Annotated in this window: 64 protein-coding genes and 1 tRNA gene (2 of these 65 only partly in view); 31 read left to right on the top strand and 34 right to left on the bottom strand. The window is 68.1% G+C overall.

Features of this window, described 5'->3' with window-relative positions; translation table 11 throughout:
- From glmU to I0K15_RS15400, 4 genes are all read left to right on the top strand, one after another.
- Window positions 1–1,242, top strand: the 3' portion of a protein-coding gene (gene glmU / locus I0K15_RS15415; protein ID WP_196102388.1) for a bifunctional UDP-N-acetylglucosamine diphosphorylase/glucosamine-1-phosphate N-acetyltransferase GlmU. 102 nt of this gene lie to the left of the window's left edge; 1,242 of the gene's 1,344 nt are visible here — the last part of the coding sequence; its start codon lies beyond the left edge, outside the window; the stop codon is at window positions 1,240–1,242.
- Entirely contained in the window at window positions 1,242–3,065 is a 1,824-nt protein-coding gene (gene glmS / locus I0K15_RS15410; protein ID WP_196102387.1) for a glutamine--fructose-6-phosphate transaminase (isomerizing), read from the top strand. The genes glmU and glmS overlap by 1 nt, the downstream gene beginning before the upstream one ends.
- A gap of 66 nt (window positions 3,066–3,131) precedes the next feature.
- Window positions 3,132–3,614, top strand: a complete 483-nt coding sequence (locus I0K15_RS15405) for a hypothetical protein (protein ID WP_196102386.1) — start codon at window positions 3,132–3,134, stop codon at window positions 3,612–3,614.
- A complete protein-coding gene (locus tag I0K15_RS15400; protein WP_196102385.1) occupies window positions 3,611–4,291 on the top strand; it encodes a DNA alkylation repair protein in 681 nt (226 codons plus the stop codon). The genes I0K15_RS15405 and I0K15_RS15400 overlap by 4 nt, the downstream gene beginning before the upstream one ends.
- Before the next feature lie 34 nt (window positions 4,292–4,325).
- Here I0K15_RS15400 and I0K15_RS15395 read toward each other — a convergent pair whose 3' ends face one another.
- The 8 genes from I0K15_RS15395 to I0K15_RS15360 form a co-directional block, all read right to left on the bottom strand.
- Window positions 4,326–6,125: a cation:proton antiporter gene (locus tag I0K15_RS15395; RefSeq protein WP_196102384.1), complete on the bottom strand. Its 1,800-nt coding sequence runs from the start codon at window positions 6,123–6,125 to the stop codon at window positions 4,326–4,328.
- Between the two features lie 22 nt (window positions 6,126–6,147).
- Window positions 6,148–6,735, bottom strand: a complete 588-nt coding sequence (locus tag I0K15_RS15390; protein ID WP_196102383.1) for a YdcF family protein — start codon at window positions 6,733–6,735, stop codon at window positions 6,148–6,150.
- On the bottom strand, window positions 6,732–8,375 hold the full coding sequence (locus I0K15_RS15385; RefSeq protein WP_338420746.1) for an AMP-binding protein: 1,644 nt from the start codon (window positions 8,373–8,375) through the stop codon (window positions 6,732–6,734). The genes I0K15_RS15390 and I0K15_RS15385 overlap by 4 nt, the downstream gene beginning before the upstream one ends.
- Before the next feature lie 24 nt (window positions 8,376–8,399).
- Window positions 8,400–8,945, bottom strand: coding sequence for a DUF6882 domain-containing protein (locus I0K15_RS15380; RefSeq protein ID WP_196102382.1), 546 nt, complete (start codon window positions 8,943–8,945; stop codon window positions 8,400–8,402).
- A gap of 139 nt (window positions 8,946–9,084) precedes the next feature.
- The gene (locus tag I0K15_RS15375) at window positions 9,085–9,630 is read right to left on the bottom strand and encodes a GNAT family N-acetyltransferase (RefSeq protein ID WP_196102381.1); all 546 of its coding nucleotides are present in this window, start codon (window positions 9,628–9,630) and stop codon (window positions 9,085–9,087) included.
- Window positions 9,627–10,427: a class D beta-lactamase gene (locus tag I0K15_RS15370; RefSeq protein WP_196102380.1), complete on the bottom strand. Its 801-nt coding sequence runs from the start codon at window positions 10,425–10,427 to the stop codon at window positions 9,627–9,629. The genes I0K15_RS15375 and I0K15_RS15370 overlap by 4 nt, the downstream gene beginning before the upstream one ends.
- Window positions 10,424–11,041, bottom strand: coding sequence for a glutathione S-transferase family protein (locus I0K15_RS15365; protein ID WP_196102379.1), 618 nt, complete (start codon window positions 11,039–11,041; stop codon window positions 10,424–10,426). The genes I0K15_RS15370 and I0K15_RS15365 overlap by 4 nt, the downstream gene beginning before the upstream one ends.
- A gap of 12 nt (window positions 11,042–11,053) precedes the next feature.
- Window positions 11,054–11,422 carry a hypothetical protein gene (locus tag I0K15_RS15360; RefSeq protein ID WP_196102378.1) on the bottom strand — a complete coding sequence of 123 codons (369 nt, stop codon included), beginning with the start codon at window positions 11,420–11,422 and terminating at the stop codon, window positions 11,054–11,056.
- Between the two features lie 81 nt (window positions 11,423–11,503).
- On the opposite strand from I0K15_RS15360, the gene moaA reads away from it, so the two are divergent.
- Window positions 11,504–12,511 (top strand): GTP 3',8-cyclase MoaA, encoded by a 1,008-nt coding sequence (gene moaA / locus I0K15_RS15355; protein WP_196102377.1) that lies wholly within the window; start codon window positions 11,504–11,506, stop codon window positions 12,509–12,511.
- Entirely contained in the window at window positions 12,508–13,458 is a 951-nt protein-coding gene (locus I0K15_RS15350; RefSeq protein ID WP_196102376.1) for a phosphotransferase, read from the top strand. Before moaA ends, I0K15_RS15350 begins: the two co-directional genes overlap by 4 nt.
- Here the strand turns inward: I0K15_RS15350 and I0K15_RS15345 are convergent.
- The 3 genes from I0K15_RS15345 to I0K15_RS15335 are packed head-to-tail and all read right to left on the bottom strand — an operon-like array spanning window position 13,419 to window position 15,499.
- Complete coding sequence (locus I0K15_RS15345) at window positions 13,419–14,336, bottom strand: alpha/beta hydrolase (protein WP_196102375.1); 918 nt, start codon at window positions 14,334–14,336, stop codon at window positions 13,419–13,421. The genes I0K15_RS15350 and I0K15_RS15345 overlap by 40 nt on opposite strands.
- 44 nt (window positions 14,337–14,380) lie before the next feature.
- On the bottom strand, window positions 14,381–14,758 hold the full coding sequence (locus tag I0K15_RS15340) for a nuclear transport factor 2 family protein (RefSeq protein ID WP_196102374.1): 378 nt from the start codon (window positions 14,756–14,758) through the stop codon (window positions 14,381–14,383).
- Window positions 14,759–14,761: 3 nt separating this feature from the next.
- The gene (locus I0K15_RS15335) at window positions 14,762–15,499 is read right to left on the bottom strand and encodes a GNAT family N-acetyltransferase (protein WP_196102373.1); all 738 of its coding nucleotides are present in this window, start codon (window positions 15,497–15,499) and stop codon (window positions 14,762–14,764) included.
- A gap of 80 nt (window positions 15,500–15,579) precedes the next feature.
- Here I0K15_RS15335 and msrB point away from each other — a divergent pair, with 80 nt between their 5' ends.
- Complete coding sequence (gene msrB, locus I0K15_RS15330) at window positions 15,580–15,993, top strand: peptide-methionine (R)-S-oxide reductase MsrB (protein WP_196102372.1); 414 nt, start codon at window positions 15,580–15,582, stop codon at window positions 15,991–15,993.
- Window positions 15,994–15,996: 3 nt separating this feature from the next.
- On the opposite strand, the gene I0K15_RS15325 is transcribed toward msrB, so the two are convergent.
- Window positions 15,997–16,446, bottom strand: a complete 450-nt coding sequence (locus tag I0K15_RS15325) for an outer membrane protein assembly factor BamE (protein WP_196102371.1) — start codon at window positions 16,444–16,446, stop codon at window positions 15,997–15,999.
- Window positions 16,447–16,562: 116 nt separating this feature from the next.
- Here I0K15_RS15325 and I0K15_RS15320 point away from each other — a divergent pair, with 116 nt between their 5' ends.
- The 8 genes from I0K15_RS15320 (at window position 16,563) to I0K15_RS15285 (ending at window position 21,819) form a co-directional block, all read left to right on the top strand.
- Window positions 16,563–17,114 carry a YceD family protein gene (locus I0K15_RS15320; RefSeq protein ID WP_196102370.1) on the top strand — a complete coding sequence of 184 codons (552 nt, stop codon included), beginning with the start codon at window positions 16,563–16,565 and terminating at the stop codon, window positions 17,112–17,114.
- Window positions 17,115–17,264: 150 nt separating this feature from the next.
- Complete coding sequence (gene rpmF, locus I0K15_RS15315; RefSeq protein WP_196102369.1) at window positions 17,265–17,471, top strand: 50S ribosomal protein L32; 207 nt, start codon at window positions 17,265–17,267, stop codon at window positions 17,469–17,471.
- Window positions 17,472–17,540: 69 nt separating this feature from the next.
- Window positions 17,541–18,608, top strand: coding sequence for a phosphate acyltransferase PlsX (plsX, locus tag I0K15_RS15310; protein WP_196102368.1), 1,068 nt, complete (start codon window positions 17,541–17,543; stop codon window positions 18,606–18,608).
- A 2-nt stretch (window positions 18,609–18,610) separates the two neighbouring features.
- Entirely contained in the window at window positions 18,611–19,585 is a 975-nt protein-coding gene (locus I0K15_RS15305; RefSeq protein WP_196102367.1) for a beta-ketoacyl-ACP synthase III, read from the top strand.
- Window positions 19,586–19,684: 99 nt separating this feature from the next.
- Window positions 19,685–19,987, top strand: coding sequence for an integration host factor subunit alpha (ihfA, locus tag I0K15_RS15300; RefSeq protein WP_196102366.1), 303 nt, complete (start codon window positions 19,685–19,687; stop codon window positions 19,985–19,987).
- A gap of 18 nt (window positions 19,988–20,005) precedes the next feature.
- Entirely contained in the window at window positions 20,006–20,548 is a 543-nt protein-coding gene (locus I0K15_RS15295; RefSeq protein ID WP_196102365.1) for a MerR family transcriptional regulator, read from the top strand.
- A 53-nt stretch (window positions 20,549–20,601) separates the two neighbouring features.
- Window positions 20,602–20,678: transfer RNA gene (locus I0K15_RS15290), tRNA-Pro, on the top strand.
- Between the two features lie 58 nt (window positions 20,679–20,736).
- The gene (locus I0K15_RS15285; RefSeq protein WP_196102364.1) at window positions 20,737–21,819 is read left to right on the top strand and encodes a 2'-deoxycytidine 5'-triphosphate deaminase; all 1,083 of its coding nucleotides are present in this window, start codon (window positions 20,737–20,739) and stop codon (window positions 21,817–21,819) included.
- Between the two features lie 181 nt (window positions 21,820–22,000).
- Here I0K15_RS15285 and I0K15_RS15280 read toward each other — a convergent pair whose 3' ends face one another.
- The 7 genes from I0K15_RS15280 to I0K15_RS15250 form a co-directional block, all read right to left on the bottom strand.
- Window positions 22,001–22,261, bottom strand: coding sequence for a hypothetical protein (locus I0K15_RS15280; protein ID WP_196102363.1), 261 nt, complete (start codon window positions 22,259–22,261; stop codon window positions 22,001–22,003).
- A 24-nt stretch (window positions 22,262–22,285) separates the two neighbouring features.
- Entirely contained in the window at window positions 22,286–22,945 is a 660-nt protein-coding gene (gene scpB / locus I0K15_RS15275; RefSeq protein ID WP_196102362.1) for an SMC-Scp complex subunit ScpB, read from the bottom strand.
- A complete protein-coding gene (locus I0K15_RS15270; RefSeq protein WP_196102361.1) occupies window positions 22,942–23,715 on the bottom strand; it encodes a segregation and condensation protein A in 774 nt (257 codons plus the stop codon). Before I0K15_RS15270 ends, scpB begins: the two co-directional genes overlap by 4 nt.
- Window positions 23,708–24,709 carry a glycoside hydrolase family 3 N-terminal domain-containing protein gene (locus I0K15_RS15265; RefSeq protein WP_338420745.1) on the bottom strand — a complete coding sequence of 334 codons (1,002 nt, stop codon included), beginning with the start codon at window positions 24,707–24,709 and terminating at the stop codon, window positions 23,708–23,710. The genes I0K15_RS15270 and I0K15_RS15265 overlap by 8 nt, the downstream gene beginning before the upstream one ends.
- 2 nt (window positions 24,710–24,711) lie before the next feature.
- Window positions 24,712–25,506, bottom strand: a complete 795-nt coding sequence (locus tag I0K15_RS15260; protein WP_196102359.1) for an SPOR domain-containing protein — start codon at window positions 25,504–25,506, stop codon at window positions 24,712–24,714.
- A gap of 96 nt (window positions 25,507–25,602) precedes the next feature.
- Window positions 25,603–27,336, bottom strand: a complete 1,734-nt coding sequence (argS, locus tag I0K15_RS15255; protein WP_196102358.1) for an arginine--tRNA ligase — start codon at window positions 27,334–27,336, stop codon at window positions 25,603–25,605.
- 336 nt (window positions 27,337–27,672) lie between these two features.
- Window positions 27,673–28,824, bottom strand: coding sequence for a deoxyguanosinetriphosphate triphosphohydrolase (locus I0K15_RS15250; protein WP_196102357.1), 1,152 nt, complete (start codon window positions 28,822–28,824; stop codon window positions 27,673–27,675).
- Window positions 28,825–28,899: 75 nt separating this feature from the next.
- On the opposite strand from I0K15_RS15250, the gene I0K15_RS15245 reads away from it, so the two are divergent.
- The 3 genes from I0K15_RS15245 to xth all read left to right on the top strand — a co-directional run bounded on the left by I0K15_RS15245 (window position 28,900) and on the right by xth (window position 30,480).
- Window positions 28,900–29,235, top strand: coding sequence for a HesB/IscA family protein (locus I0K15_RS15245; protein ID WP_196102356.1), 336 nt, complete (start codon window positions 28,900–28,902; stop codon window positions 29,233–29,235).
- Window positions 29,236–29,242: 7 nt separating this feature from the next.
- On the top strand, window positions 29,243–29,611 hold the full coding sequence (locus tag I0K15_RS15240; protein WP_196102355.1) for a SpoIIAA family protein: 369 nt from the start codon (window positions 29,243–29,245) through the stop codon (window positions 29,609–29,611).
- Between the two features lie 98 nt (window positions 29,612–29,709).
- A complete protein-coding gene (gene xth / locus I0K15_RS15235; RefSeq protein ID WP_196102354.1) occupies window positions 29,710–30,480 on the top strand; it encodes an exodeoxyribonuclease III in 771 nt (256 codons plus the stop codon).
- A 97-nt stretch (window positions 30,481–30,577) separates the two neighbouring features.
- On the opposite strand, the gene I0K15_RS15230 is transcribed toward xth, so the two are convergent.
- Both I0K15_RS15230 and dksA read right to left on the bottom strand, forming a co-directional pair.
- On the bottom strand, window positions 30,578–31,729 hold the full coding sequence (locus I0K15_RS15230; protein WP_196102353.1) for an FAD-dependent oxidoreductase: 1,152 nt from the start codon (window positions 31,727–31,729) through the stop codon (window positions 30,578–30,580).
- A 73-nt stretch (window positions 31,730–31,802) separates the two neighbouring features.
- On the bottom strand, window positions 31,803–32,228 hold the full coding sequence (dksA, locus tag I0K15_RS15225; protein ID WP_196102352.1) for an RNA polymerase-binding protein DksA: 426 nt from the start codon (window positions 32,226–32,228) through the stop codon (window positions 31,803–31,805).
- A 307-nt stretch (window positions 32,229–32,535) separates the two neighbouring features.
- On the opposite strand from dksA, the gene I0K15_RS15220 reads away from it, so the two are divergent.
- The 5 genes from I0K15_RS15220 to I0K15_RS15200 all read left to right on the top strand — a co-directional run bounded on the left by I0K15_RS15220 (window position 32,536) and on the right by I0K15_RS15200 (window position 34,955).
- Complete coding sequence (locus I0K15_RS15220; protein ID WP_196102351.1) at window positions 32,536–33,375, top strand: AAA family ATPase; 840 nt, start codon at window positions 32,536–32,538, stop codon at window positions 33,373–33,375.
- A gap of 119 nt (window positions 33,376–33,494) precedes the next feature.
- Window positions 33,495–33,965 carry a hypothetical protein gene (locus tag I0K15_RS15215; RefSeq protein WP_196102350.1) on the top strand — a complete coding sequence of 157 codons (471 nt, stop codon included), beginning with the start codon at window positions 33,495–33,497 and terminating at the stop codon, window positions 33,963–33,965.
- Window positions 33,956–34,402, top strand: a complete 447-nt coding sequence (locus I0K15_RS15210) for a hypothetical protein (RefSeq protein ID WP_196102349.1) — start codon at window positions 33,956–33,958, stop codon at window positions 34,400–34,402. The genes I0K15_RS15215 and I0K15_RS15210 overlap by 10 nt, the downstream gene beginning before the upstream one ends.
- Before the next feature lie 40 nt (window positions 34,403–34,442).
- Complete coding sequence (locus tag I0K15_RS15205) at window positions 34,443–34,667, top strand: hypothetical protein (RefSeq protein ID WP_196102348.1); 225 nt, start codon at window positions 34,443–34,445, stop codon at window positions 34,665–34,667.
- 90 nt (window positions 34,668–34,757) lie between these two features.
- Window positions 34,758–34,955: a CsbD family protein gene (locus tag I0K15_RS15200; RefSeq protein ID WP_196102347.1), complete on the top strand. Its 198-nt coding sequence runs from the start codon at window positions 34,758–34,760 to the stop codon at window positions 34,953–34,955.
- 16 nt (window positions 34,956–34,971) lie between these two features.
- Here the strand turns inward: I0K15_RS15200 and I0K15_RS15195 are convergent, their stop codons facing one another.
- Window positions 34,972–35,592: an NUDIX hydrolase gene (locus I0K15_RS15195; RefSeq protein WP_196102346.1), complete on the bottom strand. Its 621-nt coding sequence runs from the start codon at window positions 35,590–35,592 to the stop codon at window positions 34,972–34,974.
- Window positions 35,593–35,697: 105 nt separating this feature from the next.
- Between I0K15_RS15195 and I0K15_RS15190 the strand changes: the two genes are divergently transcribed.
- Genes I0K15_RS15190 through I0K15_RS15175 form a run of 4 tightly spaced genes read left to right on the top strand, consistent with a single transcriptional unit; the run spans window position 35,698 to window position 38,415 of the window.
- Window positions 35,698–36,606: an AEC family transporter gene (locus tag I0K15_RS15190; protein ID WP_196102345.1), complete on the top strand. Its 909-nt coding sequence runs from the start codon at window positions 35,698–35,700 to the stop codon at window positions 36,604–36,606.
- Entirely contained in the window at window positions 36,591–37,037 is a 447-nt protein-coding gene (locus I0K15_RS15185) for a GNAT family N-acetyltransferase (RefSeq protein ID WP_196102344.1), read from the top strand. The genes I0K15_RS15190 and I0K15_RS15185 overlap by 16 nt, the downstream gene beginning before the upstream one ends.
- Window positions 37,038–37,047: 10 nt before the next feature.
- Window positions 37,048–37,224: an apolipoprotein acyltransferase gene (locus I0K15_RS15180; RefSeq protein WP_196102343.1), complete on the top strand. Its 177-nt coding sequence runs from the start codon at window positions 37,048–37,050 to the stop codon at window positions 37,222–37,224.
- Between the two features lie 6 nt (window positions 37,225–37,230).
- Window positions 37,231–38,415, top strand: a complete 1,185-nt coding sequence (locus tag I0K15_RS15175) for a vWA domain-containing protein (protein ID WP_196102342.1) — start codon at window positions 37,231–37,233, stop codon at window positions 38,413–38,415.
- A 73-nt stretch (window positions 38,416–38,488) separates the two neighbouring features.
- Here I0K15_RS15175 and I0K15_RS15170 read toward each other — a convergent pair whose 3' ends face one another.
- Window positions 38,489–39,046 carry a TetR/AcrR family transcriptional regulator gene (locus I0K15_RS15170; protein ID WP_196102341.1) on the bottom strand — a complete coding sequence of 186 codons (558 nt, stop codon included), beginning with the start codon at window positions 39,044–39,046 and terminating at the stop codon, window positions 38,489–38,491.
- Window positions 39,047–39,195: 149 nt separating this feature from the next.
- Here I0K15_RS15170 and I0K15_RS15165 point away from each other — a divergent pair, with 149 nt between their 5' ends.
- Together I0K15_RS15165 and I0K15_RS15160 are read left to right on the top strand one after the other, a co-directional pair.
- A complete protein-coding gene (locus I0K15_RS15165) occupies window positions 39,196–39,732 on the top strand; it encodes a carboxymuconolactone decarboxylase family protein (protein WP_196102340.1) in 537 nt (178 codons plus the stop codon).
- A gap of 192 nt (window positions 39,733–39,924) precedes the next feature.
- Window positions 39,925–40,620, top strand: a complete 696-nt coding sequence (locus I0K15_RS15160; RefSeq protein WP_196102339.1) for a M48 family metalloprotease — start codon at window positions 39,925–39,927, stop codon at window positions 40,618–40,620.
- Here the strand turns inward: I0K15_RS15160 and I0K15_RS15155 are convergent.
- The 9 genes from I0K15_RS15155 to I0K15_RS15115 form a co-directional block, all read right to left on the bottom strand.
- Complete coding sequence (locus I0K15_RS15155; RefSeq protein ID WP_196102338.1) at window positions 40,613–41,140, bottom strand: RSP_2648 family PIN domain-containing protein; 528 nt, start codon at window positions 41,138–41,140, stop codon at window positions 40,613–40,615. The two genes, I0K15_RS15160 and I0K15_RS15155, sit on opposite strands and share 8 nt — an antisense overlap.
- Window positions 41,140–42,324, bottom strand: coding sequence for an RSP_2647 family RNA methyltransferase (locus I0K15_RS15150; protein ID WP_196102337.1), 1,185 nt, complete (start codon window positions 42,322–42,324; stop codon window positions 41,140–41,142). The genes I0K15_RS15155 and I0K15_RS15150 overlap by 1 nt, the downstream gene beginning before the upstream one ends.
- Before the next feature lie 130 nt (window positions 42,325–42,454).
- Window positions 42,455–42,604: an RSP_7527 family protein gene (locus I0K15_RS15145; RefSeq protein ID WP_196102336.1), complete on the bottom strand. Its 150-nt coding sequence runs from the start codon at window positions 42,602–42,604 to the stop codon at window positions 42,455–42,457.
- Window positions 42,605–42,725: 121 nt separating this feature from the next.
- A complete protein-coding gene (locus I0K15_RS15140; protein WP_196102335.1) occupies window positions 42,726–43,412 on the bottom strand; it encodes an ABC transporter permease in 687 nt (228 codons plus the stop codon).
- The gene (locus I0K15_RS15135) at window positions 43,402–44,091 is read right to left on the bottom strand and encodes an ABC transporter permease (RefSeq protein ID WP_196102334.1); all 690 of its coding nucleotides are present in this window, start codon (window positions 44,089–44,091) and stop codon (window positions 43,402–43,404) included. The genes I0K15_RS15140 and I0K15_RS15135 overlap by 11 nt, the downstream gene beginning before the upstream one ends.
- A 53-nt stretch (window positions 44,092–44,144) precedes the next feature.
- Window positions 44,145–44,909 carry a transporter substrate-binding domain-containing protein gene (locus tag I0K15_RS15130; protein ID WP_196102333.1) on the bottom strand — a complete coding sequence of 255 codons (765 nt, stop codon included), beginning with the start codon at window positions 44,907–44,909 and terminating at the stop codon, window positions 44,145–44,147.
- Window positions 44,910–44,998: 89 nt separating this feature from the next.
- Window positions 44,999–45,544 carry a sarcosine oxidase subunit gamma gene (locus tag I0K15_RS15125; RefSeq protein WP_196102332.1) on the bottom strand — a complete coding sequence of 182 codons (546 nt, stop codon included), beginning with the start codon at window positions 45,542–45,544 and terminating at the stop codon, window positions 44,999–45,001.
- Complete coding sequence (locus tag I0K15_RS15120; protein ID WP_196102331.1) at window positions 45,537–48,530, bottom strand: sarcosine oxidase subunit alpha family protein; 2,994 nt, start codon at window positions 48,528–48,530, stop codon at window positions 45,537–45,539. Before I0K15_RS15120 ends, I0K15_RS15125 begins: the two co-directional genes overlap by 8 nt.
- Complete coding sequence (locus tag I0K15_RS15115; protein WP_196102330.1) at window positions 48,527–48,850, bottom strand: sarcosine oxidase subunit delta; 324 nt, start codon at window positions 48,848–48,850, stop codon at window positions 48,527–48,529. Before I0K15_RS15115 ends, I0K15_RS15120 begins: the two co-directional genes overlap by 4 nt.
- A gap of 87 nt (window positions 48,851–48,937) precedes the next feature.
- Here I0K15_RS15115 and I0K15_RS15110 point away from each other — a divergent pair, with 87 nt between their 5' ends.
- Entirely contained in the window at window positions 48,938–49,192 is a 255-nt protein-coding gene (locus tag I0K15_RS15110; protein ID WP_196102329.1) for a hypothetical protein, read from the top strand.
- Between the two features lie 43 nt (window positions 49,193–49,235).
- On the opposite strand, the gene I0K15_RS15105 is transcribed toward I0K15_RS15110, so the two are convergent.
- Together I0K15_RS15105 and I0K15_RS15100 are read right to left on the bottom strand one after the other, a co-directional pair.
- The gene (locus I0K15_RS15105; RefSeq protein ID WP_196102328.1) at window positions 49,236–49,553 is read right to left on the bottom strand and encodes a hypothetical protein; all 318 of its coding nucleotides are present in this window, start codon (window positions 49,551–49,553) and stop codon (window positions 49,236–49,238) included.
- Window positions 49,554–49,626: 73 nt separating this feature from the next.
- A complete protein-coding gene (locus I0K15_RS15100) occupies window positions 49,627–50,874 on the bottom strand; it encodes a sarcosine oxidase subunit beta family protein (protein WP_196102327.1) in 1,248 nt (415 codons plus the stop codon).
- Between the two features lie 172 nt (window positions 50,875–51,046).
- On the opposite strand from I0K15_RS15100, the gene ccmI reads away from it, so the two are divergent.
- On the top strand, window positions 51,047–52,035 hold the 5' portion of the coding sequence (ccmI, locus tag I0K15_RS21095; protein ID WP_230374145.1) for a c-type cytochrome biogenesis protein CcmI. The gene runs 175 nt beyond the window's last position; only the first 989 of its 1,164 coding nucleotides appear in the window; it begins with the start codon at window positions 51,047–51,049; the stop codon falls past the right edge of the window.

Genomic DNA, 52,035 nt, shown 5'->3' with positions numbered 1-52,035 from the left:
CACGCCCTGCGCTCCGCCGACACGCTCGCGCCCTCGCGCACCGTGGTCGTGACCGGGCATGGCGGTGATGAGGTGGCGAAGGTCCTGGCGGACTACGCGCCCGAGGCCGAGACCGTGGAGCAGGTCGACCAGCTCGGCACGGCCCACGCGGTCGACCAGGCGCGCGGCGCGCTGGCGGACTTCGAGGGCGACGCCTTCGTGCTCTACGGCGACACCCCCTTCGTCCGCGGCGAGACGCTGGAGGCGATGCAGGCCGAGCGCGCCAAGGGCGCGGCCGTCGTCATCCTCGGCTTCGAGGCGGCCGATCCCGGTGGCTACGGTCGCCTGAAGACCGGCCCCGACGGGCTGGAGGCGATCGTGGAGGCAAAGGACGCCTTACCTGAGGAACTCGCCATAACCCTCTGCAATTCCGGCGTGGTCTGCGCCGACCGTACCACGCTCTTCGAGCTTGTCGCGGCCGTGGGTAACGACAATGCGAAGGGCGAATACTATCTCACCGACATCGTCGCCATCGCCCGGTCGCGCGGCCTGAAATGCGCCGTCGTCACCTGCGCGGAGGAGGAGACGCTGGGCGTGAACTCACGCACGGACCTCGCGGCCGGCGAGGCGGCGTTCCAGGTCCGGATGCGGGAGGAGGCGCTGGCGACCGGTGTCACGCTGACCGCGCCCGAGACCGTCTTCTTCGCCTTCGACACGGTGGTCGGCCGCGACGTGAGCATCGGCCCCAACGTGGTCTTCGGCCCCGGCGTGACGATCGAGACCGGCGCCACGATCCGCGCCTTCTGCCATCTCGAAGGGTGCCACGTCTCCGAGGGTGCCACGGTGGGCCCCTTTGCCCGCCTGCGCCCAGGGGCGGAGGTCGGCGGCAACGCCCATGTCGGCAACTTCGTCGAGGTGAAGAACGCGGTGCTGGGCGAGGGCGCCAAGGTCAACCACCTCACCTATATCGGCGACGCCGATATCGGCGAGCGCACGAATATCGGCGCGGGCACCATCACCTGCAACTATGACGGCGTGTTCAAGCACCGCACGACCATCGGGGCGGAGGCGTTCATCGGCTCCAACTCCGCGCTCGTGGCACCCGTGACCATCGCCGATGGCGGCTACGTCGCCTCGGGCTCGGTCGTGACCACCGATGTCGGCCCCGGAGACCTCGCCATCGGGCGCGCGCGGCAGGTCAACAAGCCCGGCCTCGGCGCACGCCTCGTCGCCCGCCTCAAATCGCTCAAGGAGAAACGCTGATGTGCGGCATCATCGGGGTCCTGTCCGACCACTCCGCCGCCCCGCTTCTGGTGGAGGCGCTGCGGCGGCTGGAATATCGCGGCTATGACAGCGCGGGCATCGCGACGGTGCACGAGGGTGTGCTCGACCGCCGCCGCGCCGTCGGCAAGCTCGGCGCCCTCGCGGATCTCCTGGTGGACGACCCGATCAAGGGGAAGGCCGGGATCGGCCACACCCGCTGGGCGACCCATGGTGCCGTGACCACGCCGAATGCCCACCCGCACGTCGCGGGACCCGTCGCGGTCGTGCATAACGGCATCATCGAGAACTTCCAGGAGCTACGAAAGGAGATCAACGACCGCGGCGTCGAGCTCCAGACCGAAACAGATACGGAGACGGTCGCCCAACTCTGCGCGCTTTACATGGCCGACGGGATGGGGCCGGAGGAGGCGGCGGCCGCAACGCTCAAGAAGCTGACCGGCGCCTTCGCCCTCTGCTTCCTGTTCGACGGGGAGGAGGATCTCCTGATCGCCGCCCGCCAGGGTCCGCCGCTCGCGATCGGCTACGGGGATGGCGAGATGTTCGTGGGCTCCGATGCGGTCGCCCTCGGCCCGCTCACCCGCCGCATCGCCTATCTCGAAAGCGGCGACCATGCCGTCGTCACCCGCGCCGAGGCCCGCATCTTCGACGCCGAGGGCAAGAGGGTGGAGCGCGAGATCCGCACCGTCTCCCTCGACAACGCGATCGCGGAGAAGGGCGAGCACCGCCACTTTATGGCGAAGGAGATCCACGACCAGCCCGAGGTGCTGACCTACGCCCTGCAATCCTACACGACGCCGGAGCGCGACCGCATCGGCGGCTTCGTCGAGGAGCTCGATTTCGAGGGTGTCAACCGGATCATCCTGGTGGCCTGCGGCACCGCCTTCTACGCCTGCCACGTTGCGCGCTACTGGTTCGAGCAGATGGCCCGCATCCCGGTGGAGATCGACGTGGCTTCCGAGTTCCGCTACCGCGAACCGCCCATCGATGGCGGCGACATGGCGATCTTCGTCAGCCAGTCGGGCGAGACGGCGGACACCTTCGCCGCCCTCGAATACTGCAAGGGCCGCGCGGGCAAGATCGTGGCCGTGGTCAACGCCACCGAAAGCTCCATCGCCCGCGCCTCGGACGTCGTGCTGCCGATCCGCGCAGGAGTGGAGATCGGGGTCGCCTCGACCAAGGCCTTCACCTGCCAGCTCATGGTCCTGCTCGCGCTCGCCATCCGCGCCGGCCGCGCCCGCGGCGCCCTGATGCCGGAGCGGGAGGCGCGGCTCGTCAGCGCCCTCTTCGAACTGCCGCGCCTCATGGCGGAGGCGATCGCGACCGAGGATCAGATCGCCGAGACCGCGAAGTGGCTCGCGAATGCGCGCGACATCCTCTTCCTCGGCCGGGGCCTGATGTATCCGCTGGCCCTCGAAGGCGCGCTGAAGCTCAAGGAGATCAGCTACATCCACGCCGAGGGCTATGCGAGCGGCGAGCTCAAGCACGGCCCCATCGCCCTGATCGACGAGACGGTGCCCGTCATCGTCTTCGCCCCCCGCGACGCGCTCTTCGAAAAGCTGGTGAGCAACATGCAGGAGGTGATGGCCCGCGGTGGCCGCGTGCTCCTCGTCACCGATGCGGAAGGGGCCATCATCGCGCAGGAAGGCACGGCGGAGGTCCTCGTCATGCCAACCCTCGATCCGGTGATCGCCCCCATCGTCTATGCGGCACCGGCGCAACTGATCGCATATCATACGGCCGTCATGAAGGGCACGGATGTCGATCAGCCCCGCAATCTCGCAAAGTCGGTCACGGTCGAGTAGGATTCGGGGCGGGCAGCCCGGTCCGCCACGACCGGGGGAAAAGCAAAGCCATCTGGGGACACAACCATGATCCGTACCGCCGTTTTCGCGTCCGTCCTTTTCGCACTCGCGGCCTGCGAGCCGCAGGGGCCCGAGCCGCTAGCCGACGCCGTGCTCGTGAAGCCGACCTGCTACACCGTCGATCTCTACGACGATCCTTACGGCCGCAACGAGATCCAGCCGGCCAAGGAAGGCCTGCCGCAGACCTGGAACCGCTATCTCGGCGTCTGGGGCAACAGCGCCTGGAACGGCCAGCAATGCCACGAGATCTATGTGACGGAGGTCTTCCAGGACGGCTCCGCCGTGGTGATCGACACGACCGCGCCCTTCGGCCCGCTGCGCGCCGAGAGCCACCGCCGCCCAGGCTTCATCAACGAGGCGGGCAACCTCGTCGTCTTCGCCAATGGTCGCCGCGTCGTCTATTTCTGGGAGGACGGGCGCCTGCGCGGACAGCGTGAGCGTACCGACGGCCAGTTCGATCAGGTGCTGCTGAGCCGCAAGAGCGCATGACGCCCGAGGCCGCACTCGCCGCGCTGGAGGCGCGCGGCGATCCGGCCCGCGCAGCGGAGATGGCGGCCTATCACAAGGTGGAGCGGCGCTATCTGGGCCTCTCCAACGGCACGGTCGAGGAGCTGGCGCGCGACTGGCGCGCGGACCTCGACCGGGATGCGCGGGTGGCGCTGGCCGCCGCCCTCTGGGATAGCGACATCTTCGAGGCGCGGATCGCAGCGACGAAGCTGCTGACCCAAGCCCGCATCAAGCCCGACGACGCGCCGGTCTGGGCCGAGATCACCCGCTGGGTGCCGCAATTCGACTCCTGGGCCATCGCAGACGCCGCCGCCAAACCCGCGGAGCGCCGCCTGCGCGCCGATCCCGGCCGCCTCGACGAGTTGGAACGCTGGACCGAGGCCGAAAACATGTGGCAGCGCCGCGCCGCCCTCGTCTTCACCCTCGACTGGGCCAAGGGCCGGCATCCGTCCGAGGCGGATCTCGCAGCGCGCGAACGCATCCTCGGCTGGGCCGCCGCCTACACCGCCGACCGCGAATGGTTCATCCAGAAGGCCGTCGGCTGGTGGCTGCGCACCCTCTCGAAGCACGATCCGGAGCGCGTCCACGCCTTTCTTGCCGCGCACGGCGACGCCATGAAGGCCTTCGCCCGGCGCGAGGCGACGAAGCACCTCGCCTGATCATCACTCTCGCCAAATACGCCCGCCGGAGGCGTCAGGCCACCGCGCCCTGCCCGCGATCCTCCCGCTTCTTTGAGAGGGCCATGATGCGAATGCCCGGCCGGACCTCGGGCGGGTTGTCGCCCTCGACCAGCCGCAGGCCGCCCTCACCGACATAGCCGAAGATCTTCGCGTCCGGGTTGGCGGCCATGTAGTCCTCCAGCCCGAACTCCTCGCTCAGCCGCGTGGTGCGGAACGACCAACCCTCGGCGACCAGCCGCGCGAAATCCTCGTAGGAGGTGCCGGGCCCGAACTGCCGCCCACCGAGCTGCGCGGGCAGCTCCTGCCGCCCCTCCGCCCCCTCGCAGCGGCCGATCTGGAAGACGTTGTTGCGCCCGAATTCCGGCCCGAAATCGGTGCCGACCAGCGCGTTGTAGCCGTCGTTGTCGGTCGCCGCGAGTACCGCGCCGTACTTTGCGAGGTCGAGGGAATGTTCCGCCGCCTCCGACAGGATCTCCCCGTGATAGGTCGGGATCCCGGCCTCCCGCACCGCGCGCAGGCGGAACCAGTTGCGGTCGACGACGAGCACCGGGATCTCAGCCTTCTCCAGTGCCTTGGCGAGGTTCAGCGACCAGCGCGAGCCCCCCACGATCAGCAGCCCCGGCTTCGAGGCCGCCGTCAGCCCCAGGAACCGCGCGAGCGGCGCCATGGAAAAGCCGTGCAGCACTACCGTGCCCGCAACGAGCGCAAAGGCGAGCGCGGTAAGCTGCGCCCCGTCCGCAACGCCGAGATCCACAAGCTGCGTGCCGAAGAGGCCGGAGACCGCCACCAGCACCACACCCCGTGGCCCGATCCACGCGATCATTGCCTTCTCCTGCCACGGCAGCCCGGTTCCGATCAGCGAGACCAGCACCGTGACAGGCCGCGCGATTAGCACCACGACGAGGACGAAGAGCACCGTGCGAAGGCTCAGCGTCTGCAGGTCCGCCATCGTCAGCGAAGCGGCGAGCAGCACGAACACGCCGGAGACGAGGATGATCGTCGCATGCTCCTTGAACCGCCGGATCTCGTCGAGCGAGGGCAGATGCGTGTTGGCGAGGTAGATGCCCATCAGCGTCACCGCGAGCAGCCCGCTTTCGTGCAGGACGTAGTCGGAAGCGGCATAGATCAGCAGCACGGCGCCGAAGAGGACCGAGACCTTCATGTATTCCGGCACCTTGCCCCGCCGGAACGCCCACGCGATCACCCAGCCGCCGGCAAAGCCGAGCACCGTGGCGAGCGTGATCCCCTGCACCAGATGCCAGATCGCACCGGCGAGTGTCAGGGAGCCGTAGAGGGCGAGGAACACCTCGAAGGCGAGCACCGCCGCGAGCGCCCCGATGGGATCGTTGACGATCGCCTCCCATTTCAGGATCCGCGCGGGCCGCGATTGCAGCCGCGCCTGCCGCAAGAGCGGCGTGATCACGGTCGGCCCGGTCACGATCATGATGCCGCCGAAGACGATCGAGCTCTCCCAGCTCAGCCCCGCGCCATATCGGATCGCGAGCGTCGACATCAGCCAGCCGAGCGGCGCGCCGATCACCACCAGCCGGGTGACGGACGGCCCCGCATCCTTCAGGCTCTTGAAGTTCAGCGTCAGCCCGCCCTCGAACAGGATCACGGCGACCGCCACCGCGATGATCGGCTTGAAGAGCTCGCCGAAGGTCGCCTGCGGCACCAATAGGCCCGTCGCCGGTCCCACCACCAGCCCCGCCGCGAGCATCAGCACGATGGCCGGGAGCTGGAACCGCCACGCGAGCCACTGCGATCCGATGCCGACGAGGCCAATAAGGGCGAAGGTGGTGACCGGGTCCATGCGCGCTCCTGCTGGAGGCCGCTCAGGACCTCGAATAGTCGATGATGCCGAGGCGCCACGCGGCGACCCGACCGAGATTGAGCCAGAAGGATAGGCCTTCGCGCAGATATGACCACGCGCGCCGCAACGGCGCCGCGCTCTCGGCCCGCCTCAGCGCCACCACGTCGAGCCCGGCGGTTCGGAACAGCAACTGAGCCCGCGGCAAATGGAAGCCGCTGCTGACCAGCACCAGCCGCCGCCCGGCGAGGTCTTCTCGCGAAAACAGGGCGTTCTGGATCGTGTTGCGGCTTTCGCTCTCCACGCTGATCCGGGCCGGGGCGACGCCCAACTCCTCGGCGAGGCGCGCCATCGCCGCGGCCTCCGAAATCGGATCGGGCAGCCCGCCGGTGAAGTGGAGCCGCTGGTTCGGGCCGAGCATCTCGACCGCCGCGCGGACCCGGCGGGTGGAGGCGCCTTTCAAGGCACCGTCCTCCACCCCGCCCCCGAGCACCACGATGATCTCGGCCTGTGGCACTGGGTCCCCGGCTCGTGGGATCAGAGCGGCGCGCAGAGCGATGACCGCACTGGTGACCAGCGGCAGGAGGAGTGCTGCGATCAGCAGCACTCTCATCCCCGCGTGTGCGCCCGGTCACGCAGCTCGCGCCGCATGATCTTGCCGGTTGCCGTCATCGGCAGATCCTCTACGAAGATCACGGCGCGCGGAGCGACATGCGGGCTGATCCGCTCGCGCACCCGGGCGATCAGCGCGTCCGCCTTGCCCTCTGCCGCCGCCCCCTCGCGCAACACCACGTAGGCCTGCACCGCTTCCGTGCGCACCGGGTCGGGCACGCCGATCACACCGGCCATGGTCACGTCTGGATCGCCGGCGAGGCACTCCTCGATCTCGCTCGGCCCGATGCGGTAGCCCGACGATGTGATCACATCGTCCGTCCGGGAGGAGAAGTAGACGAAGCCGTCCTCATCCATCCGCGCCACGTCTCCAGTCAGCATCCAGGGGCCGCGGAACTTCTCCATCGTCTTGTCGGGGTTCTTCCAGTACTCGAGGAACATCGCCGGGTCCGGACGACGCACCGCGATCTCGCCCTCCTCGCCCGGCGGCAGCGGGCCGTCCGGGCCCAGGATCGCCACCTCGTGCCCCGGCACGGCCCGCCCGGTGGAGCCCGGCCGCGGCGCGTCCATCGAGGCCATATTGCCGAGCACCAGGTTGCACTCGGTCTGTCCGTAGAACTCGTTGATGTCGGTGCCCAGCCGCTCCCGCCCCCAGGCGAGGAGGTCGGCGCCCAGCGCCTCGCCGCCCGATCCGACGGTGCGCAAGCTTGCCTGCCCCGTGCTCTGCCGCATCAGCTTCAGCGCCGTGGGCGGCAGGAAGACGTTGCGCACGCCCAGCCGCTCCATCAGCCAGAAGGCGTGGTCGGGGTCGAACTTCGCCATCCGGTGCGCGATCAGCGGCACGCCGAGGGTCAGCGCCGGCAACATGACGTTGGTCAGCCCTCCCATCCAGGCCCAGTCGGCCGGCGTCCAGAGGCAGTCGCCCGGCTGCGGCAACCACTCGTGATGGGTCTCCACCCCTGGCAGGTGGCCAAGTAGCACCTTATGCCCGTGCAGCGCCCCCTTGGGCGGCCCGGTCGTGCCGGAGGTGTAGGAGATGAAGGCGGGATCGGTCAGCGACGTCTCCGCCACTGGGCAGGCATCGGCGGCTTTGCCGAGCTCCTGCCAGAAGCCGAAGGTGCCCGCCTCCCGCTCATCGATGGAGTAGATGAAATCGAGCTCCGGCAACTCGTCGCGGATCGCGAGCAGCTTCGGCAGGTTGATCCGGTCGGTCACGACGACCTTCGCGCCGGAATGCCCGATCCGGTACTTCAGCCCGTCCTCGCCGAAAAGTGTGAAGAGCGGCACCGCCACCGCCCCCAGCTTGTAGGCGGCGAGATGCGTCAGCACCGTCTCCGGCGTTTGCGGTAGCAGCACGGCAATCCGGTCGCCGCGCACGACGCCCCGCGCGGCGAAGGCGTTGGCGAGCCGCGACGACGCCCGTGAAAGCTGGATGTAGGTGTAGTCCCGCAGCTCTCCATCGGGCCGCAGATAGGTCATCGCCCGCCGCTCAGGCGTCACCCGGGCCCAGCGCTCGCAGGCCTGTTCGGCGATGTTGTAGCGGGCGGGCGTCGGCCAATGGAAGGCGTCGCGCATCGCGGCCCAGCTCCCCAGATCGGGGACCAGGGTGGTGTCGGGCAGGCTGGGGGGTATCGTGCTCACGTCTCTCTTCGATGTTGCGGCCGGTCAGGATTTCTTGAGCGTGACATCGGCGAAGCCGACATAGACCCAAGCGCCACCCGGGCTCTCCTCGAACCGGTAGAGGCCCTGCAGGTCGCCGATCAGCGACGCGGTCCCGGCGATCCGCCAGCAGGCGTCGAAATCACAGGCGATCTGCGAGGTTTGAAGCCCGGCAATGCCGTTGGCGTCGGCGTAGTTCTTCACCGCCTGCGCGGTGCCCGGCGGGGCGGAGGGGTGGTCCCAACCCCAGAGGAAGGTCTCGTCCTGCGGGTTCCAGGTCCCGACGAGCTGGACCGGGGCTGATGCCTCCGTCCCGTCGTCGAAGAACCAGGAGATCCGGCCGGCGGCGGGGTCTACGTCGAACCGCCGCGCCTCATCCATGCGCCACGCGCCGCTATGGGCGCTCTGTTGTGCGGCGACGTGGTTGCCGGCCATTGTCAGGAGCGTCTCGTAGTCGGTCGGCAGCTCCGGTGCTCCGGTCCGCCCGCCCTCGGCGGGTACTGCGGTTGCCGCTGTGGCGAGGCCCAGGGTCGAGAGGATCGTCTTGAACATGGCGCCTCGTCCCCGTGTTGTCTGGCGCGAAGGCATCCGAAGGCCGTGCCGCGGCGCGTCGAGCGATGCCGCATCAACGGGCATGATGAGAGCGAACCCGGTCATGCAGTCCTTCCTCTCACCATTGGGCAAAAACTCATCATAAGTCCCCCGACCGCGCAAGTCCGCGGCGCGGGCGGGTCAGCACCTCGACCGGATCGCCGTTGAAGGTAGAGCGGTAGGCGATGTCGTATCCCATCTCGCCCGCCAGCTTCAGCGAGCGTTCGTTGTCGGCGGCGATCATCGCGCAGGTGGCGTCGAAGGCCGGATGCGCATCGGCCCAGGCGAGCATCGCGCCCACCGCCTCCCGCGCGTAGCCCTGCCCGCGGCCCGTCTCGTTGAAGACCCAGCCTGCCTCCGGCATGTCGGGCAGCGGCGGGTCGAGCTCGCGCATGGCGTTGAGGAAGCCGACCTCGCCGAGATACGCGCCGTCCTCCTTGCGCCGCACGGCCCAGAAGCCCCAGCCCTCCAGCGCCCACTCGCCGACCCGGCGCAGCAGGCGAGCGCGGGCGTCCGAGCGCTTGATCGGCGCGCCCGCGATGTTGGCCACCACCATCGGATCGCGCCACAGCGCCCAGAGGTCGTTAAAATCAGCCGCGCCATGCGGCGTCATCGTGAGCCGTGCCGTCTCGATGCTCCGGTTCATTCCGCGATCGCCTCCAGCAGCGTGACGGCGAGGTCCCGGCGGAGGTCGCGCAGGGCCGCGAAGCTCTCCGCCTCCATGTAGAGGGCGAAGGCGAGCGGCGCCGCACCCTCCCGCACCTGCCAACCGACATACCAGCCGCCGAAGGGTCCGGCGAGGTTGCCCGGGACGAGCGGCCCCGCGCCGGTCTTGGCGTGGAGGCCGGCGTGATCGGGCTCGGCGCTGATCTCCGCCAATATCTCCAGATGCTCCGGTGCGACCCCGGCGGTGCCCGACAAAAGGCTCTCCAGAAACGCGACCTGCCCGGCGACCGAGATCTCCAACGGGCCGCCCAGCCAGAAGTCGTCGCGCCCCTCCCCCGGGTCGGCATTGCCGTAGTCCCAGCGCGCCAGCCAGTCGCGGTAGCGGTCGGAGCCGACCTCGGTCGCCACGTCCCTGAAGTACCAGACCGCGGACGCGCGGAAGGCGGTGGCCAGCGTATGGTCCTGCAGCCAGGCGTCCGGCCACCAGCGCCCCGCGGGGTGCCTGCTGCTATCCCAGGTCCGCAGCGCGTTGGGTCCGTCCGCGACGCCGATCTCCAGCGCGATCAGCAGGTTGGGGATCTTGAAGGTCGACCAGGGCCGGTGGGCCGTATCGAGATCACTGCCCTCCAGCACGTACCGCTCCGCCCCGCCGACACTGCGCGCGAGGAAGGCGACCTCTTGCACGCCCGGCGCGTCCACGAACGGCGCACGCGGGATCACCTCATCGGCCTGCGCCCCCGTCGCCAGCAGCACGAGCGCGCAGAGCCAACCCCTCATGGCTTCGGCCGCGTCTCGGCGAAGGCGGGCAGACCACGCATATCGGCCACCAGCCGGTCGAGCATCGGCGTGTCGCCCACGTCGAGATCGGGGAAGACGACCTCCACCATCTCACCCGCGATCGCCACTGCGATGTCACCGCCCATGGGCTGGTCGGTCCGCGAGAGCCAACCGGCCTCGGGCACGCGGCCCTCCAGCACCTGGATCCCGGCCCGGATCTGCCCCTCCAGCCGCTCGATCCAGGCGGGGTAATGGAATTCCTCGGGCCGCCGCACCTTGTCGTAGACCAGCGCTACGATCTTCTCGGCGGTGGAGGTGGCATAGGCGATGTCCTGCAGCGTCCGCCGCCGCTCGGCCCCGCCCGCGGGCAGCAGGCGCGCCTCCTCCGGCGCCGTTTCCTCAAGGTGGTCGATGATCGCCGCCGTCTCCACCAGCACCTCGCCATCGTCGAGCACAAGGGCGGGTACGCGGCCCAGCGGGTTCACCGCCTTGATCTCCTCCCACTGCGGTCCGGCGACTAGCAACTGCCGCCGCTCGACCTCGCGCCCCTGCAGGTCACACCAGATCGCCACGCGGCGCGCGAAGGGTGACATGTCTCGTCCGTAGAGGATCATCCCGCTCTCCCTTCAGAGGCTGCGTTCGTCGTAATAGACGTCGAGCACCACGACCCGCGCCTGATCGACGCCAAGCGCGCGCACCGCGTCGAGCGAGATCCGGTCCATCCGCGCATCGTCGCCCGGACGCAGCTCGACCTGCGCGCCCTGCCCCGTCTCCTGATCCACGACCCAGCCGTTCACCACGCGCTGGATCCCGGCCATGGAGAGCCAGGCGCCCGTCTCCTCGACACTGACCTCAGCCACGGTCGGGCCGATCAAACGGCCACTGACAGGCGAGGGCTGGCCGGGATCGGCGATATTGGGGGTCGGCGGCGGCGCGGGCTGCTCCGCCGGAGTGCAGGCCACCAACGCAGCGAGGCAGAGGAGAAACCGGGTCATGCTATGCTCCGTTTTGCACGGCGTGAAACGGGCCGGGGTGCGTTCTTGCAACCGGTCCGGCGCAACCCTACTCTCCCGGACATGAGCGATCAAACTGCACCGCTGATCGACCCCTTCGCGCGGGCCATCACCTACCTCCGGGTCAGCGTGACCGACCGCTGCGATTTCCGCTGCACCTACTGCATGTCGGAGCACATGACCTTCCTGCCGAAGGCGGAGCTGCTGAGCCTCGAGGAGCTCGATCGGCTCTGCACCGCTTTCGTCGATCTGGGCGTGAAGAAGCTGCGGATCACCGGGGGCGAGCCGCTGGTGCGCCGCGGGATCATGACCTTCTTCGAGGGGATGGGGCGGCACCTCGTCACCGGCGCGCTCGATGAGCTGACGCTGACCACCAACGGCTCCCAGCTCCGCCGTTTCGCCCAGCCGCTGGCCGATGCGGGCGTGCGGCGGGTCAACGTCTCCCTCGACACGCTCGACGAGAAGAAGTTCGCGGACGTCACCCGCTGGGGCCGCTTCGCGCAGGTTATGGACGGCATCGACGCCGCGATTGAGGCCGGGCTCAAGGTCAAGATCAACGCCGTGGCCCTCAAGGGCGTGAACGACGACGAGGTGGAGAAGATGGTCGAGTGGTGCCACGCGCGCGCCATGGACCTCACCTTCATCGAGGTCATGCCGATGGGCGACGACATCGACCGGCTGGACCAGTACTGGTCGCTCAAGGATCTGCGCGCCCGGCTGGAGGAAAGCTGGCAGCTCGTCGACATCCCCTACAAGACCGGCGGCCCCGCCCGCTATGTTCGGGTGGAGGAGACGGGCGGCCGCGTCGGCTTCATCACGCCGCTCAGCCACAATTTCTGCGAAAGCTGCAACCGCGTGCGGCTGACCTGCACCGGACAGCTCTACATGTGCCTCGGCCAGGACGACGACGCGGACCTGCGGAAGGTGTTGCGGGCGAGCGACGACGACGCAGTGCTGCACGACGCGATCCGCCGCGCGATCGATCGCAAGCCCAAGGGCCACGATTTCGACTATTCGCGTCAGAAAGTGGCGGGCGAGATGGGCCGCCACATGAGCCATACCGGCGGATGAAACACCTGATCGACGGGCTGCGCGGAAGGGCGACGATGCGTCGGCTGGCCCGGACGCTTGCCGAAAACGATGAGCTCAGCGGGCTCACCGCCCCCCGCTTCATCCGGAACCGCAGCGGCAAGCTGACCTTCGAGGCAACGCTCGACGGCCATCCAGTGCTGGTACAGCGCTTTACGCGGGAGGATCCGCCGACGGTCGCCCGCAACGTCCATGAAGCCTACCGCAAACTGCGCGAGGTCATGGGCGACGGCGCTTTCACCGTCCCCACCCCGATCGCCGTCGTGCCCGAGGAAGGGACCGTCGTGACCGAGCGGGTCGACGGGATACCTGTGCGCGCCATGCTGCGCGAAGATCCGGCTGCCGCAGCTGACGGCCTGCGCCGCTCGGGCATGTGGCTCGCCCGGCTCCACGCGGCCTTCCCGCCCTATGTGCGTCCCGTCGATATCGGCAAGCAGGCCGAGAACCTGCTCGGCGCGCCTTTGCGTTCACGCAATGCCGAGCTCCGCACCTTCGCGCAGGAGACGTTGCGCACCGCCCGCGGTTGGGGCGTCCGTTCGCTGCCGTTGGTGAAGTTCCACAAGGACTTCGCGCCGGACAACGTGGTGCTGGGGCTGGAGCAGACCTGGGCGGTGGATCTCACCAACACCAAGCGGCGGCTCGCAGCGCTCGACCTGTCGCATTTCCTCGTCGCCGCAACCCGGCAGACGGGTCCGATCGAGGGGCCGCGCGATGCGGGCGGCGTGCCGCTGCTGCTGTCGGAACCCTTCCTCGAAGGTTACGCCGCCGGTCAGGATACCGAGATGCGGGAGCTCGCCGCACTCTTCACGCGCTGCTGGCTCGCGCAGAAGATCGGGCGCGGCATCGTCCACAGCGGCTTCGCCAAGATCGCGGGAAATGTCGCGCAGTATCAGGAGCTTCTGGCGAGGCGAGAGAGGAACGCGGCCTGACGGTCGTGAAACTCCCGCGCGATCTCCAGCTCGAACGCATCGAAGACGTGGATGCCGCCGGGTAACACGTGAAGCTCCGTCGCGTTACCTGCCCCGGCCCAGCGCGCGGCCATCATCAGCGTGTCGTCGATGAGCGGATCCATCGTGCCGACCTGGAACAGCGCCGGCGGCAGGTCCTGAAGGTCGGCATGAAGCGGCGAGGCCGCCCGCCGCCCAGCCGCATCGAGCGCCAGATTGTCCACGAACCACCGGATCGTCGGGGTCGAGAGCACCAGCGGCTCATCCCCCCAATTCGCCGCGGAGGGCGTCAGGTCGAGGTCGAAGCAGCCGTAGTTCAGCACGACGCCCGCCACGCCGCGCCCGCGCAGATGCAGCGCAAGGAGCGCCGACAGGTGCCCCCCGGCGGACTCGCCGCCAATGAGGAACGGCCCCTCGCCGAACGGGCGGTCGGCCAGCAGGTGCTCCGCCGCGGCCACGCAATCCTCGAAACAGGCGGGCCACGGGTGCTCGGGTGCCAGCCGGTACTCCTCCGAGGCGACCGTCAGCCCCGTCCGCTCGGCGATCCGCTGGTTGATCCGGTCGTAATGTGACGGACGCCCGAGCGTCCAGCCGCCGCCATGGATGTGCAGGTAGACGCCTGCCCCCGCGCCCGGCGAGATCCGCAGCCGCCCGCCGTCGAAGTCGTGCCATTGCGAGCCGTCATCCGGCCCCGCGACCGGGAACACGCCCTTCCCCTCATCGCGGGCCTGCCGCGTGAGCTCCGGCGGCACGGTGTGGGTCGGCGGCAGCTCCGCCACCTCCTCCCGAAACCTCTTGAGAAAAGCCTGCGTCTCGGCGGAGATGGCGTCGGGGCGGAACAGCGCGGGGTCGATCTGCATGGGCGGCAGCCTAGCCACGCCGCCGCACGCCCGTCCAGCCGCGCTCAGCTCTCATCGACCAGCCGCACGATCAGGCCGTCGCGCACGGTGAACGCACTGGCGCCTGAAAACCTCAGCTCCTGCCCCGCGCGCCAGCCATTCTCCATGTCCTGCGCCACGGTCGCCGTGAACTCGATGTCGAGGACGGAGAGATCGTCGACCACGATGTAGTTGAGCACAGACTGCCGCCGCGCGCTGAACGCCGCGGCTCCCTGCCGGGCCAGTTTCTCGAACGCCGCGCGCCCGGTCAGTTCCACCGTTTCGGAGCCGGAGGAGATGTTGCGGAACGACACGTCCTCCGAGAGGCACGCCAGCATGCCCTCCACATCCCGCTTGTTGTAGGCGGACAGGTAGCGGACCACGACTTCGGGCAGATCGCGCAAGCTCTAGAGGGCGCTCGCGCGCAGCAGCCGCTGGCGGGTCGGCGGGATCCCCTTGATCTCCAGCCCCGTGAAGACGTGCAGCGTCTTGAGGTCATCGTCGACCACCGCATGGTCGCTGACCCAGCCACCCATCACGAGATAGGTCCGCAAAAGGGGCGGCATCCCCTTCATGGCCCGCTTCAGGTCGGGCTTGCGCAGCCGCAACTGCTTGGCAAAGCGGAAGACCTTGGGCGCCTTCACCCGCGGCAGCCAGCGCTTGGGCGCCAGGTGCTTGTCCTTCAGGAGCGCGAAGGCGTCCATGTAGGCCTCGGCCTCGGTCCCGTGGAAGGAGGAGCAGCCGAACAGCATCTCCACCTCGTGCTCGTCCACGAAGCGGACCATGGCGGCCCAGGCGATGCGCAAGATGTCCGGATCGCGCCACTCGGGATCGATGCAGAACCGCCCCATCTCGACCATCGTGCCGGGATAGTCCTTGAGCGCGTCGAGCTCGTAATACTGCGCCGAATAGCTCTCACCGATCTCGCTGCCGGTCTTGAAGGGCAGGAGGCGGTAGCAGCAGACGAGCGTGCCGGACTTCACCTCCTCAACGAGCACGTGGATGCAGCGCTCGTCGAAATCGTCGGCATCTATGCCGCCGCCGTCCCCGCGGAAGGTTCGAAAGCGCAGCTGCTGCGCTGCGGCGATATCACCCGGTGTCTCGGCAAACCGGACGCGGTAGCGCCCACGAGAGAACATGGCCATGGCTTCCTCCCCGCTGCGGAAGGCCTATATCTGTCATGACATTGGCGACGCGGACGCATGATGCAAGGAAAACAACAGTGATGCACGAAAAGTTCACGAAAACGGATGCCGAGTGGCGCGCGGAACTGAACGATCTCGAATACAAGGTCCTGCGCAAGAAAGGGACGGAGCGTGCGGGAACGCACGACAACTTCCCCAAGACCCCCGGCATCTTTCATTGCCGCGGTTGCGGACAAGAACTTTTCACGCAAGGCGCCAAGTTCGAGAGCGGTACCGGCTGGCCCAGCTTCTACGAACCGATCACGCGCGAAGCCGTTGAGGAGCACGAGGATCGCAGCTTCTTCATGCGCCGGACGGAGATCACCTGCTCCCGCTGCGGCGGCCATCTCGGCCACGTCTTCCCGGACGGACCGGCACCGACGGGCCTGCGCTACTGCATGAACGGCGTCGCCCTCACCTTCGCGGAGGAGAAGGACGCGGCCAAGACCGGCTGATCGTTACGGCGATCCGCCGTCGCCCAGCAGGCCGGCCGGGTTGAAGATGTTGCCCAGAAGCTGCTGCACGACCGAAAGCTCGGAACCGAACGTCTCCGTCGTGCGGCTCACGAACTCGACATCCCGGCCGTCGGCCAGCGTGTACTCGGTGACATCGCGCACCACGGACTGCTCATCGAACTGCACGGCGACGACGCGACGCTCGATCACCTCCGGCGCATTGTAGAGATAGGTGCGCGTCGTGGTGGCGACGTAATACCACTCATCGTTTTCCAAGATCCCGCTGTCACCGGGCCGGCCGAGCTTGCTCGCGACGGTCTGGCGGGTGTCGATGCCCACCTCGACGGTGTCCAGAACCTCGGGCTGCGGCGCGTAGCCATGGCTGCGCAGGCTCGGCGCACAGGCCGTCAGCAAGGTCGCGGCGGCGGTGGCGGTCAGAATGGCGCGGCGCATCGTCCGGTGGGTCTCCCTGAGGGTCGCTATTGTCTTCCCGACCTACCCCGCACATCTTCTGCTGACAAGATCACCCGGAACGAGCTGCCGCAGCGATTCCGAAGGGAGGAGCAGCCATGGCCCGCGCGAAAGCCCCAGACCGCCCGCTCGAGTTCACCCGCCCGCACATGCCGCACCGCCTGGCGCGCGAGGGCCGGATGGACTTCGACGAGACCGCCACCGAGGAGGAGCGTGCAGCGCTTGCCACCCTCTTCGACGCTCGCTCCGTCGACCGCTTCCGCTTCCGCGGCTTTGTGGAGCCCGCCGGGGACGGGGCCCTGCGCCTCGAAGGCCGGCTGGAGGCGACTGTGATCCAGAGCTGCGTCGTCACGCTCCAGCCCGTCACCGCTCGCATTTCGGAGGAGGTGCGCCGTCTCTACCTGCCCGATCTCGACCCCGAACAGGTCGATTTCGATGCGGAGGAGGAGGACGAGGTCGAGGCGATGCCCCGCACGCTGGACATCGGCCTCGTCGCGATCGAGGCCGCCGCCCTTGCCCTGCCCGCCTATCCCCGCGCGGAAGGGGCCGAGCAGTTGCCGGAGCCTGCACCGCAAGGAGATGCGCCCGAGGGCGAACGCCCCTTCGCGGCCCTCGCGGCGCTCAAGGAAAAACTGGGCGGCACCTCGTAAGAATCCCCTTGCGCCCGCGCTGTGGATGCGTATTTTGCCGCTCTCATTCGGATACGGCGTCTGCAGGCTCGCGCAAGACCGCGCAACCGCAGCCGCTTCGCGAAATTCCGGGGCCTTCAGGATCGCCCCGACAGTGATCGAGGTTGAGACATGGCAGTCCCCAAGAGCAAGGTGACGCGCTCCAAGCGTGGCATGCGCCGCGCCCATGACGCACTGGTGGCGGCGAACCCCAACGAGTGCCCGAACTGCGGCGAGCTGCGCCGTCCGCATCACGTGTGCCCGTCCTGCGGCCACTACGCAGATCGTGAAGTCGTCGCACTCGCCGACGAAATCGATCTGGACGAGGACGCTGCGTAAGTTTAGCTGGTAGGCCAAGACGTAACGGACGCGCGAAATGCGCGCGTCCCGAAAGGCGACCAGAACTCCATGGCACGCAACATCGTTATATCGATCGATGCCATGGGCGGCGACTCGGGTCCTTCCGCCATCGTCGGCGGAATGGTGAAGTCGGCCCAGAAGAACGACGAAATCCGGTATATCGTCCATGGTGACGAGGCCGTTCTGAGGCCTCTCGTCGACAAGCGGCGTGAGCTCGACGGCATTGTCGAGATCCGCCACGCCGACGGCGTCATCGACATGACCGAAAAACCGGCCCGCGCGATGCGCAACGGCCGCAACAGCTCCATGTGGGCCGCCCTCCAGACCGTGGAGCGGGGCGACGCGACTGTCGCCGTCTCCTGCGGCAATACGGGCGCGCTGATGGCGATCTCCATGCTGCGCCTGCGCCGCGCCCCCGGCGTCGACCGCCCGGCCATCGCGGTGCTCTGGCCCTCGCAGGGTCCCGCCCGCTACAACATCGTCCTGGACGTCGGTGCGGATATCCGCGCCGATGCGCGCGACCTCGTCCAATACGCCATCATGGGCACCGAATATGCGCGCCTGGGCCTCGAGCTCGACCGCCCGCGCGTTGGCCTGCTCAATGTCGGCACCGAGGAGCACAAGGGCCGCGCCGCGTTGCAGGAGGCGGCCGACGACCTAGAGCGGCTCTGCCAGCAGCCCGACTGCCCCTTCGAATATGTCGGCTTCGTCGAGGGCGGCGATATCGGTCGCGGCGTGGTCGACGTCATCGTCACCGACGGTTTCACCGGCAATGTCGCGCTGAAGACGGCCGAGGGCACCGCCCGCATGATCCGGACCTTCCTGCGCGAGGCGATGGAGCACACGATCTTTTCCCGTATCGGCGCACTCTTCGCGCTCACCTCGCTGCGGAGGCTGCAAAAGCGCCTCGACCCACGGCGGGTGAATGGCGGCGTGTTCCTGGGCCTCAACGGCGCGGTGGTGAAGTCCCACGGCAGCGCGGATGCGACCGGCGTATCGGCGGCGATCAAGCTCGCCTTCCGCCTCGCCAAGAACGGGTTCACCGAGCAGGTCGCGGCCCGCGTCGCCGCGCAGTCCGGCAAACCCCACCCGGCCCCCGCGGGCCAGGAAGGCTGAACATGAGCGTCATTCGTGCAGTGCCCGTCGGCTGCGGCCACTATCTGCCCGAACGCGTCGTGCCGAATTCGGAGTTCGAGAAGACGCTCGACACCTCCAACGAATGGATCGTCGCGCGCACCGGGATCGAGCGGCGCCACTTCGCTGCCGAGGGGGAGAAGACCTCCGACCTCGCGATCCGCGCCGCGATGGCAGCACTTGCCGATGCCGGGATGACCGGCAGCGACCTCGACGCGATCATCCTCGCCACTGCGACCCCGGACCAGACCTTCCCGTCGACCGCCACCCGCGTGCAGTCCGCGCTTGGCGCCGGTGGCTATGCCTTCGACATCCAGGCGGTCTGCGCGGGCTTCATCTACGCACTCGCCAACGCCAACGCGCAGATCATCTCGGGCCAGGCCAAGCGGGTGATGGTCATCGGGGCGGAGACGTTCTCCCGCATCCTCGACTTCACCGACCGGGCGACCTGCGTGCTCTTCGGCGACGGCGCGGGCGCGCTGATCCTGGAGGCGCGCGAAGGCGCCGGCGGACCGAAGGATGCCGGCATTCTGTCGAGCGACCTGAACTCCGACGGCCAGTTCAACGACCTGCTCTACGTGGACGGCGGCGTCAGCTCCACCGGCACGGTTGGGCATCTCCGGATGCAGGGGCGCGAGGTCTTCAAGCACGCCGTCACTAAGCTCTCCGCCTCCGGCATGGCGGCAATGGAGCAGGCGGGCGTGACCCCAGCGGACGTCGCCCTCGTCGTGCCCCACCAGGCCAACCTGCGCATCATCTCGGCCGTCGCGCAGAAGATGGGCCTGCCGATGGAGCGCATCGTGGTTACGGTGCAGGATCACGGCAACACATCCGCGGCCTCGATCCCACTCGCCATGTCCGAGGCGCGGCAGGACGGGCGCATCAAGACAGGCGACCTGATCCTGATGGAGGCGATCGGCGGCGGCCTCGCCTGGGGTGCCGCGCTCATGCGCTGGTGAACTCACGCCTGCGGTTCTCCGCGCAACCCGTTGTTATTGACTCTCTTTCCCAGTTCCCGCACCTTTTTGTCAAATGGCACAGCGGTATAGGGTGACTCGATGGGTGAGAACACTTTGACGCGGATGGACCTCAGTGAGGCCGTATACCGCGAGGTCGGGCTCAGCCGGAATGAGAGCGCCCAGCTTGTCGAGGACGTGCTGAAGCACATGTCCGATGCGCTTGTGCGCGGCGAGCAGGTGAAGATCTCGTCCTTCGGAACCTTCTCCGTGCGTGACAAATCAGCCCGTGTCGGCCGCAACCCCAAGACGGGGGAGGAAGTGCCGATCGAGCCGCGCCGCGTGCTCACCTTCCGCCCGTCGCACCTGATGAAGGAGCGCGTGGACGCCGGGAACAAACGGTAATCCGCGCGACGTCCCCGTATGGAGAAGTCGCCACAGGCATTCCGCACGATCTCGGAAGTTTCGTCCATCGTCCAGGTGCCCGCCCATGTCCTCCGCTTCTGGGAGGGCAAGTTCACGCAGGTCCGCCCCATCAAGCGGGGCGGCGGGCGGCGCTATTACCGGCCCGAGGACGTGCAGCTCCTGATCGCGATCAAGGAGCTCCTCTATACCGAGGGGCTGACGATCCGCGGCGTGCAGAAGATGCTCCGTGAACAGGGCGTGAAGACGCTCTCCCACCGATTCTCGCCCGAGAGCGTGGTGGTGGACGATTTCGGAGGGCGCGCCGATGCGGCGGAGCCCGAGGTCGGCGAGACCGACGATCTGTGGAACGACGTGCCGGCCGAAGGGCTGGCGACCGAGGAAGAGGACACGAGCATGAGCGAACCGGCGATGAAGCACACGCCCGAGCCCTCCGGCCCCCAGGATCCCGAGCGTGCGGCGAAGATGCGCTCCGTCCTCACCCGGCTCGAGGACCTGCGCGCGCGCATGGTCGCCCATCCCGGACCGGACCTCGGCGAATGAACGAAACGGCTCTTGAAGCGCCCCGCGCTTTCGGGCAGAACCCTGCGCACGGTCGGGCTATAGCGCAGTCTGGTAGCGCGTCCGTCTGGGGGACGGAAGGTCGTGAGTTCGAATCTCGCTAGCCCGACCATCAGGAATTTCAGCGCCATGGCCCCCAGCCATGGCGCTTTTCATATGCGGAGAGCTCCATGAGCGAACCGGTCGGCGTCCTCCCCTCCCAAGCCATCGCGGGCATGATCGAGCGCGGCGCGATCCGCGCCACCGAGCCGATCCCGGAGGAGCAGATCCAGCCCGCGAGCCTCGACCTGCGGCTGGGCCGCGTCGCCTACCGCGTGCGCGCCTCCTTTCTGCCGGGCGACGGCACGGTCGAGGACCGGCTGCCCACGTTTTCCATGCACGAAATCAGCCTCGACGGCGGCGCGGTGCTGGAGAAGGGCTGCGTCTACCTCGTACCGCTGATGGAAAGCCTCGCCCTGCCCCCGTCCATCGACGCAGTGGCGAATGCGAAGAGCTCCACAGGCCGCCTCGACCTCTTCACCCGCCTGATCTGCGACCGCGGCGAGGAGTTCGACCGGATCGATGCCGGCTACGAGGGCCCGCTCTGGGCCGAGATCAGCCCGCGCTCCTTCTCCGTCCTCGTACGGCCCGGCCTGCGCCTCAACCAGATCCGCTTCCGACAGGGCAAGGCTGAACTCGACGACGCGGCTCTCGCGGCCCTGCATGCGGAGACGACGCTGGTCGACGTGCCTGCCCATATCGACGCCGGTCTCGGCTTCTCCGTCGATCTGCGGCCCGCGGAGGGCTCCATCGTCGGCTATCGGGCCAAGCCCCACACCGCACTGATCGACCTCGACAAGATCGGTCATTACGAGGTGCCGGAGTTCTGGGAGGAGGTGCATGCCAGCGACGGCCGCATCATCCTCGACCCCGGCGCGTTCTACATCCTGGTCAGCCGCGAGGCGGTGCACGTGCCACCCGACCACGCGGCCGAGATGGCGCCCTACCTCGCCATGGTGGGCGAGTTCCGTGTGCACTACGCAGGCTTCTTCGACCCCGGCTTCGGCCATGCGGGCGCCGGCGGCTCCGGCTCCCGCGGCGTGCTGGAGGTCCGCTGCCACGAAGCGCCCTTCGCCCTCGAACACGGCCAGATCGTGGGACGGCTGGTCTACGAGAAAATGGCCGAGCGCCCCGCGAAGCTCTACGGCGCCGACATGGGCTCCAACTACCAGGGCCAGGGCCTGAAGCTTTCGAAGCACTTCCGGATGGGGTGAGCCGTCATGGTCGGGCTCGACCCGGCCATCTCTTTGATCGGGGAGATCCTCGGGTCGAGCCCGAGGATGACGGCTCCGATGCAACGTCTGCACTTAATGCGAAAGGCCCCGGATCGGGTCCGGGGCGGTGGCAAGACGTTCAACCGTCCCGGCCGCAGAGCCGGGACCGGTCAGCCAGACCTCAGCCGTCCCGCTCGCGCAGTTCCGCCTCGCGCCGGGCTATCTCTTCCTCGCGACGCGCCAGCTCTTCCTCACGGTCGCGGCGGGCCAGCGCTTCCTCGCGCTGGCGCAGCGCCGCCTCGCGGTCGTCCAGCGGATCATGCGGGGCCGCCGGGGCCTGCCCGCGCTTCGACATCATTTCGTCCGCCTTGCGGAAGGCGGAGTTCATGCCGCGCCGCATGAGCTGGCGCATCACCATGTTCATGATCTGGTTGACGTTCATTCCCAATCCCTCACCCGAGCGCGCTCACTCGAACATATCGTCCTGATCCTCGACCGGTGCGCCGTCCTCGTCCACCTCCGCCTCGGGCTCAGCGCCCGGCAGCGGTCGGTTGTCGAGGAGGCCCGCGGCCCTCAGCTCCTTCAGGTCGGGCAGGTCGCGGGCGGTTTCAAGGCCGAAATGCGCCAGGAAGCCCTGAGTCGTGGTAAACGTCACCGGCCGACCGGGCGTCTGCCGCCGCCGTCCCAGCTTGATCCAGTCGAGCTCCATCAGCAGGTCGATCGTCCCCTTGGAAACTGAAACACCCCGGATCTCCTCGATCTCCGCCCGCGTCACTGGCTGGTGATAGGCGACGATGGCCAGCGTCTCGATCGCGGCACGCGACAGCTTGCGGACCTCGACCGTCTCCTTCTGCATAAGGAAGCTCAGGTCCGCCGCCGTCCGAAACGCCCACTCGTCGCCGGAGCGCAGCAGGTGCACGCCGCGGCCCGAATAGCGCTTCTGCAAGCTCACCAGCGCCTGCGCGACGTCGCAGCCATGGGGCAGCCGCGCCGCGAGCGCCCGCGTGCTCAGCGGCTTTGACGAGGCGAACAGCACCGCCTCCACCATCCGCTCCTGCTCGGCCAGCGGCGGCGCCTCGAACAGCGTTTCCAGCGCGCCGGGTTCGGAGAGGTCGTCCTCGCTCATGCGCGCCTCTTGATCTCGATCCGGCCAAAGGTCTCGCCCTGCCGCAATTCGAGCTGCCCCGCCTTTACCAGCTCCAGCGAGGCGGCGAAGGTCGCCGCGGTGGCGGAGCGGCGCTTCTTCGGGTCGAGCCGCCAGGCCTCGGGCAGGTAATCCTCAAGCTCGGACCATTCCATGACCGCGCCGATCAGGCCCTTCATCCGCTCCAGCGCCTGCTCCATCGTGTAGATCGCACCGCGGTTGTAATGCAACGGCTGGAAGTCGTCGCGCGTCTTGATCCGCGCATAGGCCCGCATGAGGTCCACGAGCGAGGCGTCATACTCCACCCGCCGCTTCATCGTGATGTCCTCGGGCTGACCGCGCGCGAGGAAGTCGCGGCCCAACTGGTCGCGCCCCATTAGCTTCGCCGCCACCCGCCGCATCGCCTCGAGCCGTTCGAGCTGGAAGGCGAGGTGGGCGGCCAGTTCCTCCCCGCTCGGCCCCTCCTCCTCCGGATCGGGGGGCAGGAGCAGGCGCGACTTCAGGAAGGCGAGCCAGGCGGCCATCACCAAGTAGTCCGCCGCCAGCTCGATCCGCAGCCGCTTCGCCGCCTCGACGAAGGCGAGGTACTGGTCCGCAAGCTGCACCATGGAAATCTTGCGCAGGTCCACCTTCTGGGTGCGGCTGAGCGTCAGCAACAGGTCCAACGGCCCCTCGAAGCCGTCTACGTCGATCACCAGCGCCTCGGCGGCCAGCCGCTGCTCACGATCGCGGATCAGGAAGTCGTCAGGCATGCCCTGCCTCCCGCTCCAGCTCGTCGAGCTCCGCGCCCAGCTCCGCGATATCCACCTCATCCGGGGCCTGCCGCTGGGCCAGCGCTCCCTGCGCGCGGTTGAGCGCCGGACCGGCCAGGGCGGGCGCGGCACTCGCCACGCCCTCCATCTCCGCCATGTCGCCGTTGCAGTGCAGGATCATGTCGCAGCCCGCGGCGATCGCCCGCTCGGTCCGCTCGGCGAACGAGCCCGTCAGCGCCTTCATCGACAGATCGTCGGTCATCAAGAGGCCGACGAAGCCCAGCCGGTCGCGGATATGGGTGATGACATCCGCGCTCATCGTCGCGCAGTTGTCGCGGTCGAAGGCGTCGTAGACGACATGCGCGGTCATCGCCATCCCGGTCTCGATCAGCCCGGTGAAGGGCGCGAAATCGGTGTTCATCAGGTCCGTCAGCCCCGCCTCGACCACCGGCAGCTCGTGGTGACTGTCCACGAGGCCGCGGCCGTGCCCGGGGATGTGCTTGGCCACCGGTAGCACACCACCGGCGAGCAGACCTTCAGACACCGCCTTCCCGATCTCCGCCACGCCTTTCGGATCGGTGCCGTAGCAGCGGTTGCGCAGGAAGACGTGGGTGTCGTCCCGGGCGAGGTCGAGCATCGGGGCGCAGTTCACGTCGATCCCGACCTCGTAGAGCTCATGCGCGATGTAGCGGTAGCGCTTGCGCATCGCCTCGACGCGCATGCCCTCCGGCAGATGCTGCATGAAGTCGAGCGGCGGCATCCATTCGCGGAAATGCGGGCTGCGCAGGCGCTGGACCCGGCCGCCCTCCTGATCGATCAGGATCGGCACGTCGCGGCCCATGAGCGCCCGCAGCTCGGAGGTCAGCGCGCGGATCTCATCCGGCTCCCCGAGGTTGCGGTCAAAGACGATGAAGCCCCACGGGTCCGCCTCCTTGAAGAAGGCCCGTTCCTGCTCAGACGGCATCTTGCCCTCGAGCCCGAAGATCGCCGCCATCGTCATCGTTTCTGCACCGGTATGCACTGGAGCCCGCGTGCGACGAGTGCGGCACAGGCCGCCCGCGTCTCGGTCTCGCTGTCGAAGCCAACGGCGCGCAGGCGATAGAGCGTCCGCCCGCCGGATGTCGTCTGTTCGATGTAGCGCAGCTTGCCCGTCAGCAGGTCGGGCTGCGCATCAAGGATCCCGGCCCATTGCAGCAGGGCCACCTGCTCGCTGTCGAAGGCGCCGAGCTGGATCATGTGCGCGCCATCGTCGATGGCGTCCGCCTCGATCGCGACGGGCTGTTCGGGCTCAGGCGCAGGGCGGCGGCCCGGCTCCAGCCCACTCGGCCGCCCGCGCGGCACGATGCTGACCACCGGCGCGTTGGGCAGCGCACGGCCCGCGGCGGGATCGACGGGCTCCTCGCCCTCGGCGACCTCCGGCTCCTCCTCATCGGGTGCCGGCACCTCGATCACGTCCTGCGGCAGGGCCGCGGTCATGATCTCCGGATCCATGGGGTCGGGAGCGAGGGTCACATCCTCGGGACCGACCTCGCGCACGTTGCCTGCGATCACCTCGTTGACCTCCAGCCCCTGGTGCGGCGCGACCGTGCCGCCGGGATCCTCCGGCTGCACCCGCGCGGGGCCTGCCTGTGCCATGATGATGGGAACCTGGGTCACGTCCTGCGTGCTCATGCGCCAGAGCCACAGTCCCAGGATCACGAGCAGCGCGACCGACATGACCGCGCCTGCGGCCCGCCCGATGCGACCCCACAGCCCGTTCGATTCCGTCGCGAAGTCCGCCTGATCGCGCATATACCTGTCCTCTGCCGACACCTTATCTGGTGTCCGGCCCTGCTCCAACCCCGAAATAGGGGGCCGTCTTGCGCGGCCCCTCCGGTGTTGCACGCTTTAGCGCATCTCGTTCATCGGGGTGATGCCGAGGATACCAAGTCCCGCCGCGATCACAAGCTGACAGGCCCGGATCAGCGCCAGCCGTGCCCTTGTCGCATCGGCGTCGTCTTGCAGGAAACGCAGGCCCGGCTCGTCGTTCCCGCGGTTCCACAGCGCGTGGAATTCGGAGGCGAGATCGTAGAGGTAGAAGGCCACCCGGTGCGGCTCATGCGTCCGCGCCGCGGTCTCCAACAGGCGCGGCCACTCGGCGATCTTGCCGATCAGCGCCAGCTCCGCCTCGTGGGTCAGATCCGACAGATCCGCCTCGGCCAGCGCGGCGTCATCCGCCGGGATTTCGGCCTTGCCCAGCACGCTGGAAATCCGCGCATGGGCGTACTGCACGTAGAAGACCGGGTTGTCCTTCGACTGCTCCAGCGCCTTGTCGAAGTCGAAATCCAGCGGCGCGTCGTTCTTCCGCGTCAGCATGATGAAGCGGGTGACGTCCTTGCCGACCTCGTCCACCACGTCGCGCAGCGTCACGAACGTCCCCGCCCGCTTGGACATCTTGAAGGGCTCGCCGTTCTTGTAGAGCTTCACGAGCTGCGTGAGCTTGATGTCGAGCGGCACCTCCCCGTCCGACAGCGCGCTGACGGCTGCCTTCATCCGCTTGACGTAGCCGCCATGATCCGCGCCGAACACGTCGATGAGCTGGTGGAAGCCCCGCTCGATCTTGTCGTAGTGATAGGCGATGTCCGGTGCGAAATAGGTCCACGCCCCGTCAGACTTCTTCACCGGCCGGTCCACGTCGTCACCATGCTCCGTCGAGCGGAACAGGGTCTGCTCGCGCGGCTCCCAGTCCTCGGGCAGCTTGCCCTTGGGCGGCTCCAGCACGCCCTGATAGATCAGGCCCTTGTCGTCGAGCGACCGCAGCGCCCCCTCGATCCGGCCCGTGCCGTAGAGCGACTTTTCGGAGAACCACTCGTCCATCTCGACGCCCAGCGCCTCGAGGTCCTCGCGGATCATCTTGAGCATCTCGGCCGTCGCGAACTCGCGCACGACGGGCAACCATTCCTCGTTGTTGTGGCCGAGAAGGCTGTCGCCATGCGCCTCCTTCAGCGCCTCGCCGATCGGGATCAGGTAGTCGCCGGGATAGAGCCCCTCAGCGATCTCCGGCTCCAGCCCGTGCGCCTCGCGATAGCGCTCATAAGCCGACCGCGCGAGCACGTCGACCTGCGCCCCGCCATCGTTGATGTAGTATTCCCGCGTGACGGCGTAGCCCGCGAAGTCGAGCAGGCTCGCCAGCGCATCGCCGAACACCGCGCCCCGCGTGTGCCCGACATGGAGCGGCCCGGTGGGGTTGGCGGAGACATACTCCACGTTGACCTTCTGCCCCGCGCCCATGGACGAGCGCCCGTAATCCGCGCCCGCCTCCAGCACGCTCGGGATCACCCGCTGCCACTGACCTTGGGCAAGCCGCAGGTTCAGAAAGCCCGGCCCCGCGACCTCGGCGCTCGCGATCCGGTCATCGGCGGCGAGCTTGCCGGCCAGCGTCTCCGCGATATCGCGCGGCTTCATCTTCGCCGGTTTGGCGAGCACCATCGCCGCGTTCGTGGCCATATCCCTATGCGCCGGATCGCGCGGCGGCTCCACCGCCACGTTTCGCAGGTCGAGACCCTCGGGCAGCGCCCCCTCGGCCGCCATGGCCTCGAGGCTCTTGAGCACCAGCGTCTTGATCTCGGCAAACAGGTTCATGGGTCTCTCCTTCGCCCGCGCGGTTTAGCACCGGTCGTGCGGAGGTCAACGGATTGGTGTGCGCTTGGTTCGGCAGAGCCGAGGGCCGCGCCCGACCTGGAGGGCGCTTTCGGAACGGGACTGAAAGGTCCGCGCTCTCAAGCATCCATGCCGCGCCGTCTGCTTCCGACATCACCAACGCGCCCTCCGTGTGGAGGTCGGGCGCGGCCCGGCCTATCAGCCGGGCGAAGCAGCCGTTCAGCTCGCCAACGCCTCGGACCTGATCCGGGTCCTTTTGCTGCGGCGCTTCTCCAAATCCAAAAGGTCCCGGCGCTTCGGCCGGGACGGTGAGTGCTGTCACCCCCGTCCCATCGGCCCCCGCAGCTTGCGGTGCTCCTCCAATGCGAAGCGGTCGGTCATGCCCGCAATGTAATCCGCCGCCACCCGCGCGCGGATCGTTTCGGAGCGGGCGTCGCAGGCCGCGTCGCGCCAGTCATCGGGCAGCATGCCGGGGTCGTCCATGAAATCCTCGAAGAGTTCGCGGACCACCCCCGTCGCCTTCCTTCGCATCCGGCGCACCGACCAGTGGCGGTACATGCGCGTGAACAGGAACGCCCGGATCACCTTCAGATCGGCCCAGAGCGCGTCGGAAAAGCGCACCACGGGATGGCCCAGCGCCCGCACCTCCGCAGCACTGCCTGGCGCGGCCTCCCGCAGTAACCGGGCGCTTTCGGAGAGCACATCCTCCACCATCACGCCGAAGACGCGGCGCAGCGCCTCGTGCCGCCGCCGCTCGGGATCAAGCCCCGGCCAGCGCCGGTCCACCTCGGCAAAGCACCGCCCGACGATCGGCAGGTCGCAGATATCCTCCACCGTGAACAGCCCCGCCCGCAGCCCGTCATGCAGATCGTGGTTGTTGTAGGCGATGTCGTCGGAGATCGCGGCGACCTGCGCCTCGGCACCCGAATGGGTCTCCAGCTCCAGATCGTGCCGCGCATCGTAATCGGCCAACGCAAACGGCAGCTCGCCGACCACGGGCCCATTGTGCTTCGCGATCCCCTCCAGCGCCTCCCAGGTCAGGTTGAGCCCGTCCCACTCCGCATAATGGCGCTCCAGATCCGTCACGATCTTCAACGCCTGCGCGTTGTGGTCGAAGCCGCCATAAGGCGCCATGACCTCGGCCAGCGCATCCTCGCCCGTATGCCCGAACGGCGTGTGGCCAAGGTCGTGAGCCAGCGCCACCGCCTCGGCCAGGTCCTCGTTCAGCCCCAAGGTGCGCGACATCGTCCGCGCCACCTGTGCGACCTCCAGCGAATGGGTCAGCCGCGTGCGGAAATAGTCGCCCTCATGCTCCACGAAGACCTGCGTCTTATGCTTCAGCCGGCGGAAGGCCGAGCAATGGATGATGCGGTCGCGGTCGCGCTGGAAGCAGGTCCGATGCGCGCTCCCGGCCTCGGCATGGAGCCGCCCGCGGCTCTCCTCGGGCACGGTGGCATAGGCGGCGTGCATGGCTCCCTCCCTTGCGGCGTGGCCGCGCACGGCCTATTTCGGGGTGAAAGCACGATGCCGTTGAGGACGCAACCGATGGACCTCGCCCTGCCGCCCAAAGTCAGCGACCGCGCCTTCGCGCGCCTCGCGGAGATTAACGCCGAAACCGGTGAGCCCAAGGCCCTGCGCGTGGCCGTGGAGGGAGGCGGCTGCTCCGGCTTCCAGTACGACATCAAGCTGGAGGATACGCCGGCCGCCGACGACCTAGTGCTCGAAAAGGACGGTCAGAAGGTGCTGATCGACGAGGTCTCGCTCCCCTTCCTCGCCAACGCGGTGATCGACTTCACTGAGGAGTTGATCGGCGCGCGCTTCGTCATCGAGAACCCCAACGCCACGTCGTCCTGCGGCTGCGGCACCTCCTTCTCCATGTGAGCAGACGATGTTCGAGATCGCACCGGTCGAGGGAGGGGTCGTCGAACTGACGGTCACAGGCCGGATCGATGCGGATTCGATGCGCGACGGGCTCAACGCGCTCTGGGGCGCGCTGGAACCGGTCGAAAGCGCCCGCCTCCTCCTGCTCTACAACGATTGGGAGCTGCCGACGGCAGGCGCGCTCGCGGTGGAGTTTGGCCAGCTCGGCCGCGCCTTCTCGATCCTCGCGAAGGTCGACCGCGCCGCGCTCGTATCCAACCAGGACTGGCTGCGCCGCGTGGCCGAGATCGAGAGTGCACTGATCCCCGGCCTCGAAATCCGCACCTACGTGCCCGAGGACGAGGCCGCCGCCCGCGCCTGGCTCGCCGAAAGCTGACCCGCTCTCTCTTCCCGAAATATCCCCGCCGGAGGCACCCGCCGCTTGGCCCCCGCGCCGCCGCCCGCTAAGGGAGGGGGAACCGCAGGAGGGCCCCCATGATCGTCGCGAGCTTCAACATCAACGGCATCAAGGCGCGCCTGCCCGCTCTCCTCGACTGGCTGAAGGAGGCCGAGCCCGACATCGCCTGCCTGCAGGAGATCAAGTCGGTCGACGAGGGCTTCCCCCGGCAGGAGATCGAGGATCTCGGCTACAACGTGGAGACCCACGGGCAGAAGGGCTTCAACGGCGTCGCCATCCTCTCCAAACGCCCGATGGAGGATGTGACGAAGGGCCTGCCCGGCGACGACAGCGACGAACAGGCCCGCTATATCGAGGCCACCATCGAAGGCATCCGCATCTGCGGCCTCTACCTGCCCAACGGCAACCCGGCGCCGGGACCAAAGCACGACTACAAGCTCGCCTGGATGAAGCGCCTCCAGGCCCGCGCCGAGGAGCTGCTCGCCTCCGAACAGCCCTTCCTGATGGCGGGCGACTACAACATCATCCCCCAGGCCGAGGATGCGGCCCGCCCCGACGCCTGGCGCGACGACGCGCTCTTCCGCCTCGACAGCCGCGAGGCATGGCGCAACATCGTCCACCTGGGCCTCACAGACGCCCTGCGCGCCACCACGCATGCGCCGGAGACCTACACCTTCTGGGACTACCAGGCCGGCGCGCGGCAGAAGAACGACGGCATCCGCATCGACCATGTCCTGCTCAGCCCGCAACTCGCCGACCGCCTCGCCGCCTGCGAGATCGACGCCCATGTCCGCGACCGCGAGAAGCCGTCGGACCACGTTCCCATCAAGGTGACACTCGAACTCTAGACCCTGCACCCGCGGCCAGCGCCGGATTTGCGTATTTGGACAAAGAAGAAAGCCCCTTCCAGTTTGTCCAAATATCCCCGCTGGAGGCGCACGCCACTTACCCCGCGGTGACGTCGTGGCCGTAGAGCCAGTCGAAGCGCCGCGCCGCAAAGCCTGGGGTCACGGCACCGACCGTGCGCATGCCGAGCTGCACGACCGGACGCACGAGACCGCCGAGATGGTCGAGCCGCCCTTGCGCCACTGCCGCCCGCTGCACCCGTGTCGCTCGGTCGATGCGGCGCGCGGCGTAGGTCTCGAGCCCGTTCAGGCCCTCGGCACCGACCGCGTCGGCCAGCACCCAGGCATCCTCAACGGCCTGCGTCGCGCCCTGCGCGAGGAAGGGCAGCATCGGGTGGCAGGCGTCGCCGAGCAGCACGAGCCGCCCGAGATGCCAGCGCGGCAGCGGTGCATGATCGAAAAGGCCCCAAAGCCAGGTCTGCTCCACCCGCGCAAGCAACGCCTCCGCCGCGTCGTTCCACCCGGCGAAGGTGGCGCGCAGGGTGTCCGGATCGTCCTCCTCGAACCAGCCCTCGCCGCGCCAGTCCGCGCGCCGGGCCACCGCCACCACGTTGGCGAGGGTGCCGCCACGCAGCGCGTAGGTCACGAGGTGCCGGTCGGGCCCGAGCGTGAGCGCCGTCACCGCAGGCTCCGCCGGATCGCGGGTGACCAGCGCGCGCCAAGCGACATGGCCGGTGTAGCGCGGCAGGGAACCCTGCCCGATCTCGGCCCGCAGCGTCGAGCGGATCCCGTCTGCGCCGACCACAATGTCGAAGGCCTTGCCCTCGACCTCGCCCTGCACGGTGCCGCCCGCGGTGATCTCGCGGCCCAGGCGCAGTTCCACGCCCGCCTCCTTCACCGCCGCGGCCAGCACCTCGACAAGGTCCGCGCGGTGCAGGTTGACCATCGGTGCGCCCCAACGGGCGTCGGCCGCCGCGCCCATCGGCAGGCGCATCAGCGGACGGCCTGCGTCGTGATCGCGCAGCTCCACCATTTCGGGCACCACACCCGCCGCCCGCACCGCATCCGCGATGCCGAGGGCGGCCATCACCTTCATCCCGTTGGGGCCGAGTTGCAGGCCCGCCCCCACCTCGCCCAGCTCCGGCGCCCGCTCGAACAGGACCACCTCGCAGCCGCGCCGCGCCAGCGCCAGCGCCGCCGTCAGCCCGCCGATCCCGGCGCCGATCACCGCCGCGCGCCGCACCTCGCCCATCATGCCCTCCATCGAAAAGGGGCGGCCCCGTCCCTCGGAGCCGCCCCTGCAAAATCCGCCACTGCGTCCGCGCTCAGCGGTCGTCGCGGTAGACCCGTTCCTTGCGCTCGTGACGCTCCTGCGCCTCGAGGCTCATCGTCGCGATCGGGCGGGCGTCCAGCCGCTTGAGGCTGATCGGCTCGCCCGTGACGTCGCAATAGCCATAGGTGCCGTCCTCGATCCGGCGCAGGGCCGAGTCGATCTTGGCGACCAGCTTGCGCTGGCGGTCGCGGGTCCGAAGCTCCAGGGCCCGGTCCGTTTCCTCGCTGGCCCGATCGGCGACATCGGGAATGTTGCGCGTCCCTTCCTGCATGCCGACCACCGTATCCTTTGAGTCGGAGAGGAGTTGCGCTTTCCACTCGAGCAGCTTGCGGCGGAAGTACTCGAGCTGACGGTCGTTCATGAAGGGCTCGTCCTCGGCAGGCTTGTAGTCCGAGTCTAGAACCAGTTCCGCTTTCATCGTGATCACCCTACGTTTCCACGTCGAGTAAGAACAATGCCCTGCAGGGCAAATCCCACTCGCCCCATCCCTCTGGTGGCAGGGCATAAAGCGAAAACCTGCCGATGTCACGCTAGAAGTGGTCGCATGGAACGCCCGCATTAATAATGGTTAATGCGCGTTGAAGGGGCCCTCGCGTCACATCGGCGTGAGAGTGCCGGGGCCCGCCGGACGCGGCGTCGCGCCGCGACTCACTCCCGCGCAATTGCACTGAGACGCCCTTCCGTGTCATGCAGCCGGGCGACAGGATCTGAGGAGGGAGAGCCCGGTGAAGTTCGAGGGAACAAAGGATTACGTCGCCACGGGCGACCTGACCGTCGCCGTGAACGCCGCCATCGCGCTCGAACGCCCACTCCTCGTCAAGGGCGAGCCCGGCACCGGCAAGACGGAGCTCGCGCGGCAGGTGGCCGGCGCGCTCGGCGTTCCGATCCTCGAATGGACGGTGAAATCGACGACCAAGGCGCAGCAGGGCCTCTACGAATATGACGCCGTGTCGCGTCTGCGCGACAGTCAGCTCGGTGAGGAGCGGGTCCACGATGTCGCCAACTACATCCGCAAGGGGATGCTCTGGCAGGCCTTCGAGGCGGGCGAGCGCGTGGTCCTTCTGATCGACGAGATCGACAAGGCCGATATCGAGTTCCCCAACGACCTCCTGCAGGAGCTCGACCGGATGGAGTTCCACGTCTACGAGACCGGGGAGACGATCCGGGCGAAGCACCGCCCCATCGTCATCATCACCTCCAACAACGAGAAGGAGCTGCCCGACGCCTTCCTGCGCCGCTGCTTCTTCCACTACATCCGCTTCCCCGATCCGGAGGTCATGGCCGCCATCGTCGAGGTCCACTTCCCTGGCATCAAGCAACGCCTCGTGCGCGAGGCGCTGACCCAGTTCTACGAGATCCGCGAGACGCCGGGTCTGAAGAAGAAGCCCTCGACCTCCGAGGCGCTCGACTGGCTGAAGCTGCTCCTCGTCGAGGACCTGGATCCCGAGGATCTGAAGCGTGAGGGCAAGGACGCGCTGCCCAAGCTCCACGGCGCGCTCCTGAAAAACGAGCAGGACGTTCACCTCTTCGAACGCCTCGCCTTCATGGCGCGCCGGCAAAGCTGAAGGCTCGCGCTTTAGAAAAAATCGAAAATACAGGGTTTTACGGATCAAGAACCTGGTAAGGGGTCCGCTGTTTATTCCGCACATCACATGGGTGGTGCAGTTCGTGGAGTAAACAAGATATGAAAAAGTCCCTGTCCCTTGGCCTTTTCGCTGCCGGCGTCCTGATGGCGGGCGCCGCGCAGGCGGAGAATGTCGATTTCAACTCGACCCTCCTAAATACCTGCCTGATCTCGGTCTCGACCCCGGGTACGCTCGGCGTCAGCGGCGACGGCACCACGCTGGGGTCGGAGAGCGGCGGCGTCGCGGCCACCCTCTCCGTCACCTCCACCGGGTCCAACACCATCAGCATCAGCGCGCCCGCATTGCAGCAGGCGCCCGGCAGCTACGATCCCTCCGGTGAAGTGGTGGCGATCAGCTATACCGGCGTCTCCGGCCTCTCCTCCGTCAACCAGGCCTACACTTCCTCAGCCACCTCCTTCGGCGTCGGCGTGGTGGCAAGCTCCTCGCTGGTCTTCAACGCGCAGGTGACGAATGCCAACGGCTTCCCGGCCGGCGACTACGAACTGCGGACCGTGGTCACATGCGAATAATCGCCCTCGCCCTCCTGCTGGCTGGGATCCTGCAGGCCGGGGCCGCCGCGGCGCTCGGCCTGCAACCCATGCGGGCCGAGGGGGCCACGCCCGGCGGGGCGAAGGCGTTCTACATCAACGTGCTCAATCCGTTCGACTATGCCGTGCAGTACGAACTGACGCTGCTCGAGCCCGACCTGCAGACCCCCGCCGGCCGCGCCGCCATCTCGCGCAGCCTCCTTACCGTCCCGCCCGGCCGTTCGCAGCGGGTCGTTCTCACCTTTGACATCGACGAGGCCAGTGATGAAAGAACTGTCCGGCTCTGCGCGTTCGACCCATCGAATGTGGGTGACGTGCTTGTCCGCGTTTGCGGCACTTATACTGGATACCGGTTCGGCTCGGAGCGACACAGACGGGCTCTTTCTCCCCAGTCAGCCCAGCGGACCGGGGGGCAGTGACAGCTTTCAAAGCGCGCTCGGCGCCCGCTGCTCGCAGTCGGTGAACAGCTCCGGCCCCTATCTCGACATCGGCATCGCCCAGACCGAGGAGGAGAGCCGCGTCGACAGCATCTTCGAGCCGCAGCGCAACAGCGCGACGGCCTATGCCCGCGTCGTCATCCCCTTGGGCCGCAAGCCCGAACGCATCGACTGCATCCGCCTTTACGAGATGGAATTGCGACGGATGGAGCTCGAACTCCAGCTCCTCGAGATGGGCATCCAGTAGACCCGCACCGGAACCCTGCCCCCGGCCTCCACGTTTCCTCATCGGATCCCGCGGGATCCTTTTTTCAGCAACGTATTGAGGACAAGTGACATGAACTGGGACCAGATCGAAGGTAATTGGAAGCAGATGAAGGGCGAGGTCCAGTCGCGCTGGGGCAAGCTGACCGACGACGAACTGGACGAGGCCGCGGGCAACCGTGAGAAGCTCGAAGGCAAGATCCAGGAGCGTTACGGCAAGACCAAGGAAGAGACCCGTCAGGAAGTCGACCAGTGGATGGCCAAGCACTGAGCCCGCTCCACGCTCCCTAGTCGAACAGCACGCCAGCCGGCCCCCCCTCCCGGCTGGCAAAGGCCGCCTCGATGTCCCGCACCGCCACCCGCGCGGTAGACAAGGGCGGTAGGTCGCCGGGCGGAAAGAACCGCGCATCGGCCACCTCGAACCCGGCCCGCACATCCGCGCCCGCTACGGGTTCGCACAGGAAGAACAGCTTGTAGAAATCCCGCAGGTCCGGATCGTAGGGTCCCTTGGCCTTGTGCCGCACGGCATAGAGCCGGTCGACGCGCACCTCCAGCCCCGCCTCTTCCCGAATCTCCTTCACCACGTTTTCGGAGGCCGAGAGCCCGACATCGGCATAGCCGCCGGGCAGGCTCCAGCGCCCGTCCGACTTTTCCTGCACCAGCAGGATCCGGTCCTCGACCACGATCGCGCCACGCACATCGACCTTGGGCGTCGCATATCCCGGCTCGGGCGCCATCAGCCCGGCCACCTGCTCCACCGGCAGATCGGCGAGCCGCGCGAGCATGTGCGCCGCGATCCCCGCCATCTCCTCGTACCGCTCCCGGTCGAAGGGATCGCGGGTGAAGCTCAGCCCCGTCTGCGCCAGCGCCGCGAGCCGCCGCGACCAGTTCAGCCATTCCGTTTCCATGCCCGGCCCTCCCCCATCCCGCCATAGCCTTCAACCAAGACGGTTTTTCGTGGGCAAGCGGAAAGCCGCCTGCCATAACGGTCCCGCCCAATCGCGGACCCGTTCATGCTCCAGACCCTCGCCGACCCGATCCTGCCGATCTTCGCGATCCTCGGCTTCGGCGTGCTCGCGGGCTGGCGCGACTGGTTCGACGCCGATTTCGCCCGTGGCCTCAACCGCTTCGTCTTCTTCATCGCCCAACCTGCGCTCGTCTTCTTCATCGTCGCACGGGCACCGTTTGCGGAGTTCGACTACCGCGTCCTCGGCCTCTACCTCGCCTCCGAGATCGCGGTTTACGCCGCCGGCACGCTGATCGCCCATCGCGCGTTCGGGCGGGAGCTGCGCGAAGCGCTGCTGATCGGCATGACCTGCGCTTTCGTCAACCACGTCTTCTACATCCTGCCGATCGCCGAGCTGCTCTACGGCGAGGACGCGGCCTTCGCCATCGCGGGCATCATCGTGGTCGACGTCGCTCTCCTCTTCTGCGGGACCATGCTGCTCGTCGATCTGATCGGCACCGGCACCAGCCACCCGGCGAAGATCGCGGGCGTAATGCTGCGCAACCCCACCTTCCTCGCCATCCTCGGCGGCCTCGCGGTCTACGCGACCGAGCCGCTGGCGCCCCAGGGCCTCTTCACCTTCGCGGAGTTCGTGGGCCGGGCAGCCCCGCCGGCCTCCCTCTTCGCCCTCGGGATCATCATGGCGGGCGCGGGGCTACGCCGCCTGGACGGGCTCACGGCGTCGGTGGTCGGGGTCAAGGTGCTCGCCCACCCGATCCTGCTCGCCGCGCTCCTGCTGCTGGTCGAGGTCGACGCGGACAAGGCTGACATCGCGCTGCTGGTCGCCGCGGGCCCGTGCGGGGCCATGCCCTTTGTCATTGCCCTCCAATACGGTGTAAGGACCGACACCATCGCCAAGGCGATCCTGATCTCGTCCGTCCTCACGCTGGTGACCCTCGCATGGCTGACCGCCTGACCATCCGCCCCCTCGCCCCCGCCGACGAGCCCGCCTGGCGCGACCTCTGGCGGGCCTACCTCGCGTTCTACGAAACAGAGCGGCCGGAGGAGGTCTACGCTACCTACTGGCAACGGCTGCTCGGCGACGATCCCCACGACTATCACGGCCTGATCGCGCTCGACGGCGACCGGCCCGTCGGCCTCGTGCACTACCTTTTCCACCGCCACGGCTGGCGGATCGAGGATGTGTGCTACCTGCAGGACCTCTACGTCGCCCCCGAGGCCCGCGGCACCGGCGCCGGCCGCGCCCTGATCGAGGCGGTCTACGCCGCCGCCGACGCCGCAGGCGCGCCCGCCGTCTACTGGACGACGCAGGAGGGCAACGCCACCGCCCGCCAGCTCTACGACCGGATCGCCCGCAATACCGGTTTCATCAAGTACGAACGCTGAAGGAGAGCCCATGTACCTCGTCGCCATCGCCCTTGCCGGCGCCCTGATCGGTGGCTGGCGCGCCAAGAAGCGCGGCGGCAAGCCCGGTGATCTCGCCACCTGGGCCATCGGGCACGGCCTCGCCTTCGTGATCGCGGTCGTCGTGGTGCTGATGCTCTACGATTTCATCACCAACTGGTTTATCTGATACGCGATGTTCCTGCGCTTCTTCGACAACCTCCGGACGGCCAAGCTGCCCGTCTCCCTGCGTGAGTATCTCACGCTGCTCGAGGCGATGGAGGACGGCGTGGTCATGTACGATGTCGAGGGCTTCTACTACCTCGCCCGCGCAGCATTGGTGAAGGACGAGCGCAACATCGACCGCTTCGACCAGGTCTTCGCCCACACCTTCCAGGGGATGGAGGCGATCAGCACCGCCGAGATGCTGGAGGCGATGGACCTGCCCAAAGAGTGGCTGCGCAAGATGGCCGAAAAACACCTCACGCCCGAGGAAATGGCCGAGATCGACGCGCTCGGCGGCTTCGAGAAGCTGATGGAAACGCTGCGCGAACGCCTCGCCGAACAGGAAAAGCGCCACCAGGGCGGCAACAAGTGGATCGGCACCGCCGGCACCTCCCCCTTCGGCGCCTACGGCTACAACCCCGAGGGCGTGCGGATCGGCCAGAAGGAGAGCCGCCACCAGCGCGCGGTCAAGGTCTGGGACAAGCGCGAGTTCAAGGACTTTGACGACACGCGCGAGCTCGGCACCCGCAACATCAAGGTCGCCCTGAAGCGCCTGCGCCGCTGGGCCCGCGACGGGGCCGCCGACGAGCTCGACTTGCCCGGCACGATCCGCGCCACGGCCGAGCACGGCTATATCGACGTCCAGACTCGGCCCGAACGGCGCAACGCCGTGAAGGTCCTGCTCTTCCTCGACGTGGGCGGCTCGATGGACCCGCATATCCGTGTGGTCGAGGAGCTCTTCTCCGCCGCCAAGACCGAGTTCAAGCATTTCGAGCATTTCTACTTCCATAATTGCCTCTACGAGGGCGTGTGGAAGGACAACCGCCGCCGCTGGACCGAGCAGATCCCGACGCTGGAGATCCTGCGCACCTATGGCCCGGACTACCGCTGCATCTTCGTCGGCGACGCCAGCATGTCACCCTACGAGATCGCCTATCCCGGCGGTGCGAACGAACACTGGAACGCGGAGGCCGGGCAGGTCTGGCTTGGGCGCGCGCGCGAGCAGTGGAAAGCCAACCTCTGGATCAACCCGATCCCGGAGGAGCACTGGAACTACACCCACTCCATCCGCATGATCCGCGAGATCTTCGAGGACCGGATGGTCCCGATGACCTTGGAGGGGCTAGACCGGGGCATGCGCGAACTGGTGCGCTAACCCGAAGCGCAACAGATCCCCTCCCCCCACGGGGGGGAGGGCTAGGGAGGGGGGCGCTAAAAAGCGGCACCCCTCAAATCCCCCGCACCGTCTCGGCCACCACTGCGCGCAGCACAGCCTCCGGCGCATCGGCGCGCACCATCACCCGCAGCCCGAAATAGAACGTGACAAGCTGTGCGGCCTTCACCGCGCGTTTCGCCGGATCGGGGCAGGCCTCCACCAGCGCCGCGGCGAAGATCCGCCGCAGCCGGTCCACCATGCGCGAGACCATGGCCCGCGTCTCCGCATCGAGCTGCGCCTGGTCGAGGCTTGCATTGCACAGGAAACAGCCGCGCCGGTCGCCCTCGATCGCGCGGTCCACCGCCTCGGCGAAAAGCCGCGCAAACCGCTCCTGCGCCGAGCCTTCGACGAGCAGCGTCTCCCCGGCGGCGATCTCCGTCTCCTCGTAGCGGGCAAGGGCGGCCAGATACATGCCGCGCTTGTCGCCGAAGAGGCGATAGAGGCTCTGCTTCTTCAGCCCTGTCGCCGCCTCGACATCCTGCATCGACGCGCCTTCGAAGCCCTTCTCCCAATAGAGCGCCATCAGCGCGTCGCGCGCCGCATCGGGCTCGAATGTCCTTGGCCGGGCCATGGTTTCGCCCTCCTCTCGCGAACGTTACCGATCGGTCCGTAACTTGATATTTAACTGATCGGTCCGTAACCCATATGGCATGTCATCGGCACCGACACAACGCCGACAGGACATCAGGGGGCCGCCGCGCCCCGGAAAGGAGAGCCACCATGGCACGCCTGAACACCGTCACCGACGCCGAAGCGAACGCAGACGCCGCCGCCCTCTTCACCGCGATCAAGGGGAAGGTCGGCATGGTCCCCAACCTCTACCGCGTCACCGGCAACCAGCCCGCCGTGCTAGCCGCCCTGTTGGGCCTCGGCGAGGGGCTCGGCAAAGGGTCGTTCGATGCGAAGACGCGCGAGGCCATCGCGCTCACGGTCGCCGGGGTGAACACCTGTGACTACTGTGCGTCGGCGCACAGCGCGATCTCGGCCAGCCTGAAGGTCCCGCAAGCCGAGATCACCAACCGGCTGAGCGGGCACTCGGAAGACCCACGCCTCGACGCGGTCCTGACCTTCGCCACAGCCGTGACCGAGGCGCAGGGCCGGGTGAGCGATGCCGACCTCGCCGCCGCCCGCGCCGCCGGCTTGACCGACGGCGACATCGTGGAGGTCGTGGGCAACGTGGTGGCCAACATCTTCACCAACTACCTCAACCACGTCGCCGACACCGAGATCGACTTCCCCGTCGTCCGCACCGCTTAACAACGCTATGCACTCCCCTCCCCCCGCTTCGGTGGGAGGGCCAGGGAGGGGGGCTCGAAGAAAACCCGTTAACCTTTGCCCCGGTGCACAAACCCGGTGCACGGATGTCATACGGAAATCATACGCATGTCATACGCGGCATTTCGGCGTTAACGATTGCCTCGCGCCCCCCCGCTCCCCATCTCCAAGATCATGATCACGCTAGGCCCCATCCTCATCGCCGTCATCGCCGGCCTCGTCATGTGGCGCTTCTCCGCCTGGAACCTCGCGCGCCAGCTTGACGCCACCTCCCGGCCCCTCCGCGACCCCGTCATCGGACAGTACGTGGATCGGATGGCGCGGGCGCTCGACCTGCCGAAGCTGACGGTGCATGTCCAGGACAGCCCTGTTATCAACGGCTTGGCGGCACCTGACGGCCGGATATTCATCACCCGCGGCTTCATCGACAAGTACAAGCTAGGCGAGGTTCAGGCCGAGGAGATCGCCTCCGTCATCGCCCATGAACTTGGTCATGTAGCGCTCGGCCACTCCCGTCGGAGGCTCCTCGATTTCTCCGGCCAGAACGCGATCCGCATGGTACTTGTGATGGTGCTTGGCCGTCTCATCCCGTTCGTCGGTATCTGGATCGCCAATCTCGTCACCCAGGCCCTCGCCGCCCGCCTCAGCCGCCAGGACGAGTACGAGGCGGATGCCTATGCCGCTGCTTTGCTTACGAAAATCGAGCTCGGGATCGGACCGCAGCGGAGCCTCTTCCGTAAGCTCGACCGTCTCGCAGGTGGCGCGAACGGCACGCCCGCCTGGCTGATGAGCCATCCCAAGGCCGAGGAGCGGATCGCCGCGATCGAGACGCTGGCGCGCGGTTGGACGCAGCGCCCCGCCCTCAACTGAGCGCCTTCGCCAGTCGCGGCAGGCCGGCCCGTTTCAGAAGCGGGCGCAGCGGCTGCGACTCGCCCGACAGACGCTCTGCCGTCGCCCGGACAGCCTCGACCTCATCGGCCAGCGAGCGCGCCGCGTGAAGCTCCATCAGGACCGGATCGGGCGCGCGCGGATACACCCCGAGCGGGGACAGCGTTCGCGTCGGGAAGTCCTTGAGGTTGCGGGTCAAAAGCACCTCGGCCCGTCCCTCCAACGCCGCCGAGAGCACGTGGACATCATCCGGATCGGGCAGGTGGAGATCATCGCGCAGGGGCGCCACGACGAGCGCCTGCGGGAAGCGGTCGCGGGCCAGCGCGATCTCGACACGGGCCTGTGCCTCGACCTCCGGCCCCGCCCGGCGGGCCGCGCGGGCCCACTCCTCCAGGATCCGCTCCGACCAGAGTGGTGTGAAATCACCCCGCGCCGCGACCCGCAACAAAAGCTCCCGCAGCACGGTTGGATAGAGCAAGCAGGCGTCGATGAGGACGCGCATTAACCCAATCTCAGGAAAATGGCCTTCAGGTAGGCGCTCTCGGCCAGCATCGGGTGCGTTGGATGGTCGGGACCGGCAAACCCGGTGTGGATCAGCTGCGCCGGGCGTCCGGCCTTCGAGACGCCGCGCAAGGACACCTCGCGAAACCGCGCCAGATCGGCAGCGTGGGAGCACGAGCAGAGGACAAGATAGCCGCCCGGAGCAACCAGCGCCGCACCCATCCGCGCCACCCGCTCATAGGCGCGCAGGCCCTTCTCCAGCGCGCCCTTGTTGGGGGCGAAGGCTGGGGGGTCACAGATGACAAGGTCGAAGCGCGGCCCTTCGGAGGCGAGCCCGGCCATCGTGTCGAACGCATCGCCGCGATGGGTGGTGAAGCGGTCCCCGACATGGGCCGCGCGCGCGCCCTCCTCGGCCAGGGCCAGCGCAGGCGCCGACCCGTCGACGGAGAGCGCGTGTTCGGCCCCGGCCGCAAGAGCCGCCAGCGCGAAGCCGCCGACATGGGAGAAGACGTCGAGCACCCGCCGCCCCGGCGCGAGCCGCGCGGCGAAGGCATGGTTCGGGCGCTGGTCGTAGAAGAGCCCCGTCTTCTGCCCGCCGGTGAGATCCGCCATGTAGGTGGCCCCGTTCATCGGCACGGGGATGGGACCGTCGAGCGTGCCGCGCACGACCTCCGTCACCTCCTCCAACCCTTCGAGGGTGCGGGCCCGGCCGGTGCCGTTCTTGACGATGGTGGTGACGCCGGTGACCTCAGCCAGCGCAGTGGCGAGATCGTCGAACAGCGCTTCGGCCCAGGCAGCGTTGGGCTGGATGGCGGCCGCGTCACCAAAGCGGTCGATGATGACGCCCGGCAGGCCGTCGGCCTCGGCATGGATCAGGCGGTAGAAGGGAGCGTCGAACAGAGTCTCGCGCAGGGCGAGCGCGCTGGCGAGGCGGTCACGCAGCCAGTCGAGCCCGATCTCCGCCTCCGGATCGCGGTCGAGCACGCGGGCCGGGATCTTGCTGATCGGGTTGACGGCGACGGTCGCAACGGGCCGACGCTCCGCATCCTCCAGCGTTGCGATGGTACCGGGGGCGAGCGCCTTGGTGCGTCGGTCGAGCACCAGTTCGTCGGCGTAGACCCACGGAAAGCCGAAGCGCAGCTTGGGCGCGCGGTTCGGGCGGAGGCGGACGGTGGGGCGTGTCATAGGCGGGGCGTAGCCTATGGGGGCGGGGAACGGAAGGGAGTGGCGTCTCAGCCTGTCACGCCCGGCCCTCAGCTCAGCAAAGCAAAAGGGCCGCCCGCAGGCGACCCCTCGTCTTCGATCCTCGGCCGGATCAGGCGTGGCGCGCGGAGCCTGCGAAGAGGCCGCGGACCCACTCGCGTGCGGCGCGCAGGCCGTCGCGGACCGCCTGGGCGCGCAGCTGGTGGGCGCGCTCGCGGATCGCCAGGAGTTCGGCGTCGGAGATGTAGGACAGGTCGTTCATGATCACACTCTCGTCTCGGAAGGCGAGGTCCCCACGACCCCGCTGTCCCGATAAGAATAGGTAAGGAGCGCTGATCTTGCAGCGCACAACGGCGCAATCACGCCATGCACTCACCGCATGGCTAGCGGGCGCGGAGGTGCTTGAGGAACCGCATCTCCAGCCCGCGGAAGATCAGCACGATCAGCCCGGTCAGCGCGGCGTAGAGCACTGCGGCGGTGAGGAACCCCTCATAGGAGAGGTAATAGCGCGCGTTCAGCGTTCGCCCGGCGCCGAGGATGTCGGTGATGGTGATCACGGCCGCGATGGCGGAGCCGTGCATCATGAAGATCACCTCGTTGCCATATTGCGGGATCGCCCGGCGCAAGGCCGAGGGGATGACGACGAGGCCATAGACCTGCCAGGTGCGCAGGCCCAGCGCCTTCGCCGCCTCGATCTGTCCCTTCGGCGTGCGCACGACGGCGCCACGGATGATCTCGGTCGCATAGGCGCCGGAGTTGAGGGAGAAGGCAATAAGCGCGCACCACCATGGCTCCCGCAGAATGCCCCAGGCCCAGCTGTCGCGGATGATGTCGAACTGCGGCAGGCCGTTGTAGATCAGGTAAAGCTGGACCAAGAGCGGCGTTCCGCGGAAGGCGTAGACATAGCCCTTGATGAGTTGGTTCGCGACGGGTGTCTGGCGCGCTCGCAGGATGCCGAAAGGCAGTGCGATGCAAAAGCCGATCGCCAGCGACAGCGCGGTAAGGTGCGCCGTGACCCAGACGCCCTCGGCAAACAGCGCCCAGCTTTCGAGGACCAGATCAACGCGCATCGGCGAAGCCCCGATCGTAGCGGCGTTCGAGCCGGGAGAAGATCAGCTCGCTCACCCAGGTGATGAAGAGGTAGGCGAAGAAGGCAAAGAGCAGGAACCAGAACGGCTCCCGCGTCGAACGGCCCGCGTCGTTGGCGATGCCCACGAGGTCCGACAGCCCGATGATCGAGACGACGGCGGTGGATTTCGTGAGCACCATCCAGACGTTCATCGTGCCCGGCAGCGCCTGCCGGATGATCTGCGGCAGGGTGACGAGGCGCAGGGTCTGCAGGCGATTGAGGCCCAGCGCCGTGCCTGCCTCCCCCTGCCCCTTGTCGACGGCGAGCACGGCACCGCGGAAGGTCTCCACCAGGTATGCGCCGTAGATGAAGCCGATGGTGATCGTGCCGGATAGGAAAGGGTCGATGTCGATCCGCTCCCACTCCATGGCGCGGGTGAAGAGGTTCATGAGCCGCTGCACGCCGTAGAAGAACAGCAGGATCAGGACGAGGTCGGGCACACCGCGCACCAGCGTGGTGTAGCCGGTGACGAGCCAGCGCGCGGGCGCGAACCGCGACAGCCGTCCCGCCGCCCCCAGCCCGCCCAGCACGGTGGAGAGCAGGAAGGACAGCACCGCGAGGGCCACGGTGACACCGAAGCCCTGCATCAGCAGCGGGAGATACGCGATGACCTGGTCCATATGAAAAGGCCGGCGGTTGGTGCCGCCGGCCCCCTTTTCAGCTCACGCGCGGCTCAGGAGCCGCCGTAGATGTTGAAGTCGAAATACTCGGACGCGATCTCGTCGTACTGGCCGGAGGCGCGGATCGCGGCGATCGCGGCGGTGAAGTTGTCGCGCAGCTCGGTGTCCTCCTGCCGGACGCCGATGCCGGCCCCGTCCCCGTGATATTGCGGGATCGAGTAGCCCTCACCGATCATGGCGTAGCCTTCGCCCGCCTCGGTCTTCAGGAAGCCCTCGTCCATCGCGATGCTGTCGGCCATGATTGCGTCGATCCGGCCCGCGGTCAGGTCGAGATAGGCGTCGTCCTGCGCGGCGTAGAGGCGCAGCTCCACGTCCGGGTACTCACCTTCCATGAAGTCCTGGTGGATCGTGCCGCGCTGCACGCCCACGACCGCATCGGCCAGCGTCTCGGCGCTGTCATCGGCGAAACGGCCTTCCTCGGCGATGAAGACGGCCGGGGTCTGGTAGTACTTCTCGGAGAAGTCAATGACCTGCTTGCGCTCTTCGGTGATCGACATGGAGGCGATGATCGCGTCGCACTTGTCCTCGAGCAGGGCGGGGATGATGCCGTCCCAGTCGGTTTTCACCATCTCGCACTCGACGCCCATCTCGTTGCAGAGCGCATTCGCAATGTCGATGTCGAAGCCTTCGACCGCGCCGTCTTCCGTCGTGAAGGAGAACGGCGGGTAGGCGCCCTCGACACAGATGTCGAGACCTTGGGCGAAGCCTGCGCCGGCGACGGTCGAAGCGGCGAGGGCCGCGACGATGATCTTTTTCATGATTGTGCTTTCCCTGTTGGTATCGGATCGCTCGCCACAATTCCCCAGCACCGGGGGAGCGTCAAGGCGAACTGCCCATAACCCCAGCGTCACAAGGCGTGAAAGCCTACCGGAGCATCAGTTGCCGCCGCGATGCGCAACCACTCGGCAACGAAATCAGCAACGGAGCGGAAGCAGACGAGCTCCGCCGTCTCCGCATCGGTGAGCCAGAAGGCGACGGCGACCTGGCCGAGCCGGGTGCGCCGGATCTCCCCGGGTTCGAACCGGCCGGGGGCGAGGTCCACCGGCGCACCCTTGGCGAGCACGTCGCGGACCGCCGCTCCGGTCAGGCGAAAGACGGCGCGGGCGTCCGAGACATCGACGGCGAGGTGGTGCTGCCTGGCGAGCCGGTCGGCGAGGCCGACGGCTGCCGCCGGTGCATCGGCGGCGGGGCAAAATAGCATTAGCTCATCCGGGCTCATCCACGCGAGGCCGCCGGACGCGCCGCCGTTGATCCGACGCGTGTCGGGGATCGGGCCAACGGCACCCCCCACCGCCTCGCGAAAGGCCGCATCGGTCAGGTCGCCACGGATCGTGACCATGCCCACCGGGTCGATCTGCTGGACCCGCACGAGGCCGTCGAAGCTCTCAGACATCCTGCTTCTCCCCTTCCGCATCATAGAAGACCAGATCGACCACCGTCGCGCGGATCGTCTTGTCCTTGTCCACCGGGAAGCTCAGCACCTCGCCCATCCGCTCGCGCCCCCGCTCGATCAGCGCCATGGCGATGGCGTGGTTCAGCGTCGGGCTGAAATAGGTGGATGTAACGTGGCCGATGGTGTGCGGATTGCCATATTCGCCGGTCCCTTCGACCGCGTGGGCGCCATCGGGCAGCACCTCCTGCGCGCTCTCGGTGAGCAGACCGACGAGTTGCTTGCGGTCGGGGCGGGTGAGATCAGGTCGCTCCATCGCACGCTTGCCGATGAAGTCCTCCTTCTTCTTCGACACCGCCCAGGAGAGGCCGAGATCGTGGGGCGTCACCGTCCCGTCCGTTTCGTCCCCGATCATGATGAAGCCCTTCTCGGCCCGCATCACGTGCAGCGCCTCGGTGCCGTAGGGCATGACGCCGAGCTCCTTGCCCGCCTCCAGACACCGGCCCCAGAACTCGCGACCGCGGCCCGCGGGTACCGCCACCTCGTAGGAGAGCTCGCCGGAGAAGGAGATGCGGAAGACGCGCGCCGGGATGCCGCCGAGTTCGCCCTCGGTGAAGGACATGAAGGGCAGCGCCTCCTTCGACGCGTCGAGGCCGCCGAGCTTTTCCAGGAGCTTGCGCGCATCGGGACCGACCATGGCGACCTGCGCCCATTGCTCGGTCACGTTGGCGGTGAAGACCTTGAGGTCCCACCATTCGGTCTGAAGCCACTCCTCCATCCACGCATGCACCCGGTCGGACCCACCGGAGGTGGTGTGGCAGAGGAACGTGTCATCGGAGAGGCGCACGACCACCCCGTCATCGAACAGGAACCCGTTCTCCGTACACATCAGCCCATAGCGGCAGCGGCCCGGTTTCAGGCTCGACATCATGTTGGTGTAGACGAGGTCGAGGAACGTCGCCGCGTCCGGCCCCTTCACGAGGATCTTGCCGAGGGTCGAGGCGTCGAGCAGGCCGACGTGCTGGCGCGTATTGACGATTTCGCGCCGGACGGCCTGTTCCGTGCTCTCACCCTGCCTGCGATAGGTGTAGGGACGGCGCCAGTCGGCCACCGGCTCCCACACCGCGCCCTGCGCGTCGTGCCAGTCGTCCATCGGCGTCTTGCGGGTGGGCTTGAAGAGCGCACCGCGCGCCTCACCCCCGATCGAGCCCATGGAAATCGGCGTATAGGGCGGGCGGAAGGTGGTGGTGCCGACCTCGGGGATGGCAGCGCCGAGGCTGTCGGCGAGCACTGCGAGGCCGTTGATATTGCTGAGCTTGCCCTGATCCGTCGCCATGCCGAGGGTGGTGTAGCGCTTGGCATGCTCCACGCTCTCGAACCCCTCCTGCGCGGCGAGTTGCACGTCGGAGACCTTCACGTCGTTCTGGAAGTCGAGGAACGCCTTGGAGCGCAGCTTGATGCTCGCGCCCGCGGGCATCATCCAGACCGGCTCCATCGGTTCCTCGGGCTCGGCGATGGCGGAGGGAGCGGGCTCGTCGGCGGGGTGGAACCCCGTCTCCTCCCCCGCGCGCCGGCCCGCCGCCGCGCCGCTCTGCATCGCGCCCTCGGTATCGAGAGGACCGGCGGCGCTGCCGGCCGCGATAACGAAGCCCTGCCCGTCCGCGCCGGTGGGTGGTCGGTCGGGATCGGGCCGGAAATGGGCCTGAGCCTCGTCCCAGATGAGCTTTCCGCCACAATGGGACCAGAGGTGGACGACCGGGGACCAGCCTCCGGACATGGCGACGGCGTCGCAGGGCACGGTCTCCAGCACCGCGCCCTCGCCCGCCTGCGCGCAGATCTCCACCGCCTCGACCCGCTTGCCGCCCTTCACGCGGGCGATGCCGCGACCGACCTCGACCCGGATGCCGAGATCGCGGGCTTGGCGTGGCAGCGGGCCGATCGCGGCAGGGCGGGCGTCGAGGATCACGGGTACCTCCAGTCCTGCCTGGCGCAGGGCGATGGCGGTCCGGTAGGCGTCGTCATTGTTGGTCACGAGCACCGTGCGGTCGCCTGGGCTCACCCCCCACAGCGCCACATAGTCCCGGACAGCGGAGGCGAGCATAACGCCCGGCACGTCGTTGCCCACAAAGGAGATCGGGCGCTCGATCGCGCCGGTCGCCGTCACCACACGCTCCGCACGGATACGCCACAGGCGATGGCGGGGGCCGTGCAGGGGCTCCTCCGCCGCCGTCACGTAGCCGTGGTCGTAGATGCCCGCGGCCATCATGCGGGTGCGGATCTGGACGTTCGGCATTGCGTCGAGCGCGGCACGCGTCGCCTCCAGCCAGGCGTCACTCTCCTGCCCGTCGATCTCTACCGGATCGGTGAGGAGGCGGCCGCCAAGATGCGCCGTCTGCTCCACCAGCAGCACGCGCGCCCCGGCCCGTCCGGCCTCCAGCGCCGCCTGCAGGCCCGCCATGCCGCCGCCGACCACCAGCACGTCGACGAAAGCGTAGAAGTGCTCGTAACGGTCGTCATCGGGCTTCGTCGGGGCCTTGCCGAGGCCTGCGGCCTTGCGGATTACCGGCTCGAACACGTGCTTCCAAGCCGCGCGCGGGTGGATGAAGGTCTTGTAGTAGAAGCCGGCGGGGAAGAAGCGGGAGAGAGCGGCGTTTACCACGCCCACGTCCTGCTCCAGCGAGGGCCAGTGGTTCTGGCTCTCGGCTCGCATCCCGTCAGCGAGCTCCACCGTGGTCGCGCGGCGGTTCGGCTCGAACGCGCCGCCCTTGCCGAGGCCCATCAGCGCGTTCGGCTCCTCGGCTCCGGCCGCCACCGGGCCCCGCGGGCGGTGGTACTTGAAGGACCGGCCCATCAGTATCTGCCCCTCGCCCATCAAGGCCGAGGCGAGCGTGTCGCCGGCAAAGCCGCTCAGATGGCGGCCGTTGAAGGAGAACGAGACTTTCCGGGCGCGGTCGATCAGCCGACCGCCCTTGGGCAGGCGGGAACTCATTGGGCAGGCTCCCAGTCCGGGCGGCGGGCGCGGATGGCGGCAATGACGTCCGCAGGCGGTTCGGAGACCTGTGCGGAATAGGTGCCGAAGACCTCCAGCGTCACGGTGCAGCGCGCGGCGTGGAACCACTTGCCGCAGCCGTACTGGTGCCGCCAGCGCTCGAAATGGACGCCGCGCGGGTTCTGCCGCTGGAAGAGATAGTCGCGGAAATCGTCGTCGGACGAGCCGGGGCCGAAGCGGGTCAGATGCGCCTCGCCACCGGGGTGGAATTCGGTCTCCTCCCCGGTCACGCCGCAATAGGGACAGGTCAGTTTCAGCATGGCTTAACCCTCGGCACCACGGCGGTTTGACCGGCCGGGTGCAAGATGGTACAAAACAGGAACATCGAACGGTTCAGGGAGAACGCCATGTTCGACGGACAGAGTTTCGACGCCGCAACGGCGCTCGCCCCGGTGATTGCGGCCCGGCGCGCGGAAGCGCGGGCCATGATCGGCGATACGGCCACGGGCGGGTTCCGCCCGGCCATGGCCGCGATGCCCGAGGATGCGGAGCGGGAGGCTCTGCGTGCAGCCAGCCTGCGCGCGGCGGAGATCCTGCAGGAGTGCGGGGAGATGGAGGAGGAGTTCGACCTCGCGTCCTGCGAGGACGAGTGGCTCGACTGAGGATCGGGAACGGCCCGGAAGGCCGCTCCCAGGGAAACCGATCTCAGTTGCCGGTCTGCGTTTCGGTCTCGGCTTCGGCGTCGCCACCGCCTTCGACGGTCGCTTCGCCCTCGACAGGCACGCCGGTGTTCTCCTCTCCACCGGGCGCGGCTTCGGCTTCCGGCCGGGCATCGACGTCGGCGCCGTTGTCGATGGTGACGGTTCCGGGATCGTCGGCCGGTTCGGTCGTGACCGACGCGTCATCGCCGCCGAACAGGAACAGCGCGATGACGAGCACGGCGACGACAAGGCCGCCGATGATGAACCATTGCGGTCCGCCCCCCTTGCCCTCGGGTTGCGGTGGGTTGGGATTCTGAGCCATGCAGAATACTCCGATAAGTTGTGATGCTCCCGCATCTCAACGTATCGCCGCACCCGCCGTTCCACGTTTCCGGTCAATGGGCCACCGCCGCGGCGACGCTTTCGTCGATCATGCGACCCTCGGTGAACCGCTCCAGCGAGAAGGGCGCGGCAAGCGCCCTTGGCGCGCCGTCGGCGACCAGTTCCGCGGTGGCCCAGCCCGAGCCTGGGATCGCCTTGAACCCGCCGGTGCCCCAGCCGCAATTGATGAAGACACCCGGCACCGGCGTCGTCCCGATGATCGGTGAGCGGTCGCCGGTCATATCGACGATCCCGCCCCATTGCCGCAGCATCCTGAGGCGGGAAATGATCGGAAAGGTCTCGATCAGCGCACGCACCGTCTCCTCGATGTGCTGGAAGGAGCCGCGCTGGGTGTAGTTGTTGAACCCGTCCGCGCCGCCGCCGATCACCATCTCGCCCTTGTCGGACTGGCTCATGTAGCCGTGGACGGTGTTGGCCATGACCACGCAGTCCATCACCGGCTTGATCGGTTCGGAGACGAGCGCCTGCAGCGCCACGCTTTCAACCGGCAGGCGGAACCCGGCCATCTCGGCCAGCACGCCCGAGTGACCGGCGACGACGATGCAGAGCTTCTTCGTCCGGATCGGGCCCCTGCTGGTCTGCACGCCGGCCACGCCGTTCGCATCACGATCGACGCCCGTGACTTCGCATTTCTGGATGATGTCGACGCCCAGATCGGAGGCCGCCCGCGCATAGCCCCAGGCCACCGCATCGTGCCGCGCCGTGCCACCGCGCGCCTGCCACAGCCCGCCCAGCACCGGGTAACGCGGGCCCGAGGTCTCGATGATCGGCACGATTTCCCGGATTTCCCGCGGCGTGACGAGGCGGCTCTCGATCCCCGCGATCCGGTTGGCATGCGCCGTCCGCTTCCACGCGCGCAGCTCGTGCTCGGTCTGCGCGAGCATCAGCACGCCGCGGGGCGAGAACATGATGTTGTAGTTGAGCTGCTGGCTCAGATCCTCATAGAGGCTCCGCGACTTCTCGTAGACCGCCATCGAGCCCGGCTGCAGGTAGTTCGAGCGGATGATCGTCGTGTTCCGGCCCGTATTGCCGCCGCCGAGCCACCCTTTCTCCAGCACCGCGACCTTCCGGATGCCGTGGTTCTTCGCGAGATAATAGGCGGTGGCGAGCCCGTGGCCGCCCGCGCCGACCACGATCACGTCGTACTCCGCCTTGGGCTCCGGCGAGCGCCAGGCCCGCTCCCACCCGCTGTGCCAGCGGGCGGCCTCGCGGGCGATGGCGAAGGCGGAATAGCGTTTCATGGGCGACGGCGCTCCGGTCGAATTCGGCAATCCTTGCGTGATGCCAAAACCGCGGCTCGGTCAAGCGCCGTTTTGCGCCGCTCCGAGGGCTGTTCACGACGCGGGCGCCGCGCATTGCGACAGCCCCCCGGGCGCTATACGTAGGATCGCTGAAAGCCCTGCTGGAGAGCCCATGCTGTTCTGGATCATCGCGCTGCTGATCGGCCTCATCGTCGTGCTGGCCCTGCTCCGCCCGCTGTTGCGCCTGCAGGAAGAGGAGGGCGAGGCGTCGGACGTCGCTGTCTACCGCGACCAGCTCGCCACGCTGGATGCCGATGTGGCGCGGGGCGTCGTGGCACCGGAGGAGGCGGAGACCACGCGCGTCGAGCTGTCGCGCCGTCTGCTCGCCGCAGCCGATGCGGCGGAGCGTGCCGATGCCGCGAGAGCGGCGCCGCTGGCGGGCACACGGATGATCGCGTCATTCTCCACGGCCTTCGTTCTGGTTGGCGGTACCGCGATCTACCTCTGGCTCGGCGCCCCCGGCCGGCCCGATGCGCCGCTCGCAAGCCGCGCGGGCGAGGCTCAGGCGATCGCCGAGATGGCGCAGCGCCCCCCGCAGGCGATTGCCGAGGCCATGGTGGCCGCACGCACGCCGGAGCCCGAGGTGTCGGAGCGCGACCGCGCCTTGCTTACCCAGCTCGAAACCGTGCTGGAGGGCCGCCCCGACGATGCTGAGGGGCTGCGGCTGCTCGCGCGAACCTACATGCAGCTTGGCTATCACCTCGAGGGGCGGCAGGCACAGGATCGCCTTGTGGCCCTGCTCGGTGCGGAGGCGCGTACGGAAGATCTGTCGGCACTGGCCGAATTCATGATCATCGCGGCGGGCGGTTATGTCTCGCCGGAGGCCGAAGCGGTACTCGACGACACCCTCGCGCGCGACCCCGGCGAGCCGTGGGCCGCCTACTACAAGGCCCGTGCCGAGGTGCAGGCCGGCGATCGCGCCGGGGCCGAGGCGCGGCTGACCGATTTGGTGGAGAACCCGACAACGCCCGAGGCGTTGCGCGCAGCGGCAGCGGACGACCTCGCCCGCCTGTCGGCACCCGGTCCGGACGCGAACGCCGTCGCGGCAGCGCAGGACCTCGACCCCGAGGCGCAGCGGGAGATGATCGAGGGTATGGTCGG

It is taken from the genome of Pontivivens ytuae (genome assembly GCF_015679265.1).
In the GTDB taxonomy this organism is placed as follows: Bacteria; Pseudomonadota; Alphaproteobacteria; order Rhodobacterales; family Rhodobacteraceae; genus Pontivivens; species Pontivivens ytuae.
The sequence above is the reverse complement of the archived record's forward strand: the minus strand, read 5'-3'. Positions and strand labels throughout refer to the sequence as shown.

Bases quoted from the DNA above. Each gene is read 5' to 3' on its own strand.
- glmS (WP_196102387.1), top strand. From the start codon at position 1,242: ATGTGCGGCATCATCGGGGTCCTGTCCGACCACTCCGCCGCCCCGCTT.
- I0K15_RS15405 (WP_196102386.1), top strand. From the start codon at position 3,132: ATGATCCGTACCGCCGTTTTCGCGTCCGTCCTTTTCGCACTCGCGGCC.
- I0K15_RS15400 (WP_196102385.1), top strand. From the start codon at position 3,611: ATGACGCCCGAGGCCGCACTCGCCGCGCTGGAGGCGCGCGGCGATCCG.
- I0K15_RS15395 (WP_196102384.1), bottom strand. From the start codon at position 6,125: ATGGACCCGGTCACCACCTTCGCCCTTATTGGCCTCGTCGGCATCGGA.
- I0K15_RS15390 (WP_196102383.1), bottom strand. From the start codon at position 6,735: ATGAGAGTGCTGCTGATCGCAGCACTCCTCCTGCCGCTGGTCACCAGT.
- I0K15_RS15380 (WP_196102382.1), bottom strand. From the start codon at position 8,945: ATGTTCAAGACGATCCTCTCGACCCTGGGCCTCGCCACAGCGGCAACC.
- I0K15_RS15375 (WP_196102381.1), bottom strand. From the start codon at position 9,630: ATGAACCGGAGCATCGAGACGGCACGGCTCACGATGACGCCGCATGGC.
- I0K15_RS15370 (WP_196102380.1), bottom strand. From the start codon at position 10,427: ATGAGGGGTTGGCTCTGCGCGCTCGTGCTGCTGGCGACGGGGGCGCAG.
- I0K15_RS15365 (WP_196102379.1), bottom strand. From the start codon at position 11,041: ATGATCCTCTACGGACGAGACATGTCACCCTTCGCGCGCCGCGTGGCG.
- I0K15_RS15360 (WP_196102378.1), bottom strand. From the start codon at position 11,422: ATGACCCGGTTTCTCCTCTGCCTCGCTGCGTTGGTGGCCTGCACTCCG.
- moaA (WP_196102377.1), top strand. From the start codon at position 11,504: ATGAGCGATCAAACTGCACCGCTGATCGACCCCTTCGCGCGGGCCATC.
- I0K15_RS15350 (WP_196102376.1), top strand. From the start codon at position 12,508: ATGAAACACCTGATCGACGGGCTGCGCGGAAGGGCGACGATGCGTCGG.
- I0K15_RS15345 (WP_196102375.1), bottom strand. From the start codon at position 14,336: ATGCAGATCGACCCCGCGCTGTTCCGCCCCGACGCCATCTCCGCCGAG.
- I0K15_RS15335 (WP_196102373.1), bottom strand. From the start codon at position 15,499: ATGGCCATGTTCTCTCGTGGGCGCTACCGCGTCCGGTTTGCCGAGACA.
- msrB (WP_196102372.1), top strand. From the start codon at position 15,580: ATGCACGAAAAGTTCACGAAAACGGATGCCGAGTGGCGCGCGGAACTG.
- I0K15_RS15325 (WP_196102371.1), bottom strand. From the start codon at position 16,446: ATGCGCCGCGCCATTCTGACCGCCACCGCCGCCGCGACCTTGCTGACG.
- I0K15_RS15320 (WP_196102370.1), top strand. From the start codon at position 16,563: ATGGCCCGCGCGAAAGCCCCAGACCGCCCGCTCGAGTTCACCCGCCCG.
- rpmF (WP_196102369.1), top strand. From the start codon at position 17,265: ATGGCAGTCCCCAAGAGCAAGGTGACGCGCTCCAAGCGTGGCATGCGC.
- plsX (WP_196102368.1), top strand. From the start codon at position 17,541: ATGGCACGCAACATCGTTATATCGATCGATGCCATGGGCGGCGACTCG.
- I0K15_RS15305 (WP_196102367.1), top strand. From the start codon at position 18,611: ATGAGCGTCATTCGTGCAGTGCCCGTCGGCTGCGGCCACTATCTGCCC.
- ihfA (WP_196102366.1), top strand. From the start codon at position 19,685: ATGGGTGAGAACACTTTGACGCGGATGGACCTCAGTGAGGCCGTATAC.
- I0K15_RS15295 (WP_196102365.1), top strand. From the start codon at position 20,006: ATGGAGAAGTCGCCACAGGCATTCCGCACGATCTCGGAAGTTTCGTCC.
- I0K15_RS15285 (WP_196102364.1), top strand. From the start codon at position 20,737: ATGAGCGAACCGGTCGGCGTCCTCCCCTCCCAAGCCATCGCGGGCATG.
- I0K15_RS15280 (WP_196102363.1), bottom strand. From the start codon at position 22,261: ATGAACGTCAACCAGATCATGAACATGGTGATGCGCCAGCTCATGCGG.
- scpB (WP_196102362.1), bottom strand. From the start codon at position 22,945: ATGAGCGAGGACGACCTCTCCGAACCCGGCGCGCTGGAAACGCTGTTC.
- I0K15_RS15270 (WP_196102361.1), bottom strand. From the start codon at position 23,715: ATGCCTGACGACTTCCTGATCCGCGATCGTGAGCAGCGGCTGGCCGCC.
- I0K15_RS15265 (WP_338420745.1), bottom strand. From the start codon at position 24,709: ATGGCGGCGATCTTCGGGCTCGAGGGCAAGATGCCGTCTGAGCAGGAA.
- I0K15_RS15260 (WP_196102359.1), bottom strand. From the start codon at position 25,506: ATGCGCGATCAGGCGGACTTCGCGACGGAATCGAACGGGCTGTGGGGT.
- argS (WP_196102358.1), bottom strand. From the start codon at position 27,336: ATGAACCTGTTTGCCGAGATCAAGACGCTGGTGCTCAAGAGCCTCGAG.
- I0K15_RS15250 (WP_196102357.1), bottom strand. From the start codon at position 28,824: ATGCACGCCGCCTATGCCACCGTGCCCGAGGAGAGCCGCGGGCGGCTC.
- I0K15_RS15245 (WP_196102356.1), top strand. From the start codon at position 28,900: ATGGACCTCGCCCTGCCGCCCAAAGTCAGCGACCGCGCCTTCGCGCGC.
- I0K15_RS15240 (WP_196102355.1), top strand. From the start codon at position 29,243: ATGTTCGAGATCGCACCGGTCGAGGGAGGGGTCGTCGAACTGACGGTC.
- xth (WP_196102354.1), top strand. From the start codon at position 29,710: ATGATCGTCGCGAGCTTCAACATCAACGGCATCAAGGCGCGCCTGCCC.
- I0K15_RS15230 (WP_196102353.1), bottom strand. From the start codon at position 31,729: ATGGGCGAGGTGCGGCGCGCGGCGGTGATCGGCGCCGGGATCGGCGGG.
- dksA (WP_196102352.1), bottom strand. From the start codon at position 32,228: ATGAAAGCGGAACTGGTTCTAGACTCGGACTACAAGCCTGCCGAGGAC.
- I0K15_RS15215 (WP_196102350.1), top strand. From the start codon at position 33,495: ATGAAAAAGTCCCTGTCCCTTGGCCTTTTCGCTGCCGGCGTCCTGATG.
- I0K15_RS15210 (WP_196102349.1), top strand. From the start codon at position 33,956: ATGCGAATAATCGCCCTCGCCCTCCTGCTGGCTGGGATCCTGCAGGCC.
- I0K15_RS15200 (WP_196102347.1), top strand. From the start codon at position 34,758: ATGAACTGGGACCAGATCGAAGGTAATTGGAAGCAGATGAAGGGCGAG.
- I0K15_RS15195 (WP_196102346.1), bottom strand. From the start codon at position 35,592: ATGGAAACGGAATGGCTGAACTGGTCGCGGCGGCTCGCGGCGCTGGCG.
- I0K15_RS15190 (WP_196102345.1), top strand. From the start codon at position 35,698: ATGCTCCAGACCCTCGCCGACCCGATCCTGCCGATCTTCGCGATCCTC.
- I0K15_RS15185 (WP_196102344.1), top strand. From the start codon at position 36,591: ATGGCTGACCGCCTGACCATCCGCCCCCTCGCCCCCGCCGACGAGCCC.
- I0K15_RS15180 (WP_196102343.1), top strand. From the start codon at position 37,048: ATGTACCTCGTCGCCATCGCCCTTGCCGGCGCCCTGATCGGTGGCTGG.
- I0K15_RS15175 (WP_196102342.1), top strand. From the start codon at position 37,231: ATGTTCCTGCGCTTCTTCGACAACCTCCGGACGGCCAAGCTGCCCGTC.
- I0K15_RS15170 (WP_196102341.1), bottom strand. From the start codon at position 39,046: ATGGCCCGGCCAAGGACATTCGAGCCCGATGCGGCGCGCGACGCGCTG.
- I0K15_RS15165 (WP_196102340.1), top strand. From the start codon at position 39,196: ATGGCACGCCTGAACACCGTCACCGACGCCGAAGCGAACGCAGACGCC.
- I0K15_RS15160 (WP_196102339.1), top strand. From the start codon at position 39,925: ATGATCACGCTAGGCCCCATCCTCATCGCCGTCATCGCCGGCCTCGTC.
- I0K15_RS15155 (WP_196102338.1), bottom strand. From the start codon at position 41,140: ATGCGCGTCCTCATCGACGCCTGCTTGCTCTATCCAACCGTGCTGCGG.
- I0K15_RS15150 (WP_196102337.1), bottom strand. From the start codon at position 42,324: ATGACACGCCCCACCGTCCGCCTCCGCCCGAACCGCGCGCCCAAGCTG.
- I0K15_RS15145 (WP_196102336.1), bottom strand. From the start codon at position 42,604: ATGAACGACCTGTCCTACATCTCCGACGCCGAACTCCTGGCGATCCGC.
- I0K15_RS15140 (WP_196102335.1), bottom strand. From the start codon at position 43,412: ATGCGCGTTGATCTGGTCCTCGAAAGCTGGGCGCTGTTTGCCGAGGGC.
- I0K15_RS15135 (WP_196102334.1), bottom strand. From the start codon at position 44,091: ATGGACCAGGTCATCGCGTATCTCCCGCTGCTGATGCAGGGCTTCGGT.
- I0K15_RS15130 (WP_196102333.1), bottom strand. From the start codon at position 44,909: ATGAAAAAGATCATCGTCGCGGCCCTCGCCGCTTCGACCGTCGCCGGC.
- I0K15_RS15125 (WP_196102332.1), bottom strand. From the start codon at position 45,544: ATGTCTGAGAGCTTCGACGGCCTCGTGCGGGTCCAGCAGATCGACCCG.
- I0K15_RS15120 (WP_196102331.1), bottom strand. From the start codon at position 48,530: ATGAGTTCCCGCCTGCCCAAGGGCGGTCGGCTGATCGACCGCGCCCGG.
- I0K15_RS15115 (WP_196102330.1), bottom strand. From the start codon at position 48,850: ATGCTGAAACTGACCTGTCCCTATTGCGGCGTGACCGGGGAGGAGACC.
- I0K15_RS15110 (WP_196102329.1), top strand. From the start codon at position 48,938: ATGTTCGACGGACAGAGTTTCGACGCCGCAACGGCGCTCGCCCCGGTG.
- I0K15_RS15105 (WP_196102328.1), bottom strand. From the start codon at position 49,553: ATGGCTCAGAATCCCAACCCACCGCAACCCGAGGGCAAGGGGGGCGGA.
- I0K15_RS15100 (WP_196102327.1), bottom strand. From the start codon at position 50,874: ATGAAACGCTATTCCGCCTTCGCCATCGCCCGCGAGGCCGCCCGCTGG.